At 69.8% G+C, this 57,461-nt stretch carries 50 protein-coding genes and 1 riboswitch (2 of these 51 cut by a window edge); of the genes, 16 read left to right on the plus strand and 34 right to left on the minus strand.

Translation table 11 applies throughout. The features are described from left to right. On the plus strand, positions 1–389 hold the final stretch of the coding sequence (locus WFI52_RS04175; RefSeq protein ID WP_336625982.1) for a glycoside hydrolase family 15 protein. The gene continues 1,426 nt to the left of window position 1, outside the view; 389 of the gene's 1,815 nt are visible here — the last part of the coding sequence; its start codon lies beyond the left edge, outside the window; the stop codon is at positions 387–389. 24 nt (positions 390–413) lie between these two features. Here the strand turns inward: WFI52_RS04175 and WFI52_RS04180 are convergent, their stop codons facing one another. The 10 genes from WFI52_RS04180 to WFI52_RS04225 form a co-directional block, all read right to left on the minus strand. Then, a complete protein-coding gene (locus WFI52_RS04180) occupies positions 414–1,976 on the minus strand; it encodes a GMC family oxidoreductase (protein WP_336625981.1) in 1,563 nt (520 codons plus the stop codon). Further along, positions 1,973–3,358 carry an alpha/beta fold hydrolase gene (locus tag WFI52_RS04185; protein ID WP_336625980.1) on the minus strand — a complete coding sequence of 462 codons (1,386 nt, stop codon included), beginning with the start codon at positions 3,356–3,358 and terminating at the stop codon, positions 1,973–1,975. The genes WFI52_RS04180 and WFI52_RS04185 overlap by 4 nt, the downstream gene beginning before the upstream one ends. Then, positions 3,355–4,251 (minus strand): SDR family oxidoreductase, encoded by an 897-nt coding sequence (locus WFI52_RS04190; RefSeq protein WP_336625979.1) that lies wholly within the window; start codon positions 4,249–4,251, stop codon positions 3,355–3,357. Before WFI52_RS04190 ends, WFI52_RS04185 begins: the two co-directional genes overlap by 4 nt. After that, positions 4,248–5,477, minus strand: a complete 1,230-nt coding sequence (locus tag WFI52_RS04195) for an NAD(P)/FAD-dependent oxidoreductase (protein WP_336625978.1) — start codon at positions 5,475–5,477, stop codon at positions 4,248–4,250. The genes WFI52_RS04190 and WFI52_RS04195 overlap by 4 nt, the downstream gene beginning before the upstream one ends. A gap of 123 nt (positions 5,478–5,600) precedes the next feature. Then, positions 5,601–6,413 carry an HpcH/HpaI aldolase family protein gene (locus WFI52_RS04200; RefSeq protein WP_336625977.1) on the minus strand — a complete coding sequence of 271 codons (813 nt, stop codon included), beginning with the start codon at positions 6,411–6,413 and terminating at the stop codon, positions 5,601–5,603. Next, on the minus strand, positions 6,398–7,186 hold the full coding sequence (locus WFI52_RS04205; protein WP_336625976.1) for a 2-keto-4-pentenoate hydratase: 789 nt from the start codon (positions 7,184–7,186) through the stop codon (positions 6,398–6,400). Before WFI52_RS04205 ends, WFI52_RS04200 begins: the two co-directional genes overlap by 16 nt. Continuing rightward, positions 7,183–8,349: a 3,4-dihydroxyphenylacetate 2,3-dioxygenase gene (gene hpaD / locus WFI52_RS04210; RefSeq protein ID WP_336625975.1), complete on the minus strand. Its 1,167-nt coding sequence runs from the start codon at positions 8,347–8,349 to the stop codon at positions 7,183–7,185. The genes WFI52_RS04205 and hpaD overlap by 4 nt, the downstream gene beginning before the upstream one ends. A gap of 32 nt (positions 8,350–8,381) precedes the next feature. Continuing rightward, complete coding sequence (gene hpaE, locus WFI52_RS04215; RefSeq protein WP_336625974.1) at positions 8,382–9,902, minus strand: 5-carboxymethyl-2-hydroxymuconate semialdehyde dehydrogenase; 1,521 nt, start codon at positions 9,900–9,902, stop codon at positions 8,382–8,384. After that, a complete protein-coding gene (locus WFI52_RS04220) occupies positions 9,899–10,582 on the minus strand; it encodes a GntR family transcriptional regulator (RefSeq protein WP_336625973.1) in 684 nt (227 codons plus the stop codon). The genes hpaE and WFI52_RS04220 overlap by 4 nt, the downstream gene beginning before the upstream one ends. After that, positions 10,579–12,153 (minus strand): fumarylacetoacetate hydrolase family protein, encoded by a 1,575-nt coding sequence (locus tag WFI52_RS04225; RefSeq protein ID WP_336625972.1) that lies wholly within the window; start codon positions 12,151–12,153, stop codon positions 10,579–10,581. Before WFI52_RS04225 ends, WFI52_RS04220 begins: the two co-directional genes overlap by 4 nt. A 114-nt stretch (positions 12,154–12,267) precedes the next feature. Here WFI52_RS04225 and WFI52_RS04230 point away from each other — a divergent pair, with 114 nt between their 5' ends. Continuing rightward, positions 12,268–13,656: an MFS transporter gene (locus WFI52_RS04230; RefSeq protein WP_336625971.1), complete on the plus strand. Its 1,389-nt coding sequence runs from the start codon at positions 12,268–12,270 to the stop codon at positions 13,654–13,656. A gap of 67 nt (positions 13,657–13,723) precedes the next feature. Here WFI52_RS04230 and WFI52_RS04235 read toward each other — a convergent pair whose 3' ends face one another. Continuing rightward, positions 13,724–14,434, minus strand: coding sequence for an IclR family transcriptional regulator (locus tag WFI52_RS04235; protein WP_336625970.1), 711 nt, complete (start codon positions 14,432–14,434; stop codon positions 13,724–13,726). A 114-nt stretch (positions 14,435–14,548) separates the two neighbouring features. Here WFI52_RS04235 and WFI52_RS04240 point away from each other — a divergent pair, with 114 nt between their 5' ends. Beyond that, positions 14,549–16,420, plus strand: coding sequence for an FAD-dependent monooxygenase (locus WFI52_RS04240; protein WP_336625969.1), 1,872 nt, complete (start codon positions 14,549–14,551; stop codon positions 16,418–16,420). Between the two features lie 19 nt (positions 16,421–16,439). Here WFI52_RS04240 and WFI52_RS04245 read toward each other — a convergent pair whose 3' ends face one another. Both WFI52_RS04245 and WFI52_RS04250 read right to left on the minus strand, forming a co-directional pair. Further along, entirely contained in the window at positions 16,440–18,170 is a 1,731-nt protein-coding gene (locus WFI52_RS04245) for a Na+/H+ antiporter (protein WP_336625968.1), read from the minus strand. A gap of 115 nt (positions 18,171–18,285) precedes the next feature. Further along, complete coding sequence (locus tag WFI52_RS04250; RefSeq protein ID WP_336625967.1) at positions 18,286–19,959, minus strand: thiamine pyrophosphate-binding protein; 1,674 nt, start codon at positions 19,957–19,959, stop codon at positions 18,286–18,288. Positions 19,960–20,128: 169 nt separating this feature from the next. Here WFI52_RS04250 and WFI52_RS04255 point away from each other — a divergent pair, with 169 nt between their 5' ends. Continuing rightward, positions 20,129–21,199, plus strand: a complete 1,071-nt coding sequence (locus WFI52_RS04255) for a winged helix DNA-binding domain-containing protein (protein ID WP_336625966.1) — start codon at positions 20,129–20,131, stop codon at positions 21,197–21,199. A 12-nt stretch (positions 21,200–21,211) separates the two neighbouring features. Here WFI52_RS04255 and efeB read toward each other — a convergent pair whose 3' ends face one another. The 4 genes from efeB to WFI52_RS04275 all read right to left on the minus strand — a co-directional run bounded on the left by efeB (position 21,212) and on the right by WFI52_RS04275 (position 26,555). Continuing rightward, positions 21,212–22,558, minus strand: a complete 1,347-nt coding sequence (gene efeB, locus WFI52_RS04260) for an iron uptake transporter deferrochelatase/peroxidase subunit (RefSeq protein ID WP_336625965.1) — start codon at positions 22,556–22,558, stop codon at positions 21,212–21,214. Next, positions 22,558–23,787 (minus strand): iron uptake system protein EfeO, encoded by a 1,230-nt coding sequence (efeO, locus tag WFI52_RS04265; RefSeq protein ID WP_336625964.1) that lies wholly within the window; start codon positions 23,785–23,787, stop codon positions 22,558–22,560. Before efeO ends, efeB begins: the two co-directional genes overlap by 1 nt. Next, the gene (efeU, locus tag WFI52_RS04270) at positions 23,784–24,725 is read right to left on the minus strand and encodes an iron uptake transporter permease EfeU (RefSeq protein WP_336625963.1); all 942 of its coding nucleotides are present in this window, start codon (positions 24,723–24,725) and stop codon (positions 23,784–23,786) included. The genes efeO and efeU overlap by 4 nt, the downstream gene beginning before the upstream one ends. A gap of 387 nt (positions 24,726–25,112) precedes the next feature. Then, positions 25,113–26,555: a helix-turn-helix domain-containing protein gene (locus tag WFI52_RS04275; RefSeq protein WP_336625962.1), complete on the minus strand. Its 1,443-nt coding sequence runs from the start codon at positions 26,553–26,555 to the stop codon at positions 25,113–25,115. Positions 26,556–26,662: 107 nt separating this feature from the next. Here WFI52_RS04275 and WFI52_RS04280 point away from each other — a divergent pair, with 107 nt between their 5' ends. After that, entirely contained in the window at positions 26,663–28,564 is a 1,902-nt protein-coding gene (locus WFI52_RS04280; protein ID WP_336625961.1) for a phosphoenolpyruvate carboxykinase (GTP), read from the plus strand. Between the two features lie 100 nt (positions 28,565–28,664). Here WFI52_RS04280 and WFI52_RS04285 read toward each other — a convergent pair whose 3' ends face one another. Together WFI52_RS04285 and WFI52_RS04290 are read right to left on the minus strand one after the other, a co-directional pair. Then, the gene (locus WFI52_RS04285) at positions 28,665–30,590 is read right to left on the minus strand and encodes an ABC transporter ATP-binding protein (protein ID WP_336625960.1); all 1,926 of its coding nucleotides are present in this window, start codon (positions 30,588–30,590) and stop codon (positions 28,665–28,667) included. A gap of 119 nt (positions 30,591–30,709) precedes the next feature. Beyond that, entirely contained in the window at positions 30,710–31,603 is an 894-nt protein-coding gene (locus WFI52_RS04290) for a carbohydrate kinase family protein (protein ID WP_336625959.1), read from the minus strand. A 70-nt stretch (positions 31,604–31,673) separates the two neighbouring features. Here WFI52_RS04290 and WFI52_RS04295 point away from each other — a divergent pair, with 70 nt between their 5' ends. From WFI52_RS04295 to WFI52_RS04305, 3 genes are read left to right on the plus strand one after another with little or no spacing between them, the layout of a single operon-like run. After that, a complete protein-coding gene (locus WFI52_RS04295; RefSeq protein WP_336625958.1) occupies positions 31,674–32,615 on the plus strand; it encodes an ABC transporter ATP-binding protein in 942 nt (313 codons plus the stop codon). Further along, on the plus strand, positions 32,612–33,505 hold the full coding sequence (locus tag WFI52_RS04300) for an ABC transporter permease (RefSeq protein WP_336625957.1): 894 nt from the start codon (positions 32,612–32,614) through the stop codon (positions 33,503–33,505). Before WFI52_RS04295 ends, WFI52_RS04300 begins: the two co-directional genes overlap by 4 nt. Further along, complete coding sequence (locus tag WFI52_RS04305) at positions 33,502–34,329, plus strand: ABC transporter permease (protein ID WP_336625956.1); 828 nt, start codon at positions 33,502–33,504, stop codon at positions 34,327–34,329. The genes WFI52_RS04300 and WFI52_RS04305 overlap by 4 nt, the downstream gene beginning before the upstream one ends. A gap of 80 nt (positions 34,330–34,409) precedes the next feature. Here WFI52_RS04305 and WFI52_RS04310 read toward each other — a convergent pair whose 3' ends face one another. From WFI52_RS04310 to WFI52_RS04345, 8 genes are all read right to left on the minus strand, one after another. Then, positions 34,410–35,804, minus strand: coding sequence for an MFS transporter (locus tag WFI52_RS04310; protein WP_336625955.1), 1,395 nt, complete (start codon positions 35,802–35,804; stop codon positions 34,410–34,412). A gap of 205 nt (positions 35,805–36,009) precedes the next feature. Beyond that, the gene (locus WFI52_RS04315) at positions 36,010–36,360 is read right to left on the minus strand and encodes a Fe-S protein (RefSeq protein WP_336625954.1); all 351 of its coding nucleotides are present in this window, start codon (positions 36,358–36,360) and stop codon (positions 36,010–36,012) included. A 91-nt stretch (positions 36,361–36,451) separates the two neighbouring features. After that, positions 36,452–36,925 carry a 6,7-dimethyl-8-ribityllumazine synthase gene (gene ribH / locus WFI52_RS04320; protein WP_336625953.1) on the minus strand — a complete coding sequence of 158 codons (474 nt, stop codon included), beginning with the start codon at positions 36,923–36,925 and terminating at the stop codon, positions 36,452–36,454. Continuing rightward, a complete protein-coding gene (gene ribA, locus WFI52_RS04325) occupies positions 36,922–38,232 on the minus strand; it encodes a GTP cyclohydrolase II (RefSeq protein ID WP_336625952.1) in 1,311 nt (436 codons plus the stop codon). Before ribA ends, ribH begins: the two co-directional genes overlap by 4 nt. Then, a complete protein-coding gene (locus WFI52_RS04330) occupies positions 38,229–38,882 on the minus strand; it encodes a riboflavin synthase (RefSeq protein WP_336625951.1) in 654 nt (217 codons plus the stop codon). The genes ribA and WFI52_RS04330 overlap by 4 nt, the downstream gene beginning before the upstream one ends. 1 nt (position 38,883) lies before the next feature. Next, a complete protein-coding gene (ribD, locus tag WFI52_RS04335) occupies positions 38,884–40,035 on the minus strand; it encodes a bifunctional diaminohydroxyphosphoribosylaminopyrimidine deaminase/5-amino-6-(5-phosphoribosylamino)uracil reductase RibD (protein ID WP_336625950.1) in 1,152 nt (383 codons plus the stop codon). Between the two features lie 69 nt (positions 40,036–40,104). Then, positions 40,105–40,271, minus strand: a riboswitch (FMN riboswitch). 60 nt (positions 40,272–40,331) lie between these two features. Then, complete coding sequence (locus tag WFI52_RS04340) at positions 40,332–41,213, minus strand: Fpg/Nei family DNA glycosylase (protein ID WP_336625949.1); 882 nt, start codon at positions 41,211–41,213, stop codon at positions 40,332–40,334. 46 nt (positions 41,214–41,259) lie between these two features. Beyond that, positions 41,260–41,835: a GNAT family N-acetyltransferase gene (locus WFI52_RS04345; RefSeq protein WP_336625948.1), complete on the minus strand. Its 576-nt coding sequence runs from the start codon at positions 41,833–41,835 to the stop codon at positions 41,260–41,262. Between the two features lie 228 nt (positions 41,836–42,063). Here WFI52_RS04345 and WFI52_RS04350 point away from each other — a divergent pair, with 228 nt between their 5' ends. Continuing rightward, positions 42,064–42,903 (plus strand): endonuclease domain-containing protein, encoded by an 840-nt coding sequence (locus tag WFI52_RS04350; protein WP_336625947.1) that lies wholly within the window; start codon positions 42,064–42,066, stop codon positions 42,901–42,903. A 184-nt stretch (positions 42,904–43,087) separates the two neighbouring features. Here WFI52_RS04350 and trpS read toward each other — a convergent pair whose 3' ends face one another. From trpS to sdhC, 7 genes are all read right to left on the minus strand, one after another. After that, positions 43,088–44,092, minus strand: coding sequence for a tryptophan--tRNA ligase (trpS, locus tag WFI52_RS04355; RefSeq protein WP_336625946.1), 1,005 nt, complete (start codon positions 44,090–44,092; stop codon positions 43,088–43,090). A 50-nt stretch (positions 44,093–44,142) separates the two neighbouring features. Beyond that, positions 44,143–44,976: an exodeoxyribonuclease III gene (locus WFI52_RS04360; RefSeq protein ID WP_336625945.1), complete on the minus strand. Its 834-nt coding sequence runs from the start codon at positions 44,974–44,976 to the stop codon at positions 44,143–44,145. Between the two features lie 9 nt (positions 44,977–44,985). After that, positions 44,986–46,182 (minus strand): YihY/virulence factor BrkB family protein, encoded by a 1,197-nt coding sequence (locus tag WFI52_RS04365; protein WP_336625944.1) that lies wholly within the window; start codon positions 46,180–46,182, stop codon positions 44,986–44,988. A gap of 62 nt (positions 46,183–46,244) precedes the next feature. Next, positions 46,245–47,009 carry a succinate dehydrogenase iron-sulfur subunit gene (locus WFI52_RS04370; protein WP_336625943.1) on the minus strand — a complete coding sequence of 255 codons (765 nt, stop codon included), beginning with the start codon at positions 47,007–47,009 and terminating at the stop codon, positions 46,245–46,247. Next, on the minus strand, positions 47,009–48,844 hold the full coding sequence (sdhA, locus tag WFI52_RS04375; RefSeq protein ID WP_336625942.1) for a succinate dehydrogenase flavoprotein subunit: 1,836 nt from the start codon (positions 48,842–48,844) through the stop codon (positions 47,009–47,011). Before sdhA ends, WFI52_RS04370 begins: the two co-directional genes overlap by 1 nt. 56 nt (positions 48,845–48,900) lie before the next feature. Continuing rightward, on the minus strand, positions 48,901–49,392 hold the full coding sequence (locus tag WFI52_RS04380; RefSeq protein WP_336625941.1) for a succinate dehydrogenase hydrophobic membrane anchor subunit: 492 nt from the start codon (positions 49,390–49,392) through the stop codon (positions 48,901–48,903). Next, a complete protein-coding gene (sdhC, locus tag WFI52_RS04385) occupies positions 49,392–49,826 on the minus strand; it encodes a succinate dehydrogenase, cytochrome b556 subunit (protein ID WP_336625940.1) in 435 nt (144 codons plus the stop codon). The genes WFI52_RS04380 and sdhC overlap by 1 nt, the downstream gene beginning before the upstream one ends. Before the next feature lie 248 nt (positions 49,827–50,074). On the opposite strand from sdhC, the gene WFI52_RS04390 reads away from it, so the two are divergent. The 7 genes from WFI52_RS04390 to WFI52_RS04420 form a co-directional block, all read left to right on the plus strand. Next, complete coding sequence (locus WFI52_RS04390; RefSeq protein WP_336625939.1) at positions 50,075–51,190, plus strand: mannose-1-phosphate guanylyltransferase; 1,116 nt, start codon at positions 50,075–50,077, stop codon at positions 51,188–51,190. A gap of 139 nt (positions 51,191–51,329) precedes the next feature. After that, positions 51,330–52,433, plus strand: a complete 1,104-nt coding sequence (locus WFI52_RS04395) for a BMP family lipoprotein (RefSeq protein ID WP_336625938.1) — start codon at positions 51,330–51,332, stop codon at positions 52,431–52,433. A 117-nt stretch (positions 52,434–52,550) separates the two neighbouring features. Then, positions 52,551–54,071, plus strand: coding sequence for an ABC transporter ATP-binding protein (locus tag WFI52_RS04400; RefSeq protein WP_336625937.1), 1,521 nt, complete (start codon positions 52,551–52,553; stop codon positions 54,069–54,071). Then, positions 54,068–55,402, plus strand: a complete 1,335-nt coding sequence (locus WFI52_RS04405) for an ABC transporter permease (protein ID WP_336625936.1) — start codon at positions 54,068–54,070, stop codon at positions 55,400–55,402. The genes WFI52_RS04400 and WFI52_RS04405 overlap by 4 nt, the downstream gene beginning before the upstream one ends. Then, positions 55,399–56,691 carry an ABC transporter permease gene (locus tag WFI52_RS04410; protein ID WP_336625935.1) on the plus strand — a complete coding sequence of 431 codons (1,293 nt, stop codon included), beginning with the start codon at positions 55,399–55,401 and terminating at the stop codon, positions 56,689–56,691. Before WFI52_RS04405 ends, WFI52_RS04410 begins: the two co-directional genes overlap by 4 nt. Positions 56,692–56,696: 5 nt before the next feature. Then, positions 56,697–57,095 carry a cytidine deaminase gene (locus WFI52_RS04415; protein ID WP_336625934.1) on the plus strand — a complete coding sequence of 133 codons (399 nt, stop codon included), beginning with the start codon at positions 56,697–56,699 and terminating at the stop codon, positions 57,093–57,095. Beyond that, positions 57,092–57,461 carry the beginning of a thymidine phosphorylase gene (locus WFI52_RS04420; RefSeq protein ID WP_336625933.1) on the plus strand. The gene runs 947 nt beyond the window's last position, so the window shows 370 of its 1,317 coding nt (coding positions 1–370); the start codon lies at positions 57,092–57,094; the stop codon falls past the right edge of the window. Before WFI52_RS04415 ends, WFI52_RS04420 begins: the two co-directional genes overlap by 4 nt.

The following is a 57,461-nucleotide window of genomic DNA, read 5'->3' on the forward strand; positions in this document are numbered from 1 at the left end:
TCGACACCTCGGTTCTCATTCACGCCGAGAGCGGCTTCGACCGCGGCGAGCGGATGTCCCGCACGATCGACGCGCTCACCGCAGAGCTCGGTCGGGGCGCGCTGATCTACCGCTACAGCGGGATGCCGCGCGAGGAGCACACGTTCGTCGCCTCCGCCTTCTGGCGCGCGGGCGCCCTCGCCTGTGTGGGGCGGCACGAGGAGGCGCTCGCCGCGATGGACGAGCTCGTCGCGCACGCGAACGACGTCGGCATCTACAGCGAGATGATCTCGGAGCGAGACGGCTCGTTTTGGGGCAACCTGCCGCAGGCGCTCAGCCATCTCGCGGTGGTCACCGCCGCGCTCACGATCCGCGAAGTCGTGCCGGCGCGGGCACTCGAAGGGCACTGAGCCCGCCGCCGGGCCGCGAGCCGCTCATCCCCTTACGGCCAGCAGGTGCTCCGCACTGCGCAGGGCGAGCGCGACCTGAGTGAGGGCGGGATTGGCGGCCAGCGCGCTCGGGAAGGTGGAGTTGTCGACGATCCAGAGGTTGTCGATCTCGTGGCTGCGCCCCGCGGCATCCACGACCCCGTCGTCGGGGTCGGCGCTCATGCGGCAGGTACCGAGGGTGTGTGCCGTCCGGTCGAGGACGCGCGTCGAGGTGGCCCCGGCCGCCTCGAGGATGCGGATCATCGTGTCGGTCGCGTGACGGATGAGCGCCTTCTCGTTCGTGCCGACGGTGAACGTCACGCGGGCGCGGGGGAGTCCGTCGTCGGCGGTCTCGCTCGCGAGCGTGAGTGTGTTGTCGTCGCTCGGCAGGCACTCACCATTGATGCCCACACCGGTGGTGAATCGTGCGCCGTCCACGGCCGCCATGAGCTCCGGTCCCCAGAGTCCGCCCCCGCGGACGAGGCTTGTGGCGTACGTGAGCGGCATCACGCCGAGGCTCTGGATGAGGTAACCTCCGGCGAAGTCGGCCCCCTGCGGCGCGAGGAAGTCCTCGGTGATCAGTGACGAGGGGTATCCGCGGTAGGAGCGCTGCTGCACGTCGAACGTGCCCCACACCTGCGTCGCGGGGTGGGCGAGGAAATTGCGTCCGACCTGCCCGCTGCCGTTCGCGAGATCGTTCGCGAGGAGCAGTCGCGGGGTCTCGACGCCGCCGGCCGACAGCACGAGTGCGCGGCACGCCTGCCGGATCTCGACCCCGTCCTGCCGATAGACGACGGCGCGCACGCGCCCCGTGGCATCCGTCTCGATCGTGTGCACCATCGCGCCGGCCCGGATCTCCGCCCCGTTCGCGATCGCGGCGGGCAGGTACGTCGTCCCCATGGTCGCCTTCGCGCCGGTCCGGCAGCCCTGATGGCACGTGCCGCACGCGATGCATGCCTCTCGCGGCATGCCGTGCTGCAGACGCGGGGCGGTGAGCACGGCAGCGGGTGCATCGGCCGTGCGGATGCCGAGGGCGCGGCATCCCGTCGCCATGTTCTGCGCCGACGCGTTGCGGGCGGCGGGCGGATAGCGGTACGAGCGGTCCGGGTCCCACGGGTAGTCTCTCGGCCCGCTCACACCGAGGTCCGCTTCGGCGCGGAGGAGAAAGGGGAGGAGCTCGGCCGAATCGAACGGCCAGTCACGTCCGAGGCCCGTCTCCGTGCGCAGCCGCAGCTGGCCCGCCGTGGGTCGCGGTGTGAACGCGCCCCAATGCAGCGTCGATCCGCCGACACCCCGCCCGGAGTTGTTCGGCCCGAATGCCGTCGGGTCGGCGCCTCCGGAGAGGCGCTCGTCCATCCAATTGATCTCCGCGGCTTCGATCTCGTCGGGCGTGTGCTCGGCGGGGTCGAAGAAGGGGCCGGCCTCCATCGCGATGACGCGCAGCCCCGCGCGGGCGAGTTCGGCGAGCACGGGCGCGCCCCCGGCACCGGTGCCCACGACGACCACGTCGGCCTCATCGCGGGGGTCGTAGTGTCGCATCGCCGCGACCTCCAGAGCGAGCGCGCTCACACGGTCTCCCTTTCGTCGGCGATCCCGAGATCGCCGGGCTCCCAATCGGCACGCCGGCCCGCGCCGAGCACCGTGAAGCCCCGAGGACGGTCCGCCGCGCCGATGCCACGCGTCGCGAACGTATCGTTCCCCGTGCGGGCGAGGGATGCCGGGTGGGCGAGCCAGTGCCGCACGAGGTCGACGCGCGCGTCCTCCGCCCACGCCTGGAGCTGGGCGGGCGAGAGCGCCGCGCCGCGCGGGGCGAGAGCGCCCTCGACGAGTGCGCTCACGGCGCTCCGCCCCGCCTCGCCGTCGAGATCCACGTGGCCGAGCGCGTCCAGCGCCAGCCTCGCAGCGACGGCGTCGGGGGGCAGGTCGGCCGGCCGCCAGCCGTCGCCGTCGCCCGCGGCGAGCTGCCGGTCCCATCGTGCGGCGAGATCGATGCGGCCCTCGCCGGGGGCCGCCGACTGCGGCACGACCACGTCGGCGAAGCGGCGCAGCGTCTCGAGCTGCGCGGGCGTGAGCGCACGCGGACGATAGTCGGGGTCGTCGGCGATCGCGCGGGCGGCGAGAGAAGCGCGGACGCGGGGCTCCACGGCGGGCGACGCGATGAGGCGCGCCCACCCCTCGGGGACGAGCGGAGACCGCGCGGTGATCTCGTCGCGCAGGGCGGCGATCGCCGCGGCGAGGTGGGCGGGTCGTTCCTGGGGGACGAGGTGCCCCGTCTCGCGCAGACGCACGAATCTCGCGCGGGGGTACACGGCCGCGTGCAGACGCGGCTGCGCGTCGGCACCGAGGTCGCGGTCGTCTTCGCCCGCGACGACGACCGCGGGGACATCGAGCACGCCGACCTCGTCCGACACGTCCTCGCGGCTGCCGTCGGCGAGCCACGCCGTCCAGGCGGCGGGCGCCGCGCGGCGCAGGTCGTCGATCGTCCGCGAGTCGCTCTCACGGGGGAGCGGCAGCGCCGTGTTGTCCTCGACGAACGTGCGTGCCTGGTGTTCGCTGAGCCCTCCGGCATCCGCCCACGTGAGCATGTCGGCGCGCTTGTCCTCCGACATGGGCTCCGGCGTGGGCGGGGACGCCGCGACGAGCACGACGCCGGCGAGGCCGAACACGGGGTCGTCGCCCTGCAGGGCGCGCCGCGCGACGACGCTCGCCACCTTTCCGCCCATGCTGTGCCCGAGGAGCACCCAGCGCGCCGCGCCGTCGCGATGGATCTGCGCGAGGACGTGGTCCGCCATCGCCGCGACGCCGTATCCGTCCTCGTCGCGCGCATCTCCGAAACCCGGCAGGTCGATCGTGATGAGACGGATGCCGGGGTCGAGGCGCTCCTCGAGGGCGCGGAACGCCGCACCGCTCCCGCCGAGGGCGTGCAGCGCGTACACGGTGAGCGCGGTCACGGCGTCACCATGCCGCCGTTGACGTTGAGCGTCTCGCCCGACACGTAGCCCGACTCGGCGGAGGCGAGGAACACGAACGCCGGCGCGATCTCCGCCGGCTGCCCCGCGCGACGGTACTCGTTCTCGTCGTCGAAGTGCGTCATCTGCTCGTCCGAGACCCCGTCGGAGACCTGCAGCGCCGTCCACGTCGGCCCGGGAGCGACGACGTTGACGCGGATGCCGCGCGGCGCGAGCTGCTGCGCCAGACCTTTGGAGAGATTGTTGATCGCGGCCTTGGTCGCGGCATAGTCCAGGCGGTCGGGCGCTGGTACGTAGGCCTCCAGCGAGGCCGTATTGATGATCGCCGCGCCGGGGGCGAGGTGCGGCAGCGCCGCTTTGATGAGCCAGAACGGTGCGAAGACGTTCGTGCGGAACGTCGCCTCGAACTGCGCGTCGTCGAGGTCTTCCACGTGCTCCACCGCCGTCTGCTTGCCGGCGTTGTTGACGAGGATGTCGAGGCCGCCGAGCGCGGCCGCCGCCTCCGCCACGAGGGATCGGCATCGGGCCGCGTCGGTGATGTCGGCCACGAGCGCGAAGCCGCGACGGCCGGCCGCTTCGATGAGCGCGAGGACGTGTGCGGCATCCTCCTCCTCGCCGGCGCGGTGCACGATCGCGACGTCGGCGCCCTCGCGGGCGAAGGCGATCGCCGTCGCGCCGCCGATGCCCGAGTCGCCGCCCGTGATGAGCGCACGGCGGCCCTCGAGGCGACCCGTGCCGCGGTAGCTCGTCTCGCCGAGGTCGGGCACGGGTGTCATGCGGCCTTGCACGGCCGGCTCGTCCTGATGCTGCAGGGGAGGCTCGACCCGGGGGTACCGGGCGACCGGGTCGCCGAACGCGAACTGATCGGGGGTCATCGCGCGCCCGCCGGAATGCGACCGATGAGCGCAGCCCTGTCGACGGGTCCGTCGCTCGCGAGCACGGCGCGCGCGGCATCCGTCGCATCGGGGACGTTCCACAGCAGCACCCCGACGACGCGGTCGTCGTCGAGGTAGTAGACGACGCCTCGCGAAAGCGGCTCGGCCCAGTCCGCGACGGTCTCCAGGCTCCCGTCGAGAGTGCCGACCGCTTCATAGCGCGTGTCGAAGACGGCGGAGTAGTAGTACGGCGTGTGCGCGTAGTCCTCGTCGGCGCCGGTGAGGTTGCGGCCGGCCTGCCGCCCCATCTGCTCGGCGTTGTCGACGTGTTCGATCCGCCGCCGACCGAGGATGCGGTCGGGGTACTCGGCGACATCGCCGGCGGCGAAGACATCCGTCGCCGAGGTGCGCAGCTGCGCGTCGACGACGATCCCGTCGGCGACCTCGAGGCCGGCCTTTTCCGCCAGGTCGACGTTCGGCCGGATGCCGAGGCCCGAGACCACGGCATCCGCCGTCACCGTGCCGCCGCCTTCCAGATCGAGGCGGACGGCGGCGTCACCTGCGATGCCGCCCACGACCTCACGGCCGCCGACGAGCTCGACGCCCGCCGCGACGAACATCGCGGCGAAGTGGTCGGCGAGGTCCGTCGGGAAGACGTCGGCGCCGAGGCCCTTCGTGCTGTGGACGAGGACGGTGTCGACGCCCTGCTGCACGAGCGCCGCCGCCAGCTCACTGCCGATGTAGCCGCCGCCGACGACGGCGATGCGGTCGACCCGCGCGGCGAGGGCGCGCAGGTGCCGGTAATCCTCGGCGGTGCGGAAGGCGATCACACGGTCGCTCGCATCGGCACGTTCGATCGGCAGTCGGACGGGATCGCCGCCCGTCGCGAGAAGCGCCGTCGCATAGGAGAGGGTGTCACCGGCATCCGTCTCGATCTCGTGCGCGTCGGGACGGAGCGCACTCACGTGCGTGCGGAGCAGGATGGTCGCGCCGGTGTCCGCAGCCGTGTCCAGCGGCACCTGCTCCCACGTGAAGTCGGGATCCGTCCACAGTTTCTTGCTCAGCGCCGGCCGCGTATACGGTTCGTCGATGTCATCGCTGATGATCGCGATGGTCGCGCCATCGTCGCGTTCGCGGATGCCGCGTGCGGCGGCATCCGCGACCATTCCGCCGCCGATGATGATGTGGTCGTAGGCGTTCGGACGATCGCTGCGCGAGGAGGTCATGCTCCGATTCGATCAGCAGCGCGCGTGCGCGGCCATCGGGTTGACCCGTGCGTGCCCGCACGCTACAGGCGGGTCCGTCGGGAGTCGTCGCGCAGCCGCCGGCCGTCGGTCGTGGGGCCGCCGTCAGTACCCGGCGCGCGCGGAGCCTTCCGGGGTCGGGCTCCATCGTGCGGCGAGGGCCTCGGATCCGCGGGCGAGCAGTGCCACGTCGGCGCCGACGAGCACGAACGACGCGCCCGCGTCGAGGTACGACTGCGCGACCGCGGGATCGAACGCGTTGACGCCGACGGGCTTGCCGGCAGCGCGCACCGCCGCGAACGCGCGCAGCACGCCGGCGGTGACGTCGGGGTGCGTCTGCTGGCCGATGAGACCGAGCGAGGCTGCGAGATCGCTCGGACCCACGAAGACGCCGTCGACGCCGTCGACGGCGGCGATCTCGGCCGCGGCATCCACTCCGGCCGCCGTCTCGATCTGGACGAACAACGAGACGTACGCATCCGCATTCGCGAGGTAGTCGTCGACGCGGTTCCAGCGCGCCGAGCGCGCGAGAGCGGAGCCGACGCCGCGTCGGCCGCGGGGCGGGTAGCGGACGGCCGCGACGACGTCCTCGGCCTCCGCCGCGGATGACACCATCGGCACGAGGATGTTCTGCGCACCGAGGTCGAGCACCTGCTTGATCGTCACGACATCACCCACCGGCACTCGGACGACGGGTGTCGCAGGCGAGCCGTCGATCGCCTGCAGCTGAGCGAGCACCGTGTCGAGGGTGTTCGGCGTGTGCTCCATGTCGACGAGCAGCCAGTCCAGGCCCGCCCCCGCCATGATCTCGGCGACCAGCGGCGACCCCGTGCACACCCAGCCGCCGGCGAGCGGCCGGGAGTCGGCGGAGGCGGCGGCGAGTCGATCCCGGAAGGTCGGGCTCAGACGAAACGACATTCGATGACTCCCATCGGCCCGAAGTCGGCGCGGACCTCGTCGCCCGCCGACACCCACATCGGGCGAGTGAACGACCCGGCGAGGATGATCTCGCCCGGTTCGAGTCTGGCACCGTGCTGCGCGAACTTGTTGGCGAGCCAGGCCACGCCCGTGGCGGGGTGACCGAGAACCCCCGCCGCGACCCCGGTCTCCTCGATCTCGCCGTTCCGGCTGAGCACGCCGGGCACCCAGCGCAGGTCGATCTCGTCCGGGCGCTTGTGCACGTCGCCCAGAACCATCGCCCCGTAGGCGGCGTTGTCGCTGATCGTGTCGACGATCGTCCGTCCCTCGAGCTCGATGTGCGAGTTCAGCACCTCGAGCGCGGGGACGGCGTAGTCGATCGCGGCGAGGGCGTCCTCGAGCGTGCAGTCCGGGCCCTCGAGCGACGAGCCGAGCACGAACGCGAGCTCGACCTCGATCCGCACGTTCGAGAAGTGGGCGGTGTCGATCTCGTCTCCGGAGCGGTAGACCGTGTCGTCGAACATCACGCCGTAGTCGGGCTCGGTGATGCCGGTCGCCTGCTGCATCGCCTTCGACGTCAGCCCGATCTTCCGCCCGACGAGGGTGCGGCCCGCTGCAACCATCCGGTCGCGCCACACCCCCTGGATCGCGTAGGAGTCCTCGACCGTGGCATCCGGATATCGCGCGGTGATCCGCGGGATCACCGCGTGCGCGCGGTCGGCCTCGGCGAGCTCGTCGGCGATCGCCGCGATCTGATCGGGTGTGAGCGTCACAGCTGATTGCCCAGCTTGTACTCGCCCTGCTTCCACTCGGGCAGGGATGCCTCGCCCTCGTCCGGCCGCGTGTAGCTGAAGCCGTCGGCGCCGATCGTCACCGCCATCTCGCTGTCGTCGGTACGGGCGACGACAGGCTGCGGGTTGCCGTCGAGATCGAGAACGAGCGAGGCATCCGTGTACCACGACGGAACGACGGGGTTGCCCCACCAGTCGCGGCGCTGGTTGTCGTGCACGTCCCACGTGACGACCGGATTGTCGGGGTCGCCGGTGTAGTAGTCCTGCGTGTAGACCTCGACGCGGTGGCCGTCGGGGTCGCGCAGGTACAGGTAGAACGCGTTCGAGACGCCGTGGCGGCCGGGGCCGCGCTCGATGGCGTCGGAGCGGCGGAGCGCACCGAGCTTGTCGCAGATGGCGAGGATGTTGTGCTTCTCGTGCGTCGCGAAGCACACGTGGTGCATACGGGGGCCGTCACCGCCGGTCATCGCGGTGTCGTGCACGGTGGGCTTACGGCGCATCCACGCGGCGTACACGGTGCCGGCTTCGTCCTGGATGTCCTCCGTCACGCGGAAGCCGAGGTCCTGCATGAACTTGACGGCGCGCGGGACATCCGGGGTCACCTGGTTGAAGTGGTCGAGGCGCACGAGCTCGCCGGGGATGTGCACGTCGTAGCGCCAGCTCATCCGCTCGACGTGGTCTGTCTGGTGGAAGAACTCGATCGGAAAGCCCAGCGGATCGACGACGCGCACCGAATCGCCGATGCCCTTCACGAAGCCTTCGGGCGCGCGCCGCACGTCGCAGCCGAGCTCGCGGTAGAACGCTTCGGCGCGGTCGAGGTCGGCTGCCTCGCGCACCCGGTACGAGAACGCGGCGACGGCCGCGACAGCGCCCTTGCGCAGCACGAGATTGTGGTGGATGAACTCCTCCGTCGAACGGAGGTAGATCGCGGTGTCGTCCTCCTCGGTGACGTAGAGCCCGAGCACGTCGACGTAGAACTGCCGGGATGCCGCGAGGTCGGTCACCACGAGCTCCATGTACGCGCAGCGCAGGATGTCGGGCGGGGAGGCCAGCGGCGTCGCGATCGGGTTGTCCGTCTCGATCGGCGCCTCTTGGCTCACGAAGAAGCCGGAGGAGGTCTTCGTCATCTGGGAGCGTTCGGTCATCTCAGCATCCTTGCTTTCTGCCTGCGGTCGGATCAGTTCTTGCCGAAGGTGGGGTTGTGGACCTTGCCGAGCGTGATGTGCACGGCCTGCTGGTCGGTGTAGAAGTCGATCGAGCGATATCCGCCCTCGTGCCCGAGGCCGGAGGCCTTGACACCGCCGAACGGGGTGCGGAGGTCGCGCACGTTGTTCGAGTTCAGCCAGACCATTCCGGCTTCGACGGACTGCGCGAAGTTGTGCGCCCGCTTGAGATCGTTCGTCCAGACGTACGCGGCGAGGCCGTACTTCGTGTTGTTCGCGAGTGCGAGCGCCGCTTCGTCGGTGTCGAAGGGCGTGATCGCGACGACCGGACCGAAGATCTCCTCCTGGAAGATGCGGGCGTCGGGGGAGACGTCGGCGAACACCGTGGGGGCGACGAAGTTGCCGAATTCGAATCCCTCGGGCTGCCCGCCGCCGGCGACGAGGCGGCCCTCGCCCTTGCCGATCTCGACGTAGCTCATGACCTTCTCGAAGTGCTCGGGGTGAACGAGCGCGCCGACCTCGGTGGCGGGGTCGTGGGGGTACCCGACCTTGACGCGCTGCGCCTGCGCGGCGTAGCGCTCGACGAACTCGTCGTAGACCTCGCGCTGCACGAGGATGCGCGAGCCCGCGGTGCAGCGCTCGCCGTTCAGGGAGAAGACGCCGAAGATGGTGGCGTCGATCGCGGCATCCAGGTCGGCGTCGGCGAAGACGATCGCGGGGCTCTTGCCGCCGAGCTCCATCGACAGTCCCTTGAGGAACGGCGCGGCGTTGCCGAAGATGATCTGGCCCGTGCGGCTCTCGCCCGTGAAGGAGATGAGGGGCACATCGGGGTGCTTCACGAGAGCGTCGCCGGCGTCTTCGCCGAGCCCGTTGACGAGGTTGAAGACGCCCTGGGGGAGCCCCGCCTCTTCGAAGATCTCGGCCCAGAGGGATGCCGAGAGGGGAGTGAACTCGGCGGGCTTCAGCACCACCGTGTTGCCCGTCGCGAGCGCGGGTCCGAGCTTCCACGACTCGAGCATGAAAGGGGTGTTCCACGGCGTGATGAGCCCCGCGACACCGATCGGCTTGCGGTTGACGTAGTTGATCTGACGGCCGGGCACCTTGAACGTGTCGTCCGACTGCGCCACGATCAGGTCGGCGAAGAAGCGGAAGTTCTCGGCGGCGCGCCGGGCCTGGCCGAGCGCCTGCGTGATGGGCAGGCCGGAGTCGAACGACTCGAGTTCGGCGAGGCGCGCGTCGCGCGACTCCACGATGTCGGCGATCTTGTGCAGGATGCGCGAGCGCTCGCGCGGCAGCATGCGCGGCCACGGGCCGTCGGTGAAGGCGCGACGGGCGGCCGCGACGGCGAGGTCGATGTCGGCTTTCTTGCCCGCGGATGCCTGGACGTAGACCTCGTTCGAGACCGGCTCGAGGACGTCGAAGGTGTCTCCGTCCTGCGAGTCGACGAACGCGCCGTCGATGTAGTGCCGGATGCGGTCAGGGAGATCCGCCGGGACGTGGCGGACATCGAGCGCGGGAGAGGTGGTGTCGGTCATGGTGTCTCCGTCGTGGGTGTGGCTTCGTTGTGGCGGGCCTTGAGGAACGCGTCGAGCGTGCGCAGGCGGTGGTTGCGGGTGAACATCTCGAGCTCGTCGGCATCCGCCTCGGTGCGGATGAGTTCGAGGATCTGGTCGTGCTCCTCGACCGAGTGCCGCGGCCTGCTCGGGATCAGCGCGAAGCTCGTGTCACGCAGCCCCGCGAGCCGCGACCAGCCGCGGTCGACGAGGTCGAGGATGTGCGGATTGGGGCAGCGATCGAAGAGCACGGCGTGGAAGCGCTGGTTGAGCTGCGTGTACGCGTACGGGTCGAAATCGTCGATGAGCCGGTGCATGCGCGCGTTGATCTCGGCGGCCTGAGCGAGGTCGTCAGCCGTGACGAAGGGGGCCGCGAGGCGAGTCGCGTAGCCCTCGACGAGGCTCAGGGTCTGCATCGTGTGGATGTAGGCCTCCTCGTCGACGACCGACACGCGGGCGCCGACGTTCTTCTCGAAGGTGACGAGGTGCTCGGCCTCGAGTCGGCGGATCGCCTCCCGCACCGGCACGACGCTCATGTCGAGCTCGGTCGCGATCGTTCCGAGGACGAGCCGGTACCCCGGTCCGTACTCGTGGTTCGCGATGCGTGCGCGGATCCAGTCGTAGGCGACCTCCGACTTGCTGCCGGTGGCGACGGGGGTCATGCGTCCGGCCCCTGGGTCTCGGCGTCGTACCTCGCCCGCCAGGTCTTGTTCATCGGGAAGAGCCCGTCGACAGGGTGTCCCTCGGCGACGCGGGCGGCGACCCAGGCATCCTCGACTTCCTGAGCGAGAGCCGCATCGACGACCTCCTCGGCGAGGCCGGGCGGGATCACGATGACGCCGTCGGCGTCGCCGACGATGATGTCGCCCGGCTGCACCGTCGTGCCCCCGCAGGCGATCGTGACGTCGTGATCCCACGGAACGTGCTTGCGGCCGAGGACCGCCGGGTGCGCGCCGACCGTGTACACGGGGATGCCGACGGCGGTGACCGCCTCGGCATCGCGCACCCCGCCGTCGGTGACGATGCCCGCCGCGCCCCGGGCGTGCGCGCGGATGGCGACGATGTCACCGAGCGTGCCCGATCCGGCCTCGCCGCGGGCTTCGATGACGATGACCTCGCCTGCGCCGACGGCGTCGAACGCGCGCTTCTGCGCGTTGTAGCCTCCGCCGTGGCTCGCGAACAGGTCTTCGCGACCGGGCACGAACCGCAGGGTCTTGGCCGTGCCGACGAGCTTCTGCTCGGGGTGCAGCGGCCGCACGCCGTCGATCGTGACGTTGTTGAGGCCGCGCTTGCGCAGCTGCTGGCTGAGCCCCGCGACCGGAACCCGCTCGAGCTTCGTGCGCAGTTCCGCACCGAGGGTGCTCTCGTTCGCGCCGAGGGTGCTCTCGCCGCGCGGCGCGAGTGCACCCTCGCGCGAAACGAGTGCACCCTCGGGTGACGCCGGCGGCAGGCCCGCCTCTGCGCGGGAGCCCCAGGCTTCTTCGCGCTGCGTGTCGTCGACCGCCGGGAGCGAGCCGACGGTCTCGTCGAACGCGATGTCGGCACCTGCGACGACGGTCGTCACGAGGCGTCCTGACGTCGCGCCGGATACCGGGGCATCCACCTCGACCTCGACGACGTCGCCGGGCACGATGACCGAGGACCCGGCGGGTGTGCCGGTGAGGATGACGTCGCCCGTCTCGAGCGTGAAGTGCTGTGAGAGGTCGGCGACGAACTGCGCGAGAGGGAAGAGGAGCCCCGCGGTCGTGTCGTCCTGACGGATCTCGCCGTTGACCCACGTCCGCACACGGAGCGCTGCGGGGTCGACGGTGCGCGCGTCGATGAGGTGCGGGCCGATCGGCGTGTAGCCGTCGCCGCCCTTCGAACGCACGTTGGAGCCCTTGTCGTTCGCGCGCAGGTCGTACAGACCGAGATCGTTGGAGGCCGTGACCCAGGCCACGTGGTTCCACGCATCCGCGAGTCGCACGTGGCGCGCGGGCTCACCGATCACGAGCGCGATCTCTCCCTCGAACGCGAGCAGTTCGGTGCCGACGGGGCGTTCGATGACGCCGCCCGAGGCGGCGACCGAGCTGGATGCCTTGAAGAAGTAGGAGGGTGCGGCGGGCCGTCGGCCGCGCTGATCTGCGCGCGACACGTAGCTCAGGTGCACCGCGATGATCTTGCCCGGCCGACCGGGGAGACCCGCGTAGCGGTCGTCGGCGGCTGCGGCACCGGTGGTGTGGTCGTTGATCATGAGCTCCCTCGCCCTTGCGTCGTATTCGAAATCGTATATGATTGGCGAAGGGTGGGCAAGAGAAGCTTCCCGCCTTCGAGACGAAGACGTCACACCGACACTGGAGTCACACCCATGAGTGCGCAACACCCCGATCCCGCCGGATTCACCCCCACCGGCACCATCGCCACCCACGCCGATCGCCGCCGCGTCGTCTTCGCGACCGTCGTCGGAACGACCGTCGAGTGGTACGACTTCTTCATCTACGCGTCTGCGGCCGGACTCGTCTTCGGTCAGCTGTTCTTCGCGCCCGCCGGCGAGGGGTTCGCGCAGGTTCTTTCGTTCATCACGGTCGGCATCAGCTTCCTCTTCCGGCCGTTCGGCGCGTTCCTCGCGGGTCATTTCGGAGACAAGTACGGTCGCCGCGTCGTCCTCATGATCACCCTGATCCTCATGGGCATCGCGACGACGCTCGTCGGTCTCCTGCCGACGTACTCCGCGATCGGCATCGCGGCCCCGATCCTGCTGATCCTGCTCCGCATCCTGCAGGGCGTCTCTGCCGGCGGCGAGTGGGGCGGGGCGGTCCTCATGGCCGTCGAGCATGCGCCGCGCGCGAAGCGCGGCCTCTTCGGCGCGTCGCCGCAGATGGGTGTGCCGCTCGGTCTGCTCCTCGCGTCCGGCATCCTGACCCTCATGGCGCTGATCGCGCCCGGTGAGGCTTTCCTGCAGTGGGGCTGGCGCGTGCCGTTCCTGCTGTCGTTCGTCCTCATCATCATCGGCTACTACGTTCGCCGCCGCGTCGAGGAGAGCCCGGTGTTCACCGAGCTCGCCGAGCGCAAGGAGGAGACGCGGATGCCGATCGTCCAGCTCTTCCGCAAGCACGCCCTGCTCGTGATCATCGCCGCGCTCGTCTTCGCGGGCAACAACGCGGTCGGCTACATGACCACCGGCGGGTACATCCAGCGCTACGCCACCGACCCCAAGGGCCCGATCGGCCTCGCTACAGCTGACGTGCTGGGCGCCGTCACCCTCTCGGCCGTCACGTGGCTGCTGTTCACGTTCCTGTCGGGGTGGATCTCCGACCGCATCGGTCGGCGCACGACCTACATCGCGGGCTGGATCATGCAGCTCCTCGGTGTCTTCCTCCTGTTCCCGCTCGTGAACACGGGTTCGATCGTCATGCTGACCCTCGGCCTCGTGATCCTCACCGTCGGCCTCGGCTTCACGTACGGGCCGCAGGCGGCGCTGTATGCGGAGCTCTTCCCGGCATCCATCCGCTTCTCGGGCGTCTCGATCTCGTACGCGATCGGTGCGATCCTCGGCGGCGCGTTCGCTCCGACGATCGCGCAGGCGATCGTGCAGGCGACCGGTTCCACGGTCGGCGTCACGTGGTACCTCGCCGGCATGACGGCGCTCGGCCTCATCGCCACGCTGCTGCTGCGCGACCGCAGTGGCATCCCGCTCGGGCCCGACCACGAGACCGAGCAGGCGAAGAGTCCGATCTACGGAGTCGCGCAGGCCTGATGGAGATGAGGGGATGCCGGGGCGTGCGCCTCGGCATCCCCTCGCGCGTTCGCGCCGGGCGCGCGGCTCAGCCGCCGAGCGCGCCGCGGATCGCCGCGGCGGAGAGCTCGAGCCGTGCCGCGAGCACAGCCGGGTCGGTGCCCGTGCCGACATGGACGACGGCGATCGCCGCGGGGCGGTGCGGGCGCTGCGAGCCGCCGAGTCGCAGCGGCACCGCGACGGCCTGAACCGTCGGGATCACCTCGTCGTGGCTCGTCGCGTAGCCGCGTTCGCGCGCCTCGGCGATCTGGGCGCGCAGCGCGGGTGCCGGGTCGACGGGCCACTCGCCCTCGGGGAGTGCCGCGAGGATCGCCTTGCTCGGCGCGCCCACCGTGATCGCATGCCGCGCCCCGGGCCGCTGCGCGACCGACGCGATCGCGTGGCGCGGCTCCACGCTCGCGAGGGTGACGCACTCCTCGCGGTCGAGGACCGCGAGGAAGCATGTCATGCCGAGTTCGTTGGCCACCGCGGTCAACTCGGGGAGCGCCTCGGCCTGCAGATCGTGCGCGACGCCCGCCGCGAGCGCCGCGATCCGCGCGCCCAGAGCGAGCCGCCCGCTGGCGTCGCGGGAGACGAGGGCGTGGTCCTCGAGCGTTCGCAGCAGGCGGTAGGCGATCGAGCGGTGCACCCCCAGCTCGGCCGCGACCTCGTCGATCGTGAGGGGCGTGCGCGCGTCGGAGAGGATCTCCAGGATCCGGATGCCGCGACTGAGCGTCTGCGAGGCGGGTGCTTGTGTCATGGCATCCTTTTCGTATACGATCTGTTCAATAGTAGAACGTTGTGTTCTAATATAGAACACATGCTCCGCGACAGCAACCCTCGACATCGCCGTCCGAGGAAGGGATCGACAACGATGCAGTTCCACCACCACGGGTACGTCTCAGCCGACCCGCGCGTCCAGTCCGCTGCCGGAACCGGGATCGACCGCCCCGTGGAGGTTCCCGACGAGGTCGACGTCCTGATCGTCGGATCCGGTCCCGCGGGCATGCTGCTCGCGGCCCAGCTCTCGCAGTATCCCGGTGTCGTGACGCGCATCGTCGAACGCCGCGACGGGCGTCTCGCGATCGGCCAAGCCGACGGCATCCAGCCGCGCAGCGTCGAGACGTTCCAGGCCTTCGGCTTCGCGGAGCGGATCGTCGCCGAGGCGTACAACATCGGCTGGATGAACTTCTGGGGCCCCGACCCCGCCGATCCGAGCCGTATCGTCCGGCGCTCGCGCACAGCCGATTACGCGTACGACATCAGCGAGTTCCCGCACCTCATCGTCAACCAGGCCCGTGTGCTCGACTACTTCGCCGAGGCCGCCGCGCACGGCCCAGGCCGCATCGCGCCGGATTACGGGGTCGAGTTCCTCGGACTCACCGTGCCGGGCGACGAGAGCGCCCCCGTCGAGGTGCGCCTGAAGGATGCCGACGGCACCGAGCGCACGATCCGCGCCCGCTACGTCGTCGGCTGCGACGGCGCACGCAGTCGCGTTCGCGCGGAGATCGGGCGTGTGCACGTCGGCGACATCTCGCAGCACGCGTGGGGCGTCATGGACGTGCTCGTCGAGACCGACTTCCCCGACTGGCGCATCAAGTGCGCGATCAACGCCGAGGCGGGCAACATCCTGCACATCCCGCGCGAGGGCGGCTACCTCAGTCGCGTGTACGTCGACCTCGGCGCGGTCGCCGCAGACGACGACCACCGCGTGCGGCAGACGCCGATCGAGGAGATCATCCGCCGCGCGAACGAGATCCTCCACCCCTACACGCTCGACGTGCGGGAGGTCGCCTGGCACAGCGTCTACGAGGTCGGCCACCGGGTCACCGACGGCTTCGACGACGCGCACGGCACCGACCGCCTCCCGCGGGTCTTCCTCACCGGCGATGCATGCCACACCCACAGCGCGAAGGCGGGGCAGGGGATGAACGTCTCGATGCAGGACGGCTTCAACCTCGGATGGAAGCTCGGCTCGGTCGTGACGGGCCTCGCCCCGGCGTCCCTCCTGTCGACGTATGCCGCCGAGCGTCGCCCGGTCGCCCAGCAGCTCATCGACTTCGACAAGGAGTGGTCGAGCCTCATGGCGCGAAAGCCGGAAGAGATCAGCGACCCCGAAGACCTCGCGACCTACTACCTCGCGACAGCCGAGTTCCCGTCCGGATTCATGACGCAGTACGCGGCGGACGGGGGCATCGTCGCGGGGGCCGAGCATCAGGATCTCGCGACGGGATTCCCGATCGGCAAGCGCTTCAAGAGCGCCCCCGTCACGCTCGCGGCAGACGGCAACGTCGTGCACCTCGGGCATCACGCGAAGGCCGACGGCCGCTGGCGGATCTACGCCTTCGCGGATGCCGCGGGCACGGCGCTCGCCGACTTCGCGGCCTGGCTCGGCGACGCGCCGGATTCACCCGTCGTGCGGCACACGCCCGCCGGGGCGGACGTCGACGCCGTCTTCGACGCGAAGGTGATCTACCCGGGGGGCTATGACGAGATCGACGTCACGCGCGTGCCGGCGGTCTTCCGTCCGCGCACGGGTCCGCTGCACCTCACCGACTGGGAGAAGGTCTTCGCCGCCGCACCCAACCGCTGGAACGAGACCGACATCTTCGCCGAGCGTGGACTCTCACGAGACGGCGTCGTCGTGGTCGTCCGCCCCGACCAGTACGTCGCCGCCGTACTTCCGCTCGAGGCGACCGACGAACTGACCTCCTTCTTCGACGCCTGGTTGCTGCCGCAGGGCTGAGTCGGCTGCGCGGTCGCGCTCAGTCGACCTGGTCGACGCCGCGCAACCGCAGCTCGTCGATGTCGAGATGGCCCTCGATGCGTCGGACGACGAGGTCGTCGATCGTGCCCTCGCGCCGCAATCGCTGCAGCACGGCGCGCTTGCGGTCGAGCACCGCGAGGCGCAGTCGCGTCGCCTCCTCGTGTCGAGTGATCGGCGAGCGCTGGGTGAGGTCGATGTCGTCGCTCGTCGCGATCATCTCGAGCGGTGAGGTCGGCGAGGCCGCAGCCGCCACTCCGCCCTCGGCGGTGGGAGCCCTGCCGCCTGCGGCGTCGGGTGTCGCGAGCATGCTCTCGAGCTCGGCGATGGATGCCGCGTCGGCGCGGTTCTGCCGGGCGTAAGCGCGGGCGTTGGCGAGCTCGAGGTACTCGTAGGTCTCGCGACGCGCGCGGTCGCGCACCTCGTCGCTGATGCCGTGCTCGGCGGCGAGGTCGTCGAGCGCGGCGACAGCCGCGCCCGTGATCGTGCGCTGCGCCAGCTCGTACTCCTCCGCCGCGGTCTCATCCTGCGGCAGGCGCGCCCAGCGCACGATCGCGGGGAGGAGCGGCCCCTGCACGAGCAGGCTCAGCAGGATCACCCCGCCCGTCACGAACACGACGATGTCTCGGCCGGTGAGTTCGCCGATGCCCGCGATGGATGCCGGCACGGAAAGCGCGATCGCGAGCGAGACGGCGCCGCGGAACCCGGCGAACGTGTTGACGACGCGTGCCCGGTGATGGCCGAACCGCGGGGCTCCCGGCGGTCGGGAGAACGGCGCGGACAGGGTCTGGAACAGATACCGGACGACGATCAGCGCGACCCAGGTCGCGATCGTGATGGCGACGAGGATGCCGAGCTGTCGGGCCGGGACGTCGTGGACGACGTACTGCACTTCGAGCCCGATGAGCACGAACAACGCCCCGTTGAGCAGGTAGACGCCGAATGGCCACGCCGACAGCGCCTGGCGTCGTGACGTCGCGGTCGTGATGCGCGCGTGCGACCAGGCCACGATGAGTCCGGCGAAGACCACCGCCAGAACGCCCGAGGCGCCGATGATCTCCGCGAGCAGGAACGCGGCGAACGGCACGAGCAGGAGCGTGGTGTTGATGACGAGCGCGTGGCTCGCGCGCCGCAGCGCCAGGTAGGCCAACGCCGCCACCGCGATGCCGGCTGCGGCCCCGCCGAGGTACGAGAGGGCGATCATGCCCGTGATCGACCACCCTGTGACGTTCTCGCCGAGGGCGAGCGAGAGGGCGATCGCGTAGAGCACGAGCGCCGTTCCGTCGTTCGTCAGGCTCTCGGCCTTGAGCTTCATGAACATGCGCTCCGGGAGCAGGCGCCCGAGGGCGGCGACCGCTGTGGCATCCGGAGGCGCCACGGCGGCGCCGAGGAGGAGCGCCGTGTGGAAAGGCACCCCGAAGAGGGTCGCGATCCACGCCACGGCGAACGCCGACGCGACGACGAGGAGGGTCGACATCGGGACGATGTAGCGCAGCGATCGGCGGACGGCGCGCAGCGACGTCGTGAGGCTCTCCCAGAAGAGCATCACCGGCAGGAAGAGGAGAAGCACGGTCTCGGGCGGCAGTTGGATGTCGCGCAGCGCCGGGACGAACCCGAGCAGCAGCCCGATGACGACGAGCACGAGGGGAGTCGCGATCCGCAGGCGCGGCGCGAGCACCGTCCCGACCAGAATCGCGAGCCCCAGCAGGACCGTGACTTCGAGACCTTCCATGGCATCCCTCCCCATCCACACTCAGTGTGCGCTCAGGGATCAGCGTTCTGCCAGGCTCTCGCATTCCCCGCCGGGTCGTGCGCGGCGCCGGCGGGCCCGCCGAAGAAGCCGGGCGTCAGGAGTTCACGCGGATGATCTCCTGCTGATACGGCGCGATGACGTCTCCCGAGATACGGCAGTCGAGGAGGAGATACGGCCGCTCGGATGCCGGGGTGGCTGTCCACTCGGCGAGCGCGTCGAGGTCGGCGAGGGTGCGGACGACCACTCCCCGGGCGCCCACGGATGCGGCGAGACCGGCGAAGTCGACCTCGGGGATCAGCATGGGCTCGCGGGCCAGGCCCTGCAGGCCGTAAAGGTTGACCTCGGCGCCGTAGGCCGCGTCGTTCCACACGACGGCGAGGCCGCGACCCCCCGCGACGCGCACCGCCGACTCGAGATCCGCGAGAGCCATGAGTCCGCCGCCGTCGCCCGTGGAGAGGACGACCGTGGCCTCGGGCTTGGCGAGTGCGGCGCCGGGGACCGACGGGAACCCGAGGCCGATCGACTGATAGGCGGTGCCGACCATCATCATGCGATCGGGCGAGGCGACCGGCCAGTACATGTTCGCCCAGCCGAGAAAGTGGCCGCCGTCGGTCACGACGACGCGGTCGCGCGTCGAGGCATCCGACTCCATCAGCTCACCGATCCGCACCGCGACCGAGCGCGGGTCGAGGCGGCCGTCGGGCGCGAGGGCGTCCCCGGTTTCGCGGGTGCGGGTGGCGGCGACCTCGTCGGCGGTGAGCCAGCGCTCGCGGATCGACCCGTGCGCCAGGCGCTCGAGCAGCGCCTCCGCGACGACGCGCGCATCGCCGCGCACGAAGCCGCCCACGTGCGGATGGGTCGCCGCGGGGGCGATGTCGATCTGGACGACGCGCGTGCCGGGTGAGAAGAGCTGCCCGAAGCGCACCGTGAACTGATTGAGGCCGGCACCGAAGACGACCGCGACGTCGGCGGTGCCGATGAGCTCCATCGCGGCCTCGGCGCCGAAACCGCCTGTGACGCCGAGGTCGAACTCGGGGCGGGGGAAGATCCCGCGCCCGAGCGCGGTCGTCGCGGTGACCGCCCCCGTCGCGTCGGCGAGGCGGCCGAGCGCGTCACCCGCGCCGGCGAGCCACGCGCCGCGGCCCGCGAGAAGGACCGGACGCTCGGCGGATGCCAGCGCGCGGGCGAGCTCGTCGACGGCCGCGGCGGCGAACGGCGACGCCGGGGCGAGTGGCTCAGGAAGGTGCGGTTCGGGGAGCGCTGCGGCAGCAGGGACCGCCCCTGCGTCGAGCTTGGCGACGTCGTAGGGGATCGCGAGCACCGTGGGGACGCGGTAGGACAGGGCGTGCTCGATCGCGATGACGGTGGTCGCGGCGGCATCCGCTCGCCCGACGGTGTACGTGCGCGCACCGACGGCGGAGGCGAGCGCGATCTGGTCGACGTCCCACGGGCGGGGGCCGGAGGTCGGCTCGTCGCCGACGACGAGGATGAGCGGCATGTGCGCCTGCACGGCCTCGGCGAGGGCGGTCAGCGTGTTGGTGAAGCCTGCGCCGTACGTCGCGGTCGCCGCGGCGAGGCGTCCCGACGCGCGGAAGTAGGCGTCGGCGGCGACGACGCCGCCCGCCTCGTGGCGCATCGCGGTGTACTGCACGTCGGTGGAACGCTCGAGAGCGTCGAGGAAGTGCGCGTTGCCGTTGCCCATGACACCGAAGACGTGGTCGACGTGGCGGGCGAGGGTCTGGGCGACGTGCGCGGAGACGGTGGGCATGGGGGCTCCTGGGAGGCGAGGACGGTGAGAGATTCCGTATATGTCTCGCGTGCCCCTTTTTCGAGCACCGGCGCGCGTCATCGCGCGCCGGACCCTCCGATTGTAGCGAGGGCGGCCGCCGCCCTGCGCCTCCCCGTGCGGTGTCGGCGGGGCGGGCCATGATGGGGTGATGGATGTCCACGAGCTCCGTGCGGCGCGGCTGCGCGCCCATCGCCTGACGGCGCCCGCGACGAGCGTCGGCGAGGCGGCCGCGCACATGCTGGCCGTCCAGGCGCAGGAGTTCTGGGGCGGCAGATGGGCGCTCGGGGCGCGCGCGGCCGGCGCGCCGACCCTCTCCGATGTCGATGCGGCGTTCGACGCCGGCGCTCTCGTGCGCACGTGGACGCAGCGTGGCACGATCCACATCATCCCCGCCGTCGACCTCGCGTGGGTGCTGTCGGTGACGAGTGATCGCCAGCAGCGCTCCGTGCCCGGGCGGCTGCGCGAGCTCGGCATCGACGACGACCTGCTCGCCCGCGCCGAACGCGTCGCGCGCGACGCCCTCCGGGGCGGGGAGCGGCTGACCCGCGCGGAGCTGTTCGACGTGTGGGATGCCGCGGGAATCGACCCGAACGGTCAGCGCGGCGTGCACGTGGTCCGCATGCTGTCGCTGCGGTCTGTTCTGGTGCACGGTCCGATCGTCTCCCGGGGCGACGGTGCGCCGACGCGGCAGCAGTATCTCGTCCTGGCCGACGAGTGGATCACGGCATCCGCCGCACCCGCCGATCCGCCGGCGGAGTTCTTCGTGCGCTACATCGAGGGGCACGGTCCCGCGACGGCGGACGATTTCGCGTGGTGGTCGGGGCTGCCGCTCGGAGTCGCCCGGGGCGCGGCCGCGGCATCCGCGACGCGCCTCGACGACCTCGGCGATGGAGTCTTCCAGGGGCAGCGGCCTCCCGCGGTCGACCCGGCTGTCCCGCGCGTTCTCGCGTTGCCGTCGTTCGAGGAGTCCTACCTGTCGTACCGCGATCGCACCGCCGGGATGCCGCCGGAGGTTGCGCGCGCGGTCGGCCCGGGCGCGAACGGCATGGTGCGTCCTCTCCTCGTCGCCGACGGCGAGATCATCGGCGTCTGGACGCACTCGCTCGCGGTCGGCCGACACGTGGACGACCCTGTGCCCGAGCTTCTCGTCCTCGGCGCGGCGACGAACGCCGAGGTCGCCGCAGCCCTCGACCGGTACCGCCGCTTCAACACCGGCTGACGGGCGCCGCGGTCAAGCGAACAGCCCCGCGCCGATGTATGACCCTTTCGCGGCGCCCGGTGGAACCGCCCACAGGCCCGACCCGATGTGGGTCACATACTCGTTCATGAGGTCGGTCGACAGCGCTTTCTGCAGTCCGATGAACTGCGCGGGGGAGCGCTGGTAGGAGAGGAAGAACAGGCCGGCGTCGAGACGCCCGAGCTCCGTGTTGCCGTCGACGTAGTTGTAGCCGCGCCGAAGGATGCGCGTCCCGTCGTTGAAGTCGGGGTGTGCGAGGCGGACGTGACTGCGCGCGTCGATCGCCGTCGAGCCGGAGGCGGACGACGCCGTCGAGGTCGCAGCGAAGTCGGGTTCGGTCTGCTCCGAACCCCCCGACAGCGGGGCTCCCTCGCCCTTGTCGCGCCCGACGACGCGTTCCTGCTCTATCAGGCGCACGCGGTCCCACACCTCGAGGTGCATCGCGATCTTCCGTGCCACGAGGTACGAGCCGCCCGTCAGCCAGGACGGCTCGTCGGCAGAGCCCACCCAGACGTGCTCCTCGAGGGCGGCGGTGTCGTCGGCGAGGATGTTCGCCGTGCCGTCCTTGAATCCGAAGAGGTTCCGGGGCGTCGCCTGCGCGGCCGTCGTCCTGGACGTCTTGCCGAAGCCGAGCTGCGACCAGCGCAGCTTCGCTCGCCCGAAGGCGATCCGACTGAGGTTGCGCACGGCGTGGACGGCCACCTGGGGGTCGTCGGCGCACGCTTGGACGAACAGGTCGCCGCCCGAGTTCTGCGGGTTCAGGTCGTCGCCGAGGAAGGGCGGAAGCTTCTCGAGCAGCGGGGGCCGCTGCCCGGCGATCCCGTAGCGGTCCTCTCCCGTCTCGGTCTGGAAGAGCGTCGGGCCGAACCCGATCGTGATCGTCAGACCGTTCGCCGGCAGCCCCAGTGCTTCACCGGTGTCGTCCGGGGGAGCTTCGGGCGAACCGCCCACGGCGCCGGTCGCGCTCACGTCGAGTCCCTGCGACATGCGCGCTGCGGCGTACGACCAGTCCTGCAGCAGCTCGATGAGGTCGTCGCGGTTGGTGCGCGCCGCCATGTCGAACGCCGCGAAGTGCAGGTGATCCTGGACAGGAGTGGTGATCCCCGCCTGGTGCGCGCCGAAGAACGGGAAGACGGATGCCGCGGCATCCGCACCGCGACTGCGCCCGACGGCGACGCCCGCCGTCGACCCGGCGCCAGCGCCCAGGGCCAGCCCCGCAGCGCCCACGCCGGCGGCGAGGCCCAGCAGTCCGCGTCGGCTGAGGCCCGGTACCGGTGCGGGTACCGGTGCGGGCGACTCTCCGGCCGGGCCTGTGGCCGCGGCATCCGTCTCGTTCGTCATCACTCCAGAATGGTCGACGTCAGCTGGGAGAGCGGCTCGGCGAGCGCGTTGATGAGATCAGTGAATTCGCGCTTGTCGGCATCGGTGAGCTCCCCGTAGGCGACGAAGCCGGCGCCGAGCGACCCGTGCGTCGCGAGCGACGCGTCGAGGTCGTCGTACCCCTGCTGGATCTTCGTCACGAGGGCTGCGCCCTTCTCTCCGGATGCCGTGGCGAAGTCGTGAACGAGGGAGAAGGCCATCTTCGAGCCCTCGACGTTCGCGGCGAAGTCGTAGAGGTCGGTACCGCTCCACCAGTCCTCCTCGCCGGAGATCTTGCCGGTGGCCACCTCGTCGAGGAGTCCGATCGCACCGTTCGAGATGCCGCCGATCCCCTGTGCGGCGAGGGCGTCGGTGAAGTCCTGGGAGTGGACGTAGGTGTTCAGCTCGGCGACGTCGGCGACGAGCTGGTCGGCGTAGGACGCGCGCTCCGCCGGGGTCGACGGCTGCCAGTCCTTCCATGCCGGGGTCTCGCCGTCGGCGTTGAGGGCGTCCTGCGCGGGGACCCACAGGTCCTTCTCGATGCGGTGGAAGCCGGTCCAGTCGAGCCCCTCGGCGACGGCGTCCACTTCGCGGTAATCGATGCGCGGGTCGAGGTCGCCGAGCGATTCCGCCACGGGTTCGATGCGCTCGTAGAACGCGCGGGTGGTCGGGAAGAGGTTCCTCGCCGTGGCGTCGTCGCCGGCGGCGTACGCCGTCGTGAACGCGTCGACCGCCGGCACGAGCTGCTCGACCTGGTCCTTCACGAACGCGGCGTAGAGATCGATGGCCTTCTGCTTCTGCTCGGCGTCGTCGCCGGTCGCGGCGATCTTCTCGCCCGACACGGTGAACGACGCCTTGCCGACGCCTTCGCCGACCATGCCGGGCTTGCAGAGCGTGTAGTAGTCGCCCGGCTGGGCGACGACGGTGAGACTGCGCGAGGCACCGGGGGCGATGTTCTCCACTTCGCCCACGATGCGCAGGCCGTCATCGGCGAGCAGGTAGAACTCGCTCACGTCCGATCCGGCGTTCGTGACGTCGAAGGTCAGCGTGCCGCTCGTGGCCGTCGCCGTCGACACATCGCAGGCGCTGTCGGTCGAGGAGACCGTGAGGGCCCCGGATGCCGCGGCATCCGTCTTCGCGACGCAGCCCGCGAGGGCGAGGGCGAGAATCCCCGCGCTCGCGACGGCGGCCAGGGTGCGGGTCGGGGTCATGATGCTCCTTGCGGATGAGGGATGGAGGGGTCGGGTTGTGCGGCCACCTGCCGCCCGACGGTCGTCGTCGGCCGGCGACGGAGCCCGCGCACGAAGATCGTGCCGACGACCGCGAGGTAGAGCACCCACGCGATGACCTGGAGCCAGGTCATCTGCGGCATGAAGCCGATCGTCGCCTGGAGGAGCGCGGCGAGAGGGGATGTCGGCGGGATCGCCGCGCGCAGATCGAACGCCCAGCCGAACGGGAATGCCGCCCATCCGGTCGCGACGGCTCCGGTGGCGTCGATCGGGGCGAGGGCCGTGAACGGGCCGGGAAGGGCGCCGGCCTCCTGCAGGTCGTGGATCGCGTACGCGAGCACCCCGGCCGCGACGACGACGAGGAAGGCGCCGGTCCACGCGAAGAAGACGCGGAGGTCGACGCGCACCATGCCGCGGGCGAGCAGCCACCCGAGCACGACCGCGGCGGCGAGGCCGAGCAGAGCGCCGAGGAGCGTCGAGGGCGTGTCGCCGAACGACTGCACCATCGACCACAGCAGCAGGGTCGTCTCGATGCCCTCGCGCGCGACGGAGATGAACCCGATCGCCACGATGGCCCAGGCGCCGCCGGTGGACAGTGCGCGGTCGATTCCGCCCTCGAGCGTGCGCTTCATCGTGCGCGCCGTCTTCTGCATCCAGAAGATCATCCAGGTCACCATCGCGACGGTGAGGAGGGAGAGGATGCCGCCGAGGAGCTCCTGCGCCTCGAAGGTCAGCGCGTACGAGCCGAACGTGAGAACCGCCCCGATGCCGAGGGCGAGGGCGACGGCGAGAGCGATGCCCGCCCACATGCGGGGGAGGACGTCACGGCGGCCGATCCGGGTCAGGTAGGCGACGAGAATGCCGACGACGAGGGCGGCTTCGAGGCCTTCGCGGAGGCCGATCAGGAAGGTGGCGAGCACGGGTATGGGTTTCGGGAGGATGGTTAGGTTAGGGGAACCTTAGGAGCGCATCGACAGTACACCCGCGCGCCCCTTCTCTCCAACACGAGTGCCCGCCGCGTTCGTCGGCATCCGTCCGCGCTCGGGCAATCGGCGCGCGCAATCCGACAATCGGCATCGAGGCCGGGTCCACACAATGAGATCAGCGGCCCTTCTCGCCGCGTGCCATTGCGAAGGAGACACCGATGTCCGACTCCCCGACCGTCCTCGACGAGACGACGCTGCTCGACCGGGTCACCGCGCCCGACGGCGAGGGTCGCTTTCAGGGCGCAGCTCGCGCCAACGGAACGAGGGCGCGCCTCCGTCGCGCGGTCGGCCTTCACCCGGCCCAGCGGCCCAGGGCGTGCCCTACTCCTCCGCGTGCCGGTCGAGGAAGGCGTAGACCTCGCCGTCGTCGACGCCGGGGAAGGCCCCGCGCGGCAGCGGCGAGAACATCTGCATGTGCACGCGCGCGCTCGGCCAGGCCTTGCCGTCCCAGCGGTTCGTGAGCTCGGCATCCGGCCGGCGGCAGCACGCTTCGTCGGGGCAGGTCGACGTCGCCCGCTTCTGGGTCTCACGACCACGGAACCAGCGAGCGTCGTCGAAGGGGACGCCCACGGTGATCGAGAACTCGCCGCCTCCGGTCTTGCCGGTCTGGCTCGAGCACCAGAACGTCCCGGCGGGCGTGTCGGTGTACTGGTAGTGCTCCACGGTGCGGTTCTGCTCGCCGAATGCGGCGCGGGCGGCGAAGCGCCGGCACACGATCTGGCCCTCGACCGAGCCGGTGACATCCATCGGCAGCGGCAGGTCGTCGTTCTCGTAGACGCGATTGATCGCGCCGGCACCGTCGACGCGCAGGAAATGCAGGCGGATGCCGAGGTGTTCCGTGAGGAGGTTCGTCATGCGCATCGCCGCAGCTTCGTGCGTGACGCCGAAAGCGTCGCGGAAGTCCTCGACGGCGAGGTCGCGATCCTTCTTCGCCTGAGAGAGGAAGGAGACCGCCGCGGTCTCCGGCAGCAGACAGCATGCCGCGTAGTAGTTGATCTCGAGGCGCTGCTCGAGGAAGTCGGCGTAGTCGGTGGGCGGCGTATGCCCGAGCAGGCGGTGTGCCATCGCCTGCAACGCCATCGAGCGCAGGCCATGCCCGCCGGGGATGGACGCCGGGGGCAGGTAGATCCGTCCGTTCTCGAGGTCGGTGACCGAGCGCGCCGAATGCGGCAGATCGTCGACGTAGATGAGCTCGAACCCGAGCTGCTGGGCCATGATGCTCACGGTGCGGTGCGTGAGCGCACCCGAGGTGTGCCCGGCGGCGCGCAGCTGCTTCTCCGCGAGCTGCTCGATCTCGGGCAGATAGTTGTTCCGCTCGCGCATCCGCAGGCGCAGCTCGGTGTTGGCGCGGCGCGCCTCCTCGGGCGTCGCGATCGCCTCGCGTTCGCGGCGCTGCAGTTCGCGGTGAAGCCCGAGGACGGCCTCGATCGTCTCGTCGGAGGTCGTCTTCGTGACACGCACGGGTGGGATGCCGAGGCGTCGGAACACCGGCGAGCCCTGCGCCCGTTCGAGGTCGAGCTCGAGTGCGGCGCGTCGGTTCGGGGGTTCGGGGGAGAGGAGGTCGGTCACGTCCGTGCCCGTCGCCTGAGCGATCGCCTGCAGCAGCGAGAGCTTGGGCTCGCGCTTGCCGTTCTCGATGAGGCTCAGCTGGCTGCCCGCGACACCCACGATCGCGCCGAGTTCGTCGAGGGTCAGCGCGTGCGCGACGCGGTGGTGGCGGATGCGGTGGCCGAGTGTCGAGAGTTCGAGGGCGGAGGCAGGCATTCCTTGAGTATAGCGAAAGAATCAGGATTCTTGACGACGCTCCTCGGGGTAAACGGTGGGGAAAGCGGCGCAAAGTGGAACAAGACCACTCGCTTGAAGGAGCTGACATGGCCATCGCCGACCTGTTCACCCGCCCCACCGCCGATTCCCTGGACGGCACCTCGCAGGAGGCGTCGGCCTCCCGCTCCCCGGGCGGCCGACCCGCGCTCGCCGGCGCAGGCCTGGAGGAACTCGCCGCGTGGGTGGACGAGATCGCCGCGCTCACGCAGCCCGCGCGCATCCACTGGGTCGACGGTTCGCGCGCCGAGAACGAGGCTCTCCTGCGCCAGCAGGTCGACGAGGGCAAGCTCATCAAACTGAACCCCGAGTGGCGGCCGGGTTCATACCTCGCGCGCTCGCACCCGAGCGACGTGGCCCGCACGGAGGGGCGCACCTTCATCGCCTCCGAGCGTGAAGAGGACGCCGGCCCCACCAACAACTGGGCGAGCCCCGCCGAGATGCGGGCGACCCTCACGCCGCTCTTCGAGGGGTCGATGCGCGGGCGCACGATGTACGTCGTCCCGTTCTCGATGGGCGCCGTCGGCGGCCCGCTGTCGCACATCGGCGTGCAGATCACCGACTCCGCCTACGCGGTCACCTCGATCGGCATCATGACCCGCGTCGGCACGGAGGTCCTCGAGCAGATCGCCGCGGGCAAGCCCTGGGTCAAGACCGTGCACACGGTCGGCGCGCCCCTCGAGCCCGGCCAGGCGGATGCCGCCTGGCCCTGCAACGACGAGAAGTACATCGTGCACTACCCCGACACCCTCGAGGTGTGGTCGTTCGGGTCGGGCTACGGCGGCAACGCCATCCTCGCGAAGAAGTGCTTCGCCCTCCGCATCGCGTCGGTCATCGGTCGTGACGAGGGGTGGCTCGCCGAGCACATGCTGCTCATCCGCGTCATCTCGCCCGAGGGGCAGAAGTACCACCTCGCCGCCGCTTTCCCCTCGGCGTGCGGCAAGACCAACCTTGCGATGCTGCGGCCCACGATCCCCGGCTGGCGCGTCGAGACTCTCGGCGACGACATCGCGTGGCTGCGCCCGGGCGAGGACGGCCGCCTGTGGGCGATCAACCCCGAGGCGGGCTTCTTCGGCGTCGCGCCGGGCACCGGCGAGTCGACCAACGTCACGGCCGTCGAGACCCTCTGGGGCAACACGATCTTCACGAACGTCGCGCTTCGGCCCGACGGAGACGTCTGGTGGGAGGGACTGACCGACGACGTTCCGGCCGAGCTCACCGACTGGGAGGGCAAGCCCTGGACCCCGGCGTCCGGCCGGCCCGCCGCGCACCCGAACTCGCGCTTCACGGTCAGTGCCGCGCAGTGCCCGCAGATCGCCCCGGACTGGGACGCTCCCGAGGGGGTGCCGCTCGACGGCATCCTGTTCGGCGGTCGCCGCGCGACCAACGTGCCGTTGGTCGTCGAGGCCACCGACTGGACGCACGGTGTCTTCCTCGGCTCGAACATCTCGTCGGAGCGCACCGCGGCCGCGGAGGGAACGGTAGGGGAACTGCGTCGCGACCCGTTCGCGATGCTGCCCTTCTGCGGCTACAACATGGCCGACTACTTCGGACACTGGCTCAAGGTCGGGCAGCAGCTGCGGTTCGATCGCGCTCCGCGTGTGTTCCAGGTGAACTGGTTCCGCAAGGGCGAGGGCGGCAAGTTCCTGTGGCCCGGGTTCGGCGACAACGCACGCGTGATCGACTGGATCATCCGCCGTATCGAAGGCAAGGTGTCCGCCGTCGACAGCCCGATCGGCCGCCTCCCCGAGACGAGCGACCTGAACCTCGACGGCATCGACGTCCCGCAGGAGGATCTCGACGCGCTCTTCGAGGTCGACCCCGAGCTGTGGCTGCAAGAGACCGATCTCACCGAGGACTTCTACCGCACCTTCGACGGCCGGGTCCCCGCTGCGCTGTACGCGGAGCTCGCCGCCCTGCGTTACCGCTTGAAGCTCGCGCAGTCCGCCTGAGCGTCGGCCGAATCGGAGATACGCAGCAGAATCGGATGCCTCGGCGCGAGGCATCCGATTCTGTTCGCGCCATCCGAATCCGCGGGTTGGCGGGTGGGGGTCACACGAGCAACTGGTGCCGGGCGAGCTCCCGGTACAGCGGCACCGACGCGACGAGCTCTGCGTGCGTTCCCTGCCCGACGACCTCACCGCCGTCGAGCACGATGATGAGGTCGCTGTCGACGACGGTGGACAGCCGGTGCGCGATCACGACGAGAGTGCGTCCAGCCGCGACCGCGTCGATCGCCTCGCGCATGCGCTGCTCGTTGAGGCCGTCGAGCGAGGACGTTGACTCGTCGAGGAGCAGGATGGGGGGCGCGGCCAGCAGCGCCCGCGCGATCGCGAGCCGCTGACGCTCGCCGCCGGAGAGCATGACGCCCGCCTCGCCCACGGGGGCGTCGAGACGGAGCGGTGAGCGCTCCAGCACATCGCCGAGGTTCACGACACGCAGGACGCGCTCGCACGCCGCATCCGTTGCCGTCGGCGCCGCGAGTCGCAGGTTGTCGCCGATCGTGCCGGCGAGGGTGGGTGCGTCCTGTTCGACGTATCCGAGCTGCGCGCGCAGGCGTGCGCGATCGACGCGGCGGATGTCGGTGCCGTCGAGCAGGACCGCGCCGGCGTCCGGATCGTAGAAGCGTTCGATGAGGGCGAGCGTCGTCGACTTGCCCGCCCCCGACGGCCCGACGAGGGCCACGCGCGCTCCGCGCGGCACGGCGAATGACACACCCCGGAGCACCTCTCCGCCTGCTGCGGCGACCGGAACGACGTCCGCGTGCACATCGGCGAGGGTCCGCAATGCCTCCTGTTCGGCGTTGCGGCGGGCGTCGACGACGGCGTCGGGGTAGCGGAACCGGACGTCCCGGAACTCGATGGCGGGAGCGTCGCGCGTCGCGAGCAGGTCGCCCACCGTCTGCACGGGACCGGTGAGATCGGCGTCGGCGCGGCGGGCCGCCTCGACACGGGCGGCGACCTCGGCATCCGTCGCCGTCTCGGTGGGCAGATCGAGCACCTCCTGGATGCGGCCGAGGGCGCCGAGCGCCTGGTTGACGGAGGTGATGGCGCCGAAGAACGATCCGAGCGGCTGGACGAGGAAGAAGAGGAACATCACGAACGTGACGAGCTGGGCGATCGTGAGGGCACCGGAGGCCACGCGGAACCCGCCCACCCCGAGGACGACGAGCAGCGACAGCTGCAGGGCGATACCGGCGATCGGCACGATGAACGCCGACGCCTTCGCGACCTGCACGCCGGCGTCGTAGGCGCCGCGCGCCGTCTCTTCGATCGCGGCCTGCTCGCGGCCCGAGGCTCCCGCGGCGCGGATCGTGCGGATAGAACCGACGGCGCGCTCGACGCCCGACGCGAGCTCGCCGACACGTTCTTGCTGCACCGTGGTCGCGCGGCGGATCCGGCCCGCGAGCGCCCCGACGACCGCGACCGATGCGCCGACGACGACGAGGATCAGGAGAAGAAGCAGCGGGTCGATGACGAGCATCGCGACGACGGCTCCGACGAAGATCAGCGCGTTGCCGATCGAGTCGGCGAGGCCCTGCGTGAGCACGGCGTACAGGAGCGTCGTGTCGGTGCCGACGCGCGAGACGAGATCGCCCGTGCGCCGGGCGTCGTACTCCTTCACCGGCAGATGCAGCAGCTGCGCGACGAGGCGCCGCCGGCTCGAGTAGACGACCGCCGTACCGGTGCGCTGCAGGAGGAAGTGCTGGATGCCGCTGATCACCGAGCCCGCGACGACGAGGCCCACGAGCACCCAGACGAGCGTGCCGAGCGCGTCGCCCGCCTGCACCCGCTGGATGACCTGGCCGACGACCAGCGGCTGCGCGAGCGTCGCCGCGGCGGCCAGGATGCTGAGGAACGCAACGAGGACGAGCACGCCCTTCTGCTCGAAGACGAACGGGAGGAGCTGCCGCAGGCTCGCACGCGGTCCGTCCCCCTTTCCGAAGCGCGGGCGGCGGGTGCGGGTGGTGCTGGACATGTGACCTTCCGGAGCGGCGGGGTAGCTCTATCTTCTCGCGTGCTTCTTGTGCGCCGCCTGACGGCTGAGACCCGTCGCGTCGGCGCCGCAACGTCGCGTCGCGCGGGAGCGGTCGCGGCTCAGTCCGCGAGCTCCGCCGCCCAGGGCAGGTCGGCCCCGGTCCGGCTCACGGTGACGGCGGCCGCCGCCACCGCGTGCTTACCGATCGCCGCGAGATCGTCGCCGTCGAGCTCGGCGCCGGAGCGGATCGCGGACTCGGCCAGGAGCGATGCCATGAAGGTGTCTCCCGCGCCGATCGTGTCCACGACCTCGACGCGGGGGGCCGTGACCTCCACGCGGTGCTCGCGCGTCGAGAGGGTGGCGCCGTCGCCGCCGCGCGTGACCGCAACGAGGTTCGGCCCGAGCGCGAGGATCGCGTCGATGACGGCATCCACGCTCTCGATCGCGAAGAGGTACGCGGCGTCCTCGTCGCTGAGTTTCACCACAGCGGCACGCCGCGCGATCGCCTCGAAGCGGGCACGGGCGGCATCCGGATCTCCGACGAGGCCCGGGCGGATGTTGGGGTCGAACGTCACGATCGCGTCCGGATGCGTATCGAGGATCGCGGTCACCGCCTCCGCTCCCGGCTCGAGGAAGACGCCGAGCGATCCGGTGTGGATGACCGGGATCTCACCGACGGCGACGTCGCGCGGGACATCCCATGCGATGTCGAACTCGTAGGTCGCCGCGCCGCGCTCGTCGAGCGTTGCCCGTGCGGTCGAGGTCGCGCCGTCGTGGAAGGACTCCGGCAGGATGCCGACACCGGATGCCTCGAGGTGGCGCGCGATCGTGCGCCCGCGCTCGTCGCGGCCGAGCCGCGTGAGCAGTGCGGCACCCACCCCTCGGCGGGCGAGGCCGAGGGCGATGTTCGCGGGGCCCCCGCCGGGCGTCTCGACGGTGTCGGCCGCGGTGACCGTGATGTCCATGAGCGCCTCGCCGATCACGAGGACGGCGGGGGAGAGCGGTTCCGGCATTCGGGGGTCCTTTCGTCGTCGCCCATTCTGCCCGCTCCGCCGTGTCGGGACTTCCCGCTACCGTGGTGAGGTGCCTCAATCCGTCATTCGGGCGTCCGGTCTGACCAAGGCCTACACGGTCAAGGGAGGGAGCGATGTCCTCGCGGTCGACGGACTCGACTTCGACGTCGCACCCGGCGAGTCGTTTGGCCTCCTCGGCCCGAACGGCGCGGGCAAGTCCACGACGATGAAGATGATCGGGGCCGTCTCCGCGCGCACCGGAGGCGACCTCGAGATCCTCGGCCTCGATCCCGATCGTCACGGACCCGAGATCCGCTCGCGGCTGGGTGTCGTCCCGCAACAGGACAATCTCGACGGCGAACTGAATGCTCGCGAGAACCTCTACATCTACGGCCGCTACTTCGGTCTGCCGGGGCGCGTCTGCCAGCAGAAAGCCGATGAGCTGCTCGCCTTCGCGCAGCTGGAGGACAAGGCGAAGAGCAAGGTCGACCAGCTCTCAGGGGGCATGAAACGCCGACTCACGATCGCCCGCGGCCTCATCAACGATCCGCGCATCCTGCTCCTGGACGAACCCACGACCGGTCTCGACCCGCAGGCGCGCCATGTGCTGTGGGATCGGCTGTTCCGCCTCAAGGAGCGCGGTACGACCCTCGTTCTCACGACGCACTACATGGACGAGGCCGAGCAGCTCTGCGATCGGCTCATCGTCGTCGACAACGGCCGGATCATGGCCGAGGGCACTCCTTCCTCCCTCATCCGCGAGCACTCCAGCCGTGAGGTGCTCGAGGTGCGGTTCGGCTCCGACCGCAACGCGCAGGCCGCCGAGCGGCTGCAGGGGATCGGTGACCGCCTCGAGGTGCTGCCCGACCGCATCCTCATCTACACGATCGACGGTGAGGCGGCGCTGGAGCGCGTGACGGGCGTCGGCCTCGAGCCCCTCACCTCCCTTGTGCGCCGCTCCTCCCTCGAAGACGTGTTCCTCCGGCTCACCGGAAGGTCGCTGATCGAATGAGCGTGCCATCGTCCTCGTCGGCGGGCGCCGCGCCGGATGCCTCGTCGCATCCATCGCTCGACGATCTGCGCGCAGAGGCCATCGAGTGGGGCCGCCGCCCGCGCCGATTCGGCACCTGGTACGTCACCGAGCACATGGTGCGCGCGATGCGGGCGTACGGCTGGACGATCGTGGTCGGAGCCGTGGGGCAGCCGATTCTCTACCTGCTCGGCCTCGCGGTGGGGCTCGCGGCGCTCATCCGCGTGCCGATCGTCGATCACGGGAGCGAGGTCAGCTATCTGATGTTCGTGGCGCCGGCCCTCCTCGCGACGGCGACGATCTCGGTGGCGAGCGAGGAGATGACCTACCCGGTCATGGCGGGCTTCAAGTGGCGACGCTACTTCTACGGCTTCAACGCCTCGCCGTTGTCGAGCCCGCAGATCGCCAACGGTGTGATCGCCGGAGCCACGGCGCGGATGGTCGTCGCCGCCGCGGCCTACTATCTCATCGTGTGGCTCCTGCCGTTCGGAGCCGTCCCCCATCCCGCCACCGGGTGGCTCGCGATCGTCGCGGGTGTGCTCGCCGGGCTCGCGTTCGGTGTGCCCCTCATGGCGTATGCAGGGTCGATCGAGGACGACAAAGGGCAGTTCGCGCTCGTGCAGCGGTTCCTCTTCATGCCGATGTTCCTCTTCTCCGGAACCTTCTACCCCCTGGACTCCCTCCCGGTGTGGCTGCAGTGGATCGGCTGGATCTCTCCGCTGTGGCACGGCGCCGAGCTCGGACGCGTCGCGACGTACGGAGCAGGTGTCGCGCCCGCGATGATCGCGGTGCACCTCGGCTACCTGCTCGTGCTCACGGCGGCCGGATACCTCTGGGCGCGGAAGGTCTTCACCGAGAGGCTCGCGAAATGACCGCCTCGGCGACCGCGGCTGCGCGGGAGGTCCGTGGCGGCGGTGTCCGTGCGTTGTGGGCGGGCAACCCGCAGGCGGTGGTGCAGCGCGGGCTGATCGCCGCGCGCTCGTCGAGCTGGGCCGTAGTGCTGTCGGGCTTCTTCGAGCCCGTCTTCTACCTGGCATCCATGGGCATCGGGCTCGGGGCGCTGGTCGGCGACGTGCAGACGTCGCAAGGCATAGCCGTCAGCTACGCGGCGTTCATCGCGCCGGCGCTTCTCGCCGTGTCGGCGATGAACGGGGCGATCTACGACTCGACGTGGAACGTCTTCTTCCGCCTCAACTACGGTCGCCTCTACGAAGGCATGCTGGCGACGTCGCTGGGGCCTCTCGACGTCGCCCTCGGCGAGATCCTGTACGCGCTCCTGCGAGGACTCGCATACGCGACGGGCTTCATGATCATCATGCAGGTCCTCGGGCTGAACCTGGCGTGGACCGCGATCCTGGCCCTTCCCGCGGTGCTCCTCATCGCCTTCGGATTCGCGAGCCTCGGCATGGGCGTGACGAGCTACATGAAGACGTTCCAGCAGATGGACTGGATCAACTTCGTCCTGCTGCCGATGTTCCTGTTCTCCGCGACCTTCTACCCGATCAGCGTCTACCCGGAGTGGGTGCAGCACATCGTGATGGCGCTGCCGCTCTGGCACGGCGTCGAGCTCATCCGCGGGCTCACGACCGGCATCCTCAGCATCGACATGCTCTGGCACGTGCTGTACTACGTCGTGATGATCGCCGTCGGACTCGTCTTCACGACGCGGCGGCTGCGGGCGCTGTTCCTCGGCTGACCGGAAAGCGCGGGAGCGCGAAAAGGAGGGATGCCGCGCAGGCGGGCCCGCGCGGCATCCCTCTCATCTCTCGGCGTTGCTCAGAGCGAGCCGGTCTCACCGAGGCCGATGTTCGTCTCGTAGTCGACGTCCTTCGTCTCCTTGGAGAGCAGGAGGGCGATGAGGGTGAGCACCGCCGAGCCGCTCAGGTACAGACCGACGAGCCACGGCTGGCCGCCCGCGGCCGCCCAGAGGCCGACGGCGACGAGCGGGGCGAGCGCTGCGCCCAGGATCGACGAGACGTTGTACGAGATCGCCGACCCGGTGTAGCGCACGTTGGTCGGGAAGAGCTCCGGCAGCACCGCACCCATCGGACCGAAGGTCGCGCCCATCAGCATGAATCCGATGATGAGGAACGCCTGCGTGAGCGCGCCGGTGAACTTGTCATCGAGCTGAGGCATGAGGAAGACGTTGAACATCAGCCCGAAGACGGCGATGCCGACCGTGATCCAGATGAGGAGCTTCCGGCGACCGACGGTGTCGGCGATGGGGCCGGAGAGAAGGGTGAAGATGCCGAAGAACAGCACGCCGACGATCTGCATGATCACGAAATCCGTGTAGCCGAACCCGAGTCCCGGGACCGGGGCATCCGCGGCCTTCGTGCCGTACGAGAGGGTGAAGCTCGTCATCAGATAGAACAGCACGTAGGTCGCCAGCATGATGAACGTGCCGAGGATGAGGTTCTTGGTGTTGGTGCGGAACACCTCGCCGAGCGGGAACTTCCGGATGGCGCCGGTCTTCTCGGCCTTCGTGAACGTCTCCGACTCGACGAGCTTGAGGCGCACCCAGAGGCCGATGATCACCATCACGGCGGAGAAGAGGAACGGTACGCGCCACCCCCACGCGAGGAACGCCTCCGAGCGCTGCGCCGGCCCGTCGGGGTGGGGGAGGGCGAAGTTGATGAGAAGGAAGATCGTGTTCGCGATGATGAACCCGATCGGGGCGCCCAACTGCGGGAACGTGCCGTACCAGGCGCGCTTGCCCTTCGGAGCGTTCTCGGTCGCCACGAGCGCCGCTCCGGACCACTCGCCGCCGAGGGCGAACCCCTGGAACAGGCGCAGGACGAGCAGAAGCAGAGCAGCCCACCAGCCGATCTGGTCGAACGTGGGGAGGCATCCGATGAGGAACGTCGCGATCCCCATCGTCAGAAGCGATGCGACGAGGGTCGCCTTGCGGCCGAAGCGGTCACCGAAATGGCCGAAGACGACGGCGCCGATGGGCCGAGCGACCATCGCCGCGCCGAAGACGGCGAACGACGAGAGCAGCGCGGTCGTGTCGTTCCCGGTGGGGAAGAAGAGGATCGGAAAGACCAGGACGGCGGCCGTGGCGTAGACGTAGAAGTCGTAGAACTCGATGGTCGTGCCGACGAGGCTCGCGGTGATGACGCGAGAACGCGGGTTGGCGGGTGCAGCGCTGGCGGCGGGTGCGGAGGACATGGGAGGAGGAACTACCTAACGATGACGGGTCGTCGGTCCTCGTGGGACGCGCCGGTGGCGGGCGTCCGGGGCAGGGGTGGTGCGACGGGCGCGACGGCTGTGTGGGCACCGGGGGCGCCGGCGGTGTCCCGGCGCACGAGAGACGATCTTACGCCGCCCGCACCGCCCCGGCGCCGAAACGGCCCCCGCGCCCGTGCCGCCGGGCTCAGCGCCAGAGGACGGCGAGAGCGGCGTTGAGGAACGTCAGGATGCCGATCGACCAGAAGAGTGCGGGAGGAACCGAGCCGCTCTTGCGCTGAGGACCGGTGCCGATGCCGAGGAGCGCGCCGATCGCGAGCAGCACGACGAGCTTGACGCCGAGCTTCGTGTAGTTCAGCGAGTACTCGATGCCCCACGGCGCGGCGAGGGCGAGCCCCGCGACGGCGGCGATGACCATGCCCCAGGTCATCACGCGCGTGATGCGGCGCTGGCCGATCGCTTCGACGACCCACGCGCCGAACAGGATCGCGAAACCGGTCAGGTGGACGAGGACGACGGCGTGGCGCAGGATCTCCATACCCTCAGCCTATCTGAAGGCGAGGGTACGCGAACGGAAATCGCCTAGCGCGGCGGTACCGGCGGCACGGGTCGTCCGGGTCGTGCGCGGGTCAGCCGCGCAGATCGCGCAGGAGGAGCGCGGTGCGCAGCGCCGCATCGGCGGCCTCGGCGCCCTTATCCTCCTTCGAGCCGGGAAGTCCCGCGCGGTCGATGCCCTGCTGCTCGTCGTCGAGCGTCAGCACGCCGAAGCCGACGGGCTTGCCCGTGTCCAGCGCGACGCGGGTGAGTCCGTCGGTCGCGGCGGACGAGACGAACTCGAAGTGCGGGGTGCCACCCCGGATGATGACGCCGAGTGCGACCGCCGCGTCCGCCCCGGCATCCAGTGCCGCCTTCACGGCGACGGGCAGCTCGAACGAGCCCGGCACGCGGACGAGCCGCCAGTCGGCGCCGGATGCCTCGAGCACGCGCTCCGCTCCGGCGATGAGGCCGTCGGTGATGACGTCGTGCCACTGGCCCGCGACGATGACGACGCGCAGGCCGCCCGCGTCGACGGGGTGGGTCTCGGGGGCTCCGTGGCCGCTCATGCGATCTCCTGTCCGTGGGGGGTGCGGTCGGTACCGTGGGCGAGTGCGGCCTCGAGCTCGGCGGCACCGATGATGTGGCCCATCCGGTCTCGCTTGGTCTCGAGGTACTGGTGGTTGTTGGGACCGACCCCGACGACCAGGGGCACCTGCTCGACGATGTCGAGTCCGAGCTCGCGCAGCTGAGCGACCTTATCGGTGTTGTTGGTCAGCAGGCGCACGCGCTCGACCCCGAGGTCGGCGAGGATGCCGGCGGCGGCAGCGTAGTCGCGAGCGTCGGCGGGGAGGCCGAGGGCGAGGTTCGCATCGACGGTGTCGAGCCCGCGCTCCTGCAGGCTGTACGCCCGCAGCTTGTTGATGAGTCCGATCCCGCGACCCTCGTGCCCGCGCATGTAGACGACGACGCCGCCGTCCTTGTCGATGCGGTCCAGCGCGGCATCGAGCTGAGGTCCGCACTCGCACTTCTCGGAGCCGAATGCTTCACCGGTGAGGCACTCCGAGTGCACGCGCACGAGCGGAGCTGATTCGGTGAGATCGCCGGAGACGACCGCGAGGTGGTCGGTGCCTGTGACGCGGTCCTTGTACGCGAGGAAGCGGAAGGTCCCGTGCGACGTCGGCACGTGCGCCTCCGCGCGCAGGCTCACCCGACGCTTGGGAGCGCGATCGACCGGTTCGGCGGCGGGGCTGGCACCGTCGAGGTGCGCGATGAGCTGCTCGATCGTGATGACCGGGATGCCTTCGCGCTCGCCCATCTCGATCAGGCCGGGCAGGCGCATCATGGAGCCGTCCTCGGCGACGACCTCGCCGATCGCCGCGACCGGCTGGAGACCCGCGAGCTTCATGAGCTCGACGCCGGCCTCGGTGTGACCGGCGCGTTCCCGGACGCCGCCGTCGACGGCGCGCAAGGGCAGGATGTGCCCCGGACGGATCACGGACGCGGGTGTGGATGTCGGGTCGGCGAGCACGTTCAGAGTGTGCGAGCGGTCGGTCGCGCTGATTCCGGTCGACACTTTGTCGGCGGCATCCACGCTGACGGTGTACGCGGTGCCGCGGGTGTCCTCGTTGACGGCGACCATCGGCGGCAGGTCCAGCCGGTCCGCCCACTCCGCGGGCATCGGCGCGCAGAGGAATCCGCTCGACCAGCGGATCGTCCACGCGAGCCATTCGGGGGTGGCGAGCTCGGCCGAGAGGATGATGTCTCCCTCGTTCTCGCGGTTCTCGTCGTCGGCGACGATGACGGGCTTGCCGGCGCGCAGCGCGTCGAGGGCTTCGGGGATGGTGGAAAGGCTCGGTGCCTCTGAAGGGCTCATCGGGAGCCTCCTTCGGTGTCGTTCGATGCCGGTGATGCCGGCGCAGTGGTGAAGGCGAGGAGACGCTGCACATGGCGCGCGAGGATGTCGGTCTCGAGATTGACGATGTCGCCGACCCGGCGATCGCCGAGGGTGGTGATCTCGAGAGTCTCGGGGATGAGGGACACCTCGAACCACTGCTGCGGCTCCGCGGCATCCGACACGGCGCTCACCGTGAGCGAGACGCCGTCGAGGGTGATCGACCCTTTGTCGACGACGAGCGGGGCGAGCTCTGCGGGCAGCGACACGCGGACGACGCGCCACTGGTCGCCCGGGCGCACCTCGACCACGGTGCCGGTGCCGTCGACGTGTCCCTGCACGATGTGCCCGCCCAGGCGCGTGTGGGTCGACAACGCGCGCTCGAGGTTGACCGTCGTCCCCGGTCCGATGCCCGCGAGACTCGTGACGTCGAGCGTCTGGCGCATGACGTCGGCGGTGAACCAGTCGGCGCCCTGGTCGACCACCGTGAGGCAGACGCCGCTGACGGCGATCGAGTCTCCCTGCGCGGCATCCGACACCGCCAGGGGGCCGCGAATCGTGAGCCGAAGTCCCTCTCCCGACGTCTCCGCGGCGACGACCTCGCCGCGCTCCTCGATGATCCCGGTGAACATGTCAGACCTCGCCTTCCGTCGATCGATCTTCCCTGTGCGCTCGATCTTCCCTGTGCGCTCGATCTTCCCTGTGCGCTGGATCTTCCCTGTGCGCTGGCCCGCTGTGCTCGGCGGAGCCGTGCGGCTCGAGATGCGCGACGACGAGCAGGTCATCGCCCAGACCTTGCCAGGCATCCACGACCAGTCGTCGCTGCGCGCCGATCGTCCCGACGCCGAGGTCGCCCGTCGCGAGGCGGTCCCCGCCGAGTAGCGTCGGCGCGATGTACACGAGTACCTCGTCGACGAGCCCCGCCCGCAGGAACGACGACGCGAGGGTCGGCCCCCCTTCGACGAAGACGCGTTGGATGCCGAGCTCGCGGAGGCGAGCGAGCAGGTCGGGCAGGTCTTCGCCCTCGTCCTGCATGAAGGGGAGGGGATGAGCGCGCACACGAGCCTCCTGCGGGACCGCGCGGGTGCCGACGACGACCGGTCGCGGCTGCGTCTCGTGGAGGGCGCCGTCGGGGCGGCGCGCGGTGAGTGCCGGGTCGTCGGCGAGGAGCGTCCCGGTGCCGACGACGATCGCATCGGCCGCCGCGCGGCGCTCGTGCACGTCGGCGCGGGCGGCGGGTCCCGTGATCCACTGACTCGTCCCGTCGGATGCCGCTGCGCGCCCGTCGAGGGACTGGGCCCACTTCACCGTCACGTGCGGGCGCGCGAGTCGCTGCACCGTGAGCCAGGAGTTCAGAAGCTCCCGTGCTTCGGCTTCTCCGACGTGCGGCGTCACCTCGACGCCCGCGGCACGCAGGCGCTCGGCGCCCCCGCCCGAGAGCTCGCCGGGGTCATCGACTGCGTAGACGACGCGCGCGACGCCGGCGTCGATCAGCGCCTGCGCGCACGGGCCCGTGCGGCCAGTGTGATTGCACGGCTCGAGGGTGACCACCGCCGTGGCCCCGCGCGCGGCATCCGGTGACACCTTCGAGAGCGCATCGACCTCGGCATGCGGGGTACCGGCGCCGCGGTGCCAGCCTTCGGCGATGATCTCCCCGGCGGCAGAGAGGAGCACGGCGCCCACCTGAGGATTCAGACCGCGCGGGCCGCGACGGGCGAGGTCGAGCGCGCGCGTCATCGCACGCCGATCAGCCGCGTCGCGTGCGGCCTGCTCTGCACCGGTCATCCGTCGTCCTTCGTCGGTGTCCGGGGTGTGCGATGCGCGATCGGCACGACGAGCGCCGCGAACGGTCTCGTCCGTGCTGCCTCTCATCCGGACTCGCGGGCCGCTTCCTCTCGGAAGAGCACCGCATCACCGTCGGTCCCGGAATTCCACCGGGTCGACCCGCATCGCCTTTCGGGCGACGGGGCTCGCGGACTGTCACCGCCGGTTCGGATTCTCACCGACCCCGGAGCACGTGTGTTCTGCTCTCGATCCTACTCAACGCGCGCCGTCGGGTTTCATTCCGTGTCGGAAGGACCTCACTTCAGCAGGCGCGAGAGCCGTCGATCGGCCAGGAGCTTTCCGCCCGTCTGACACGTGGGGCAGTACTCCAGCGAGTTGTCAGCGAAGAAGACGCTCCGCACGTCGTCCCCGCACACCGGGCACGGCTCACCCCGTCGGCCGTGTACGGCCATGCCGCGCCTCTTGGCGTCCTTGAGGTCCGCTGGCGGCCGTCCGGATGCCTGGGCGACGGCATCCGTCAACGTCGCGCGCAGCGCGTCATACAGACGCGAGACCTCGTCGGGGGAGAGCGTCGCCGCGAGGGCGTAGGGCGACATCCGCGCGGCATGGAGGATCTCGTCCGAGTAGGCGTTGCCGACCCCGGCGATGATCGACTGGTCTCGCAGGAGACCTTTGATCTGCGTGCGCCGCCCCGTGAGGAGCGCGGCGAAGGCGTCGGACGTGAACCCCGGGTCGAGCGGGTCGGGTCCCAGGCGCGCCACCCCCGGCACGTCCTGCGGATCGCGGACGACGTAGACGGCCAGCGACTTCTTCGTTCCCGCCTCGGTGAGATCGAGCCCCGATCCGTCGTCGAACCCGATGCGCAGCGCGATCGGCGTCTTCCCCGGGCGGATGACGGTGCCCGGGAGCTGCTCGTACCAGCGGAGCCAGCCGGCCTTGGCCAGGTGGAAGACGAGGTGGAGGGCGGGGGTGGGGGCGTCCGCGGCATCCATCGACAGGTCGATGAACTTGCCGCGTCGGGACGCCGCCGTCACGAGCGCGCCGCGAAGAGCCTCGATCGGCGGATCGTAGGTCTTCAGGGCGGCGATGTTCGCGACGGTCGCCTTCGTGACGTGGAGACCGACCGCGCGCTCGGCGAGGAAGTCGACGAGCCCCTGCACTTCGGGCATCTCCGGCATGGGGCCATCCTGGCACGCCGCACCGACATGCGGGGCACGCGGCGGTTCAGCCGCCCGTCACCGGCCACGCCCGCGGGGCGCGATCGTCGGTCGCGAGGAGCGCCGCCGCCCAGCCGTCCACGCGCCCGCCTTCGCCGAGAAGGGCGTCGCGCCGGACCCCTTCGAAATGGAAGCCGAGCGTCTGCGCGACGCGTGCCGAGGCGTCGTTGCCGACGACGGCGTGCCACTCGATGCGGTGGAGGCCAGCACCCCCCGCATCGGCGGGCGCGAAGCCCCAATCCAGAGCCGTGCGCGCGGCTTCGGTGAGGATTCCGCGACCGCGCGCCGACGCGGCGAGCCAGTACCCGAGTTCACCCGAGCCGCGCCCGTCGACGCGGTACAAGCCGACGACTCCCATCAGCGCGGCTCCATGCCGAATTCCCCACACGAGATGCTCGCCGCTCGCCCAGCCCGCCGCCGTCTTCGCGACGAGCTGCTGGGCCTCGTCGCGGCCGAACGGGGAGGGCACCGAGGTGTACCGCGGGATGTCCGGATCCTGGCAGGCCGCGATCAGAGCATCGATGTCATCCGGGCCGAGCGTGGACAGCTCCAGGCGGCCCGTCCGCAGTGTCACCGGATTCACGCTCACACCCTATCCGCGCGGCCGTTCACAATTCAGTCTCCTCGCAGCCCGTCGATCGCGGTAGCCGCGAGAACACGCGGTCCGCATGCGATGCCCGCCCCAACAAGACTGAATTAGGAACCCCGGGCTGATCGCATCGCCTTCTCCACAGGCGCCCGATTCGCCCATGTGCGCACAGATGTCGGCTGGGGCCGTCACGGCGCCGCGATCCCGCGCGATGGTCGGAGCATGTGGGATGTATGGACGCGCGCCGAATTGCGCGCATTCGGAATGACGGGGCGGGCGATCACCGCGGCCGTACGTGCCGGCGAACTCGTTCGGGCGCGGCGCGACCGGTATCTCGCGGCGGACGCGCCCGCGCCGCTCGTGCAGGCCGTTCATGTCGGGGGGAGGTTGGGGTGTCTCTCGCTGCTCGCGCTGCTCGGCGTCTTCGTCTTCGACGCGCAGGGACTGCACGTCCATATGGAGCGCGGCGACTCGCGCATGAGGACCGCGCACGCCCACTCGCCGCTCGAGACCCGGCGGCACCGGCGTGGCATCCGACTCCACTGGCACCGGCTGGTGGAGCCTCCGCTGGCGGGTGTCGTGGACATCGTCGACGCGCTCATCCACGCAGTGAGATGTCAGCAGCCTCGGTTCGCGATCGCGACGCTCGATAGCGCAATCCAGCGTGGTGTGGCATCCTCCGAACAGATCGACCAGGTGTTCGCCGCGCTCCCCGAGCGATTCCGTGTGCTGAGGCGCTTCCTCGACTCTCGCGCTGAGTCGGGGACCGAGTCGCTGGTGCGCCTGATGCTCGTCCGACTGGGATGCTGCGTCGACGCACAGGTGTTCCTCGACCGTGTCGGTCGTGTGGATCTCGTCGTGGACGGATGGCTGGTCATCGAGTGCGACAGCCACGCCCATCACAGCGAATGGCGGCAGCGCTTGAGGGACTACCGCCGTGACGTCGAACTGGCGCGACAGGGATACTGCGTGCTCCGGATCGTCGCGGAAGACATCCTGTACCGCGAGGACGACGTGTTCGCCGGGCTGGCCGGCCTCGTCGGCTCCCGGTCGGGACACTGATCGGGTTCACAATTCAGTCTCGCCGCCCGAGGACGCGAGACAGAAGTCCGTGATCCTGGGGGGATCGCCGACAGGGCGACGGAAGGAGACTGAATTGTGAACGCGTTGGTGCAGCGACCAGTGACGCGCAGCGACCAGTGACGCCCAGCGGCATGGATGCCGAAGCAGCGCCTACCCGGCGGAGTCAGCCCCGGCGGAGGAGACCGACCTTGTCATACACGTCGGCGAGGGTGGCGTCCGCGACCTCGTCGGCGCGCGTCGCGTTGGATGCCAGGACCCGGTCGAGTTCGGCGGGGTCGGCCAGCAGCTCGAGCGCGCGCTGACGCACCGGCCCGAACTCGTTCACGACGACCTCGGCTAGACCCTTCTTGAAGTCGCCGTAGCCGCGACCGGCGTACTCATCCTCGATCGAGGGGATCTGGCGGCCGGTGAGGGCCGCGTAGATCGTCAGCAGGTTCGAGACCCCCGGCTTCGACTCGCGGTCGTAGCGGACACTGCCGTCGTTGTCGGTCACGGCGCGCATGATCTTCTTCGCCGAGACGGAGGGGTCGTCGAGGAGCCACAGAACACCGGCGTCCGACTCGGCCGACTTCGACATCTTCGCGGTCGGATTCTGCAGGTCGTAGATGCGCGCGGTCTCCTTCTGAATGACGGGCATCGGCACCGTGAACGCCGTGCCGTAGCGCGAGTTGAACCGCTCGGCGAGGTCGCGGGTCAGCTCGACGTGCTGCTTCTGGTCGTCGCCGACCGGGACGATGTCGGTCTGATAGAGCAGGATGTCGGCGGCCATCAGAACGGGGTAGGTGAACAGGCCGACGTTCGTCGCATCGGTCCCGTAGCGCGCCGACTTGTCCTTGAACTGCGTCATCCGGCTCGCCTCGCCGAAGCCGGTGATCGTCGAGAGGATCCAGGCGAGCTCCGCGTGCGCGCGCACGTGCGACTGGACGTACAGGGTCGACTTCGACGGCTCGATGCCGGCGGCGATGTACTGCGCGGCCGTCCGGCGAGTCTTCTCGCGGAGCTCCGCGGGGTCGTTCGGCTGAGTGAGCGCGTGCAGGTCGACGACGGAGAAGAACGCCTCGTAGGCATCCTGCAGATCCCGCCACTGCAGGAGCGCACCGATGTAGTTGCCGATCTGGAGGGAGTCGGCGGACGGCTGCATTCCGGAGTAGAGGCGGGGCTTGGTCATCCCTTCAGTCTATTGAGTGGATGCCGGGGCCCGGTCACCGCCGGCCGCGGTCAGAACGCATAGTCGGCGACGACGGGGGCGTGATCGCTCCAGCGGGTGTCCCATGACGGGGCGCGCACGATCCGATAGTCCACGACACGCTCCGCGAGCGCCGGCGTTGCGAGGTGGTAGTCGATACGCCATCCCGTGTCGGTGTCGAAGGCCTTGCCGCGGTTCGACCACCACGAGTACGGCCCGTCGACCTCGCCCGCCCAGCGTCGGCCGACATCGACCCAGCCGAGGCCGGGGCCGGTCGACCCGTCGACGCCCGTCACGGTCTCGCCTGCGGCGCCGAGAAAGCGGTCGAAGTAGGCCCGCTCGCGCGGCAGGAAGCCTGCCTTCTTGACGTTGCCCTTCCAATTGCGGATGTCGAGTTCGCGATGGCCGACGTTGAGATCGCCCGTGATGACCGCGAGGGGTCCGAGCTGCGGCATCCGCGTCGTCATCGCGTCGAGGAACGCGTACTTCGCATCCTGCTTGGGTGTTCCGTCCTCGCCCGTGAAGACGTAGGCGCTGACGACGGTGACCGTCTGACCGGCCACCTGGACATCAGCCTCGACCCACCGCCCCTTGGAGTCGAGGGTGTCGTCGCCGAGCTCCACGCGCCAGAGGTCGATCGGTTCCCGGGTGGCGATCGCGACGCCCGCTCGTCCCTTGGCGAGAGCTTCGTCGTTCACGACGTGCCAGCCGGGCAGCGCGGCTGCGAGGTCGGAGGCCTCGGCACGCACCTCCTGCAAGGTCAGGACGTCGACGTCCGCGGCATCCAGCCACTCCCGCATGCCCTTGCGGACGGCGGCGCGGATGCCGTTGACGTTCACGGAAGCGAGGCGGAGATTGCGTGGCACCGCAACAGCCTAACGAGGGCTGCCGACACCGCCGTCGACGCGGCCGGAGGCCCGCGCCTCGAGGCGCGCGAGCTCATCCTCCGCGCGCCGAAGGTCGCGCGTCGCGGTCCACCGACCCCACCACGGCGCGTCCGCGCGCGCGATGTGCGCGTCGCGCACACGCACACGCGCCGCGAGCAGCAGTGCCTCCTGCTCCTGACGTCGCCGCTCCTCGGCCGTCACCGGAACCATCGGCACATCGGCATCCCGGGCGGAGGTGGCGACCCAGGATGCCGCGACGAGGATCACGATGCCGACGAGCCGGAACCACAGCAGGAACCCGATGAACACCGAGAACGTGGCGAGCAGAGGATTGGAGGGGGAGTAGAAAAGGAGGAGCCCCGCTCCGAGCTGGAGGACGACGAGCGCACCGCCGCCGAGCGCCGCACCGGGGAGGATGAGCCGCCACCGCAGCGAGGTGCCGGTCAGGAAGCGGATGAGCGCGGCGAGGGCCGCCGTGTTGATGACGAAGGCCACCAGCGCCGATGCGAGACGGCCGGCGATCCAGACCCATCCCGACGAGCCCTTCCAGCCGAAGAAGTCGAAGATCGCCTCGATCACCCCCGTCGTGACGCCGGCGAGTGCCGCGCCGACCAGCAGCGCGAGGCCGAACATCGCCGCCGCGAGGAAGTCGCGCGCTTTCAGCAGCACGTAGTTGCGGGTGTCGAACGGCAGCCCGAAGATGTCGCGTACGGCGCGGCGGGTGAACGTGACGAACCCGATCGCGGTCCACAGCGCGACGACGAAGGCGACGGCACCGGTGATGGCCAGGACGCTGCCGGATCGCTGAGCGATCTCGGCCACGTCCGCCTCGGTGACGAGGCCCTGACCCTCCTCCTTGCCGATGATGCCCGGAATGTAGGAGTTGATGATCGAGATGAGGCCGGACACGGCCGATGCGCTGCCGCCCAGCCAGATGCCGACGACGGCGAACGCCGTATAGATCGCGGAGAACATGGCGAACAGCGATTGATAGCTGATCGCGGCGGCGAGGAGGAATCCGTTGTTGCGCAGGAAGTTGCGCCACACCCGAACCGGGAACCACGCGAGCGTCTTGCGCGTCAGCTGCGTCGCGCGTTCGATCGGCTCGTCGAGCCGCTCGCGCAGCGGAGACTGCTCCCACCGGGTGCGCCAGACGTCGTCGGGCCGCTCGGGTGTGTCGCTCACGCTGTCAGGATATCGAGCGCGGATGCCGCGCCATCGACGCACTGAGAGGCGGCGGCCCGCACTCAGTGGCGCAGGACGGCCTGCTTGACCTCGGCGATGGCCTTCGTCACCTCGATGCCACGGGGGCACGCCTCGGTGCAGTTGAAGGTCGTGCGGCAGCGCCACACGCCCTCCTTGTCGTTGAGGATGTCGAGGCGGGTCGTCGCGGCGTCGTCGCGCGAATCGAAGATGAAGCGGTGCGCGTTGACGATCGCGGCGGGGCCGAAGTACTGCCCGTCCGTCCAGAACACGGGGCACGACGAGGTGCACGCCGCGCACAGGATGCACTTGGTCGTGTCGTCGAAGATCTCGCGGTCGGCGATCGACTGGATGCGCTCCTTGCCCGCTTCGGGCTTCGAGTTCGCGATGAGGAACGGCTGAACCTCGCGATACGACGCGAAGAAGGGCTCCATGTCGACGATGAGGTCCTTCTCCAGCGGCAGGCCCTTGATCGCCTCGACGTAGATCGGCTTCGAGATGTCGAGATCCTTGATCAGCGTCTTGCAGGCGAGACGGTTGCGGCCGTTGATGCGCATCGCGTCGGAACCGCAGATGCCGTGCGCACACGATCGGCGGAATGACAGCGATCCGTCGACCTCCCACTTGATCTTATGGAGCGCGTCGAGCACGCGGTCGGTGGGGTACAGCTCCACGTCGTAGTCGACCCAGCGCGGCTCGGCGTCGACCTCGGGGTCGAAACGACGGATGTTGAAGGTGACGAGATACGACTGGATGGGGGCCTCGCCCGTCGATTCCACGACGGCGGCATCGTCGGCGACGAGCGTCATCAGTACTTCCTCTCCATCGGCGGGTAGTTCAATTCGCCCGCCTCGTTCTTCGTGAACACGACCGGCTTCCAGTCCAGGCGGATGTGGTCCTCGGGGTCGGGCGAGTGCGGGTCGCCCGTGAGGTAGGCCATCGTGTGCTGCATGTAGTTCTCGTCGTCGCGGTTCTCGTAGTCCTCGCGCATGTGGCCGCCGCGGCTCTCCTTGCGGTTGCGGGCGGCGTAGGCGACGATCTCGGCGAGGTCGAGCAGGAAGCCGAGCTCGACGGCCTCGAGCAGGTCGGTGTTGAACCGCTTGCCCTTGTCGTCGACGTGGATGTTCTTGTACCGCTGACGCAGGTCGTGGATCGTGCCCATGACGTTGGTTAGGGTCTCCTCGGTGCGGAAGACCTGCGCGTTGGCATCCATCTCCTCCTGCAGCGTCTTGCGGAGAACGGCGATGCGTTCGGTGCCCGGGTTGTTGCGCAGGCCCTCGAGCATCTCGCGGACGTCCTTCGCCGGATCCTCGGGAAGCGGGACGAAGTCCGCCGTCTGCACGTACTCGACGGCACTGCGACCTGAGCGCTTGCCGAAGACGTTGATGTCGAGGAGCGAGTTCGTGCCGAGACGGTTCGCGCCGTGCACCGAGACGCACGCGCACTCACCGGCGGCGTACAGGCCCGGAACGACGGTGTCGTTGTTCTGCAGCACCTCACCGTTGTTGTTGGTGGGGATGCCTCCCATCGCGTAGTGCGCGGTAGGCATGACCGGCACCGGCTCGGTCACGGGGTCGACGCCGAGGTACGTGCGGGCGAACTCGGTGATGTCGGGAAGCTTCGTCTCGAGGACCTCGGCACCGAGGTGCGTGCAGTCGAGGTAGACGTAGTCCTTGTGGGGTCCGGCACCGCGCCCTTCGAGCACCTCCTTGACCATGCAGCGGGCCACGATGTCGCGCGGTGCCAGGTCTTTGATGGTGGGGGCGTAGCGCTCCATGAAGCGCTCGCCCGACGCGTTGCGCAGGATCGCGCCCTCACCGCGGGCGCCCTCGGTGAGCAGGATGCCGAGGCCCGCGAGACCGGTCGGGTGGAACTGGAAGAACTCGATGTCCTCGAGCGGCAGGCCCTTGCGCCAGACGATGCCGACGCCGTCGCCCGTCAGGGTGTGGGCGTTGGAGGTCGTCTTGTAGATCTTCCCGAACCCGCCCGTCGCGAAGATGACGGCCTTGGAGTGGAAGACGTGGAGATCACCCGTCGCGAGCTCGTAGGCGACGACGCCGGCGACCTGGGTGTTGCCGTCGGCATCCTTCACCGTGATGAGATCGAGCGCGTAGAACTCGTTGAAGAAGTTGATGCCGAGCTTGACGCAGTTCTGGAACAGCGTCTGCAGGATCATGTGGCCCGTGCGGTCGGCGGCGTAGCAGGCGCGACGGACGGGCGTCTTGCCGTGGTCGGCGGTGTGACCGCCGAAGCGACGCTGGTCGATCTTGCCCTCGGGGGTGCGGTTGAAGGGCAGCCCCATGTTCTCGAGGTCGATGACGGCGTCGATCGCCTCCTTGGCGAGGATCTCCGCGGCATCCTGGTCGACGAGGTAGTCGCCGCCCTTGACGGTGTCGAAGGTGTGCCACTCCCACGAGTCCTCTTCGACGTTCGCGAGCGCCGCCGCCATACCGCCCTGCGCCGCACCGGTGTGCGAGCGCGTCGGATACAGCTTCGTGATGACGGCCGTGCGGGCGCCGGGGCCCGCCTCGATCGCGGCACGCATGCCGGCGCCGCCGGCGCCGACGATGACGATGTCGAACTCGTGGTAGTACACACCGTCACGCAGGACGGCTTCGGGATGCGCGGTGGTCGCGGTGCTCACGTCAGGGTTGCCTTCGTCTTCTTACTTCGTCGTCTCGAGAGTGCTCAGGATGCCGCTCAGGCGGCCGAGCACATCTCGATCAGCCAGTCGGTCGTCGAGTTCTCGATGCCCAGGCACGGGTCGAACGTGAAGACGACGAGGGTGCCGAGGAGGATGAGGAACCCGGCCGCGACCCACAGCGCCCAGACGAGAACCTTGCGGGTGGTCGCGCCGGTCACGTAGTCGTTCACGATCGTGCGCATGCCGTTGGCGCCGTGGATGAGCGCGAGCCACAGCATCAGCACGTCCCACCACTGCCAGAACGGGCTGGCGAACTTGCCGGCGACGAACGCGAAGTCGATCCCGTGGATGCCCTCGCCGAGCATGAGATTCACGAAGAGGTGGCCGAAGATGAGCACGACGAGCAGCACACCCGAGATGCGCATGTACAGCCAGCCGAGCTTCTCGAGGTTGCGCCCCCGGCCGCGCGGGCGCGGAGAGCGCGGCGCCGCGATGTCGGCGAGGTGCGCGTCGAGCTCGCGCTCCTGAGCATCGTGGACGAAAGACATCAGTGCCCCCCTCCCACGTTCGCGAAGACGTTCATGAGGTGGCGCGGTGCGAAGCCGGCGAGCGTCACGGCCCACAGTCCGATGACGCCCCACCACAGCTGGCGCTGGTGGCGGGTCGCCCACGGCCACAGGTCGACGGCGATGATGCGCAACCCGTTGTAGGCGTGGTACGCGATCGCGGCGACCAGGAAGACCTCGCCGATGCCCATGATCGGGTTCTTGTACGTGCCGATGACCGCGTCGTACGCCTCGGGGGAGAGACGGATGAGCGCCGTGTCGAGCACGTGCACGAGCAGGAAGAAGAAGATGGCGACGCCGGTGATGCGGTGCAGGACCCACGACCACATGCCCTCGTTACCGCGGTACAGCGTGCCGCGCGGGGTCTTCGACGTGGTCTGGGCTACCGACGGTGTGACGCGTGCTGGTGCAGACACGGTCGTCCTCCCTTGGTGTGATCGGACGCGACGCTGCGGCGAGCAGGACGTCCGCGGGGCCGCGGGGCCCGACTCGTCGCACACGGGGCGCAATCTCATATTAAGTCGCCCCCGCGCGGCCGGGCGAGGAAGGGGAGCCTAACTTCTCTCGATATCGAGAGATCGGCAGGATTCTCCCTTCTTTCGGCGGTGGAGGGTGCCGCCCCGACGCTGACATTCGCGAAACATGAGCCCGATAGTCTCGAGCCATGGTGCATCCCATCGACGACTTCTACGCCGTGATCCCTGCGGGGGGTGTCGGCTCGAGGCTCTGGCCCCTGTCGCGCGCCGATGCCCCGAAATTCCTCCACGACCTCACCGGCTCCGGACACTCGCTGCTGCGAGACACGTGGGATCGGCTCGAGCCGCTCACGGGCCACGATCGGATCGCGGTGGTGACCGGGCGGGCGCACCGCGCCGCCGTGGAGGATCAGCTCCCCGGCATCCCCGACATGAACGTCATTCTCGAATCCGAGCCCCGCGACTCGGCGGCGGCGATCGGTCTGGCGGCGGCGATCCTGCACCGTCGCGAACCCGACGTCATCATCGGTTCGTTCGCGGCGGACCACGTCATCCGCGTGCTGCCCGTGTTCCACTGGGCCGTCGAACAAGCGGTCGCCGTGGCCCGTCAGGGCTACATCTGCACGATCGGGATCACGCCGACCGAGCCGTCGGTCGGGTTCGGCTACATCAAGAAGGGCGACATGCTCGCCATCGAGGGTGCGCCGGAGGGGGCTCTCGTCGAACGCTTCGTGGAGAAGCCGGACCTCGAGACCGCGAAAGAGTACGTGGCATCCCGCGACTACCTGTGGAACGCGGGCATGTTCATCTCGCGTGCCGATGTGCTGCTCGCCGAGATCGAAGCGAACAACCCGGAGCTGCACGCCGGCCTGATGGAGCTCGCCGAGGCATGGGACGACCGCGATCGCCGCGGTCCCGTGGTCGACCGGGTGTGGCCGCGGCTGCAGAAGATCGCGATCGACTACGCCGTCGCCGAACCTGCCGCAGCGTCGGGACGTCTCGCGGTCGTCCCGGGGCACTTCGACTGGGACGACGTGGGCGACTTCGCGAGCCTCGCGAAGCTCAACTCCGGCGGACGCAAGAACGATCTGGCGATCCTCGGCGAGAACGCCCGCATCCTCTCCGATGCCGCCAGCGGCATCGTCGTCAGCCACACGAAGCGTGTCATCAGCCTCATCGGCGTGAAGGACATCGTGGTCGTGGACACCCCCGACGCCCTCCTCGTGACGACGAGCGAGCACGCGCAGCGAGTGAAGGGCGTCGTGGATGCCTTGAAGCTGACCGGTCGCGGCGACGTTCTCTGACCGTCGCGTCACGGGATCATTGCGTCTTTGTAACCATTCGCATCCACACGCGCGGTCGACGTGCAAACCGGTCGTCACACTGGGTAACTTCGATCCGTGCGCCCGCGAGATCCGCGGGTCTATCAATGTGGAGGCTGCATTGACCATCTCGACCCCTAAGAAGCTCGCGGGCATCACTGCCGCCGCCGGGCTCATCATCGCCCTCGCCGGCTGCGGTTCGGCTCCCGACGCGTCGAACACCGGCACCGCCGGTGCCGGCGGCGCCGTTGACGGCTTCAAGCCGTGCATGGTCTCGGACGCGGGCGGCTTCGACGACAAGTCGTTCAACCAGCTCGGCTACGAGGGTCTGCAGAAGGCCGCCGGCGAGCTCGGCGTCGACTTCAAGGCCGTCGAGTCCAGCTCCGAGTCGGACTACGCGCCCAACCTGCAGAGCCTCGTCGACGACGGCTGCAAGCTGATCATCACGGTCGGATTCGCCCTCGCCGCCGCTGCCGGTGAGTCGGCCGCGGCGAACCCCGAGATCGAGTACGTCTCGATCGACGACATGGTCGACAACGACTTCGACGGCAAGACCGACCAGCCGAACATCAAGCCCATCATCTTCGACACCGCGCAGGCGGCGTTCATGGCGGGCTACGCGTCGGCCTCGTACTCCACCGCGAAGAAGGTCGGCACGTTCGGCGGCATGAACTTCCCGACGGTCTCGATCTTCATGGACGGCTTCAAGCAGGGCGTCGAGTACTGGAACAAGGAGAAGAGCGACAACGTCCAGGTCATCGGCTGGGACGGCACCGACGGTGTCTTCACCGGTGGATTCGAGGCCAACCAGGACGCGATCAACGCTGCGCAGGGCATCGTCGACCAGGGCGTCGACGTGCTGCTCCCCGTCGGCGGTCCGATCTACCAGTCGGCGGCATCGGTCATCCGCTCCTCGGGCCGTGAGATCGCGCTCGTGGGCGTCGACGCCGACGTGTTCGAGACGGACCCGTCGGTCGGCGACCTGCTCCTCACCTCGATCCGCAAGCTCATCGACGTGGGTGTCGAGGACGCGGTGATGGCGGCGGGCAAGGGCTCGTTCGACGCGACGCCGTTCATCGGCACGCTCGAGAACGAGGGCGTGGGCCTGGCCCCGTTCCACGACTTCGAGTCGAAGGTCTCGCCCGACCTGCAGGGTGAGCTGGACAAGATCAAGGCCGGCATCATCGACGGTTCGATCACCGTCAAGTCGTACCTCGCGGGCTGATCCCGTACGCGGGCGGGGAGGCCGGTTCGCCGGCCTCCCCGCCTTCTTTTCGCCCCTGTAGTCCGTGCGACCGGTCCACCCTTAACCGCCGCACGCCCGTTAACTAGGATCGAACCCATGAAGCTCGAACTCCGTGGCATCACGAAGCGGTTCGGCAGTCTCGTCGCCAACGATCACATCGACCTCGTCGTGGAGCCCGGTGAGATCCACTGCCTGCTCGGCGAGAACGGCGCCGGTAAGTCGACCCTGATGAACGTCCTCTACGGTCTGTACACCGCCGATGAGGGCACGATCCTCCTCGACGACCACGTCCAGGCTTTCCGTGGCCCCGGTGACGCGATGCGCGCCGGAATCGGCATGGTGCACCAGCACTTCATGCTCGTCCCGGTCTTCACCGTCGCCGAGAACGTCATGCTCGGCCACGAACCGACCAAGGCCGGAGGCATCCTCGATCTCCAGACCGCGCGCGAGCGGGTACGTGAGATCTCCGCGCGGTTCGGGTTCGACGTCGACCCGGATGCCGTGGTCGAGGATCTGCCCGTCGGCGTCCAGCAGCGCGTCGAGATCATCAAGGCGCTCTCGCGCGACGCGAAGGTGCTCGTCTTCGACGAACCGACCGCCGTCCTCACGCCGCAGGAGACCGACGAGCTCATGGCGATCATGCGCCAGCTCAAGGCATCCGGCACCTCCATCGTCTTCATCACGCACAAGCTGCGCGAGGTCCGCGAAGTGGCGGACCGCATCACGGTCATCCGGCTCGGCAAGGTCGTGGGCGAGGCGAGCCCGACGTCGTCGAACACGGAGCTCGCCTCCCTCATGGTCGGTCGCGCCGTCGAGCTCACCGTCCACAAGAACCCGCCCGTCCTCGGCGAGGAGGCGCTCGTCGTCGAGCACCTCTCGGTCATCGATCCGGGCGGGCAGATCGTCGTCAACGACGTCAGCTTCGCGGTGCGCGGCGGTGAGGTCCTCGCCATCGCCGGCGTCCAGGGCAACGGTCAGACCGAGCTCACCGAGGCGCTCATCGGCATGCAGCCGCTCGTCCGCGGCTCGATCACGCTCGGCGGCGAGCAGCTCGTCGGGCGCAGCATCCGTCGCGTCCTCGACGAGGGCGTCGGGTTCGTCCCCGAAGACCGCAACGTCGACGGTCTCGTGGGCGAGTTCACGATCGCCGAGAACCTCATGCTCGACCGGGCGAACGGGGAGCCCTTCGTCAAGCGCGGGACGGTGCAGCGGCGCGTCCGCGACGAGTTCGCACAGGCGAAGTTCACCGAGTTCGACGTGCGTGCGCCCTCGCTCGACACGCCCGTCGGGCGCCTGTCGGGCGGCAACCAGCAGAAGGTCGTGCTCGCTCGCGAGCTCAGCCGTGACCTGTCGCTCTTCGTCGCGGCGCAGCCGACGCGCGGTGTCGATGTCGGGTCGATCGAGTTCATCCACAAACGCATCGTCGAGACGCGCGACTCCGGCATCCCGGTCATCGTCGTCTCGACGGAGCTGGACGAGGTGTCCGCCCTCGCTGATCGGATCATGGTCATGTACCGCGGCCGCATCATCGGCATCGTGCCCGGCGACACGCCGCGCGACGTCCTGGGTCTCATGATGGCGGGGGAGAACCCCGACGGGGAAGGGGTGGCCGCGTGAGCGCCGCAACCGACACGCCCGCGCCGCGCTCGGCGCCGCAGAAGGCGTCAGCAGCCGCGCCGCCGCCCGGTAAATGGCACGACGCGTTCGTGCGCATCACGCAGGGGAACGCCCTCATCTCGGTGCTCGCGGTGGTCCTCGCGCTCATTGTCGGCGGCATCATGATCGCGGCGACGGATGCCGAGGTGCAGCGCACCGCGGGATACTTCTTCGCCCGCCCCGGTGACATGCTCGCCGCGATCGGCAACGCCGTCGGCGGGGCCTACGCCGCGCTGTTCCGCGGATCGATCTACAACGTCAACGCACCGGATTTCGCCCGCGGCATCCGTCCGTTCACCGAGACGCTCACCTTCGCGACGCCGCTCATCGCCGCGGGCCTCGGCGTCGCGCTGGCGTTCCGCATCGGCATGTTCAACATCGGCGGTCGCGGGCAGATGCTCATGGCGTCGGCCGGTGCCGGGTGGATCGCCTTCGGCTTCGACCTGCCTTTCCCCCTGCACATGGCTCTCGCCGTCCTCGTCGGCATGCTGTGCGGGGCGCTCTGGGGCGGTATCGCGGGCCTGTTGAAGGCCCGCACCGGCGCGCACGAGGTGATCGTCACGATCATGCTGAACTACGTCGCGTTCTACCTGATCTCGTGGATGCTGCGCACGCCCGGTCTCCTCCAGGCGCCCGGATCGAGCAACCCCAAGTCGCCCGCGATGAAGGAGACAGCGATCTTCCCGGACCTCCTCGGCACCGGGTACAACCTGCACTTCGGCTTCATCCTGGTGATCCTCGCGACGATCGTCGTGTGGTGGATCCTCACCCGCTCGAGCCTCGGGTTCAAGTTCCGCGCCGTCGGCGAGAACCCCAACGCCGCGCGCGTCGCGGGCATCGACGTCAAGAACATGTACGTCTACGGCATGCTCATCGCGGGCGCTCTGGCGGGCCTCGCGGGCGTCAACCAGGTGCTCGGCACGATCACCACCGGCTTCACGGCGGGCATCGACGCGGGCATCGGCTTCGACGCGATCACGGTGGCGCTTCTCGGCCGCTCCACGCCGTGGGGCACCTTCGCCGCCGGCATCCTGTTCGGCGCGTTCAAGGCCGGCGGGTTCGCCATGCAGGCCAGCCAGCAGATCCCCATCGAGATCGTCACCGTCGTGCAGTCGCTCATCGTGCTGTTCATCGCGGCGCCCCCGCTCGTGCGTACGATCTTCTTCCTCCCCTCGCCGGAGCGCGACGCGCGCCGCCGGGAGAAGGCCCGCGAAAAGGAGCTGAAGCGCAAGGTGGATGCCGATCCGTCGACGGACGCGCAGGGGATCGACTCGAAGGGGGTGTCCGCATGAGCATCACGGGAGACGCGGTCGTCACGACGCCCCCGAGCGCGCAACTGCCCGAGACCACTGTCATCCGCAGTTGGAAGACGCCGATCGCCCTCGCGATCTTCTCCGTCCTGTTCGGCGTGCTGCTGCTCGCCGCGCCGCGAGCGGGCGAGACGACCTTCCATCTCTCCACCGCGGCCGACGCGCTGCAGCTCCCCGAGATCCTCGCGCCCGTCATGCCGACCGCGTGGATCACGCTCGTCGTCGGAGTGCTGCTGACGGCGGCGTCCGCGTACTTCGTCCGCGCGTTCGGGCGCGCGCCGCTGTGGATCGTGGCGGCGTACATCATCGTGGTGGTCGTCGGGTTCCTCACGTGGGCGGCGGCGGGAGGCACCGTTCCCGTCGCAGGGCTCCTCGCGGGGTCGCTGGGCCTTGCCGTGCCGCTCATCTACGGCGCACTCGCGGGTGTGATCGGCGAGCGTGCGGGTGTCGTCAACATCGCGATCGAGGGGCAGCTGCTCTCCGGCGCGTTCACGGCGGCGCTAGTGGCCTCCCTCACGGGGCAGCCGGTCCTCGGCCTTCTCGCGGCCGCCGTCGCGGGCATGCTCGTCGCGTTCGTGCTCGCCGCGTTCGCGATCAAGTACCTCGTCGACCAGGTGATCGTCGGTGTCGTGCTCAACGTGCTTGTGGCGGGTCTCACGAGCTTCCTGTTCTCGCAGGTGCTCCAGCCGAACGCCGCGACGCTCAACACGCCGCCGCGCTTCGACCGCATTCCGATCCCGCTCCTCAGCGAGATCCCGGTGCTCGGCCCGGTGCTGTTCCGCCAGACGATCATCGTCTACCTGATGTACGTCGCCGTCGCACTCGTCTGGATCGGGATGTTCAAGACGCGCTGGGGGCTTCGACTGCGCGCTGTCGGCGAGCACCCGCAGGCCGCCGACACCGTCGGCATCAAGGTCAACGCGACGCGCTTCTGGAACGTGATTCTCGCCGGTGCCATCGCCGGAATCGGCGGCACCGTGTTCACGATCGGAAATGGCATCGCGTTCAACAAGGAGATGACGGCGGGTGCCGGCTTCATCGCCCTCGCGGCGGTCATCTTCGGTCAGTGGGATCCGATCAAGGCGACGCTCGCGGCGCTGCTGTTCGGGTTCGCATCGAGCCTGCAGAACACGCTCAGCGTCATCGGATCGCCGGTGCCGAGCGAGTTCATGCTCATGTTGCCGTACCTCGTGACGATCTTCGTCGTCGCCGGGGTCGTCGGAAAGTCCCGTGCGCCCGCCGCCGACGGCGTCGCGTACGTGAAGGGGTGAGGTCTGTGACGGATATCGATTGGGACGAGCTGCGCCAGGTCGCCACGGAGGCGATGGCGCGCGCGTATGCGCCGTACTCCCGCTACAAGGTGGGGGCGGCCGCTCTCGTGAGCGACGGGCGGATCGTCTCCGGCTGCAACGTCGAGAACGCCTCGTACGGCGTGGGACTGTGTGCGGAATGCGCGCTCGTGGGTGACCTGCACATGTCGGGCGGTGGAGAGCTCGTCGCGTTCGTGTGCGTCAACGGCGAGGGCGAGACGATCGTGCCCTGCGGACGCTGCCGGCAGCTGTTGAACGAGTTCGCCCTGCCGGGCATGCTCCTCGAGACGGTGTCGGGCATCCGCACGATCGACGAGGTGCTTCCGGATGCCTTCGGGCCGAGAGACCTGGAGTCGGTGCGATGACCGCGGCATCCACCGCCGGCGTCGAGGCGCCCGAACCGTTCGACGCGGTCGATGTCATCCGCACGAAGCGCGACAAGGGGACGATCCCCGAGGACGCGCTGCGCTGGATGATCGACGCCTACACGCGCGAATACGTCGCAGATTCGCAGATGGCGGCCTTCGCGATGGCGGTGCTCCTCAACGGCATGAGCCGTGACGAGATCCGCGTCATGACGGACGCGATGATCGCCTCGGGCGAGCGGATGAGCTTCGCGGGGCTCGGCAAGCGCACCGTCGACAAGCACTCCACGGGCGGTGTCGGCGACAAGATCACGTTGCCGCTCGCGCCTCTCGTCGCCTCCTTCGGGGTCGCCGTGCCGCAGCTCT

The organism is Microbacterium sp. MMO-20 (genome assembly GCF_037147735.1).
GTDB lineage: Bacteria > Actinomycetota > Actinomycetes > Actinomycetales > Microbacteriaceae > Microbacterium.

Coding starts and splice junctions, on each gene's coding strand:
- WFI52_RS04390 (WP_336625939.1), top strand. CDS start 50,075: ATGGTGCATCCCATCGACGACTTCTACGCCGTGATCCCTGCGGGGGGT.
- WFI52_RS04195 (WP_336625978.1), bottom strand. CDS start 5,477: ATGACCTCCTCGCGCAGCGATCGTCCGAACGCCTACGACCACATCATC.
- WFI52_RS04310 (WP_336625955.1), bottom strand. CDS start 35,804: ATGTCCTCCGCACCCGCCGCCAGCGCTGCACCCGCCAACCCGCGTTCT.
- WFI52_RS04400 (WP_336625937.1), top strand. CDS start 52,551: ATGAAGCTCGAACTCCGTGGCATCACGAAGCGGTTCGGCAGTCTCGTC.
- WFI52_RS04305 (WP_336625956.1), top strand. CDS start 33,502: ATGACCGCCTCGGCGACCGCGGCTGCGCGGGAGGTCCGTGGCGGCGGT.
- WFI52_RS04315 (WP_336625954.1), bottom strand. CDS start 36,360: ATGGAGATCCTGCGCCACGCCGTCGTCCTCGTCCACCTGACCGGTTTC.
- WFI52_RS04410 (WP_336625935.1), top strand. CDS start 55,399: ATGAGCATCACGGGAGACGCGGTCGTCACGACGCCCCCGAGCGCGCAA.
- WFI52_RS04190 (WP_336625979.1), bottom strand. CDS start 4,251: ATGACCCCCGATCAGTTCGCGTTCGGCGACCCGGTCGCCCGGTACCCC.
- WFI52_RS04350 (WP_336625947.1), top strand. CDS start 42,064: ATGTGGGATGTATGGACGCGCGCCGAATTGCGCGCATTCGGAATGACG.
- WFI52_RS04300 (WP_336625957.1), top strand. CDS start 32,612: ATGAGCGTGCCATCGTCCTCGTCGGCGGGCGCCGCGCCGGATGCCTCG.
- ribH (WP_336625953.1), bottom strand. CDS start 36,925: ATGAGCGGCCACGGAGCCCCCGAGACCCACCCCGTCGACGCGGGCGGC.
- WFI52_RS04340 (WP_336625949.1), bottom strand. CDS start 41,213: ATGCCGGAGATGCCCGAAGTGCAGGGGCTCGTCGACTTCCTCGCCGAG.
- WFI52_RS04250 (WP_336625967.1), bottom strand. CDS start 19,959: ATGCCCACCGTCTCCGCGCACGTCGCCCAGACCCTCGCCCGCCACGTC.
- WFI52_RS04220 (WP_336625973.1), bottom strand. CDS start 10,582: ATGACCCCCGTCGCCACCGGCAGCAAGTCGGAGGTCGCCTACGACTGG.
- ribA (WP_336625952.1), bottom strand. CDS start 38,232: ATGAGCCCTTCAGAGGCACCGAGCCTTTCCACCATCCCCGAAGCCCTC.
- WFI52_RS04255 (WP_336625966.1), top strand. CDS start 20,129: ATGGATGTCCACGAGCTCCGTGCGGCGCGGCTGCGCGCCCATCGCCTG.
- WFI52_RS04200 (WP_336625977.1), bottom strand. CDS start 6,413: ATGTCGTTTCGTCTGAGCCCGACCTTCCGGGATCGACTCGCCGCCGCC.
- WFI52_RS04380 (WP_336625941.1), bottom strand. CDS start 49,392: ATGTCTTTCGTCCACGATGCTCAGGAGCGCGAGCTCGACGCGCACCTC.
- hpaE (WP_336625974.1), bottom strand. CDS start 9,902: ATGACCGACACCACCTCTCCCGCGCTCGATGTCCGCCACGTCCCGGCG.
- WFI52_RS04285 (WP_336625960.1), bottom strand. CDS start 30,590: ATGTCCAGCACCACCCGCACCCGCCGCCCGCGCTTCGGAAAGGGGGAC.
- WFI52_RS04330 (WP_336625951.1), bottom strand. CDS start 38,882: ATGTTCACCGGGATCATCGAGGAGCGCGGCGAGGTCGTCGCCGCGGAG.
- efeB (WP_336625965.1), bottom strand. CDS start 22,558: ATGACGAACGAGACGGATGCCGCGGCCACAGGCCCGGCCGGAGAGTCG.
- WFI52_RS04370 (WP_336625943.1), bottom strand. CDS start 47,009: ATGACGCTCGTCGCCGACGATGCCGCCGTCGTGGAATCGACGGGCGAG.
- WFI52_RS04240 (WP_336625969.1), top strand. CDS start 14,549: ATGCAGTTCCACCACCACGGGTACGTCTCAGCCGACCCGCGCGTCCAG.
- efeO (WP_336625964.1), bottom strand. CDS start 23,787: ATGACCCCGACCCGCACCCTGGCCGCCGTCGCGAGCGCGGGGATTCTC.
- trpS (WP_336625946.1), bottom strand. CDS start 44,092: ATGACCAAGCCCCGCCTCTACTCCGGAATGCAGCCGTCCGCCGACTCC.
- hpaD (WP_336625975.1), bottom strand. CDS start 8,349: ATGACCGAACGCTCCCAGATGACGAAGACCTCCTCCGGCTTCTTCGTG.
- WFI52_RS04275 (WP_336625962.1), bottom strand. CDS start 26,555: ATGCCTGCCTCCGCCCTCGAACTCTCGACACTCGGCCACCGCATCCGC.
- ribD (WP_336625950.1), bottom strand. CDS start 40,035: ATGACCGGTGCAGAGCAGGCCGCACGCGACGCGGCTGATCGGCGTGCG.
- WFI52_RS04280 (WP_336625961.1), top strand. CDS start 26,663: ATGGCCATCGCCGACCTGTTCACCCGCCCCACCGCCGATTCCCTGGAC.
- WFI52_RS04245 (WP_336625968.1), bottom strand. CDS start 18,170: ATGGAAGGTCTCGAAGTCACGGTCCTGCTGGGGCTCGCGATTCTGGTC.
- WFI52_RS04290 (WP_336625959.1), bottom strand. CDS start 31,603: ATGCCGGAACCGCTCTCCCCCGCCGTCCTCGTGATCGGCGAGGCGCTC.
- WFI52_RS04235 (WP_336625970.1), bottom strand. CDS start 14,434: ATGACACAAGCACCCGCCTCGCAGACGCTCAGTCGCGGCATCCGGATC.
- WFI52_RS04230 (WP_336625971.1), top strand. CDS start 12,268: ATGAGTGCGCAACACCCCGATCCCGCCGGATTCACCCCCACCGGCACC.
- WFI52_RS04225 (WP_336625972.1), bottom strand. CDS start 12,153: ATGATCAACGACCACACCACCGGTGCCGCAGCCGCCGACGACCGCTAC.